60 protein-coding genes (1 of these 60 cut by a window edge) are annotated in these 54220 nt (G+C 72.4%); 31 read left to right on the forward strand and 29 right to left on the reverse strand.

The features are described 5' to 3' along the window. The 3 genes from ACWDN5_RS19305 to ACWDN5_RS19315 all read left to right on the forward strand — a co-directional run. A partial coding sequence (locus ACWDN5_RS19305) for a DUF885 domain-containing protein (RefSeq protein WP_449677263.1) occupies positions 1-2076 on the forward strand: 2076 nt, incomplete at its 5' end. 61 nt (positions 2077-2137) lie between these two features. Then, positions 2138-3352 (forward strand): fumarylacetoacetase, encoded by a 1215-nt coding sequence (gene fahA, locus ACWDN5_RS19310; protein ID WP_449677264.1) that lies wholly within the window; start codon positions 2138-2140, stop codon positions 3350-3352. 82 nt (positions 3353-3434) lie between these two features. Then, entirely contained in the window at positions 3435-4475 is a 1041-nt protein-coding gene (locus ACWDN5_RS19315) for an LLM class F420-dependent oxidoreductase (protein WP_449677265.1), read from the forward strand. Positions 4476-4551: 76 nt separating this feature from the next. Here ACWDN5_RS19315 and ACWDN5_RS19320 read toward each other — a convergent pair whose 3' ends face one another. After that, complete coding sequence (locus ACWDN5_RS19320; RefSeq protein ID WP_449677266.1) at positions 4552-5160, reverse strand: class F sortase; 609 nt, start codon at positions 5158-5160, stop codon at positions 4552-4554. A 238-nt stretch (positions 5161-5398) separates the two neighbouring features. On the opposite strand from ACWDN5_RS19320, the gene ACWDN5_RS19325 reads away from it, so the two are divergent. After that, complete coding sequence (locus ACWDN5_RS19325; protein ID WP_449677267.1) at positions 5399-6337, forward strand: Ppx/GppA phosphatase family protein; 939 nt, start codon at positions 5399-5401, stop codon at positions 6335-6337. A gap of 41 nt (positions 6338-6378) precedes the next feature. Beyond that, positions 6379-6561, forward strand: a complete 183-nt coding sequence (locus tag ACWDN5_RS19330; protein WP_310977390.1) for a hypothetical protein — start codon at positions 6379-6381, stop codon at positions 6559-6561. Positions 6562-6630: 69 nt separating this feature from the next. Here ACWDN5_RS19330 and ACWDN5_RS19335 read toward each other — a convergent pair whose 3' ends face one another. The 3 genes from ACWDN5_RS19335 to ACWDN5_RS19345 are packed head-to-tail and all read right to left on the reverse strand — an operon-like array spanning position 6631 to position 10130. Further along, positions 6631-9033 (reverse strand): glycoside hydrolase family 65 protein, encoded by a 2403-nt coding sequence (locus tag ACWDN5_RS19335; RefSeq protein ID WP_310977389.1) that lies wholly within the window; start codon positions 9031-9033, stop codon positions 6631-6633. Continuing rightward, entirely contained in the window at positions 9030-9761 is a 732-nt protein-coding gene (locus ACWDN5_RS19340) for an HAD family hydrolase (RefSeq protein WP_449677268.1), read from the reverse strand. The genes ACWDN5_RS19335 and ACWDN5_RS19340 overlap by 4 nt, the downstream gene beginning before the upstream one ends. Positions 9762-9770: 9 nt before the next feature. Beyond that, positions 9771-10130 carry an ArsR/SmtB family transcription factor gene (locus ACWDN5_RS19345; protein ID WP_310977387.1) on the reverse strand — a complete coding sequence of 120 codons (360 nt, stop codon included), beginning with the start codon at positions 10128-10130 and terminating at the stop codon, positions 9771-9773. Between the two features lie 118 nt (positions 10131-10248). On the opposite strand from ACWDN5_RS19345, the gene ACWDN5_RS19350 reads away from it, so the two are divergent. Then, on the forward strand, positions 10249-10749 hold the full coding sequence (locus ACWDN5_RS19350; protein WP_449677269.1) for a PaaI family thioesterase: 501 nt from the start codon (positions 10249-10251) through the stop codon (positions 10747-10749). Here ACWDN5_RS19350 and ACWDN5_RS19355 read toward each other — a convergent pair. Together ACWDN5_RS19355 and ACWDN5_RS19360 are read right to left on the reverse strand one after the other, a co-directional pair. Then, entirely contained in the window at positions 10746-11069 is a 324-nt protein-coding gene (locus ACWDN5_RS19355) for a nuclear transport factor 2 family protein (protein ID WP_449677270.1), read from the reverse strand. The genes ACWDN5_RS19350 and ACWDN5_RS19355 overlap by 4 nt on opposite strands. Positions 11070-11120: 51 nt before the next feature. Then, positions 11121-11603, reverse strand: coding sequence for a MarR family winged helix-turn-helix transcriptional regulator (locus ACWDN5_RS19360; protein ID WP_449677271.1), 483 nt, complete (start codon positions 11601-11603; stop codon positions 11121-11123). Between ACWDN5_RS19360 and ACWDN5_RS19365 the strand changes: the two genes are divergently transcribed. Further along, a complete protein-coding gene (locus tag ACWDN5_RS19365) occupies positions 11602-12063 on the forward strand; it encodes a pyridoxamine 5'-phosphate oxidase family protein (protein ID WP_310977383.1) in 462 nt (153 codons plus the stop codon). The two genes, ACWDN5_RS19360 and ACWDN5_RS19365, sit on opposite strands and share 2 nt — an antisense overlap. Here the strand turns inward: ACWDN5_RS19365 and ACWDN5_RS19370 are convergent. After that, positions 12060-13259, reverse strand: a complete 1200-nt coding sequence (locus tag ACWDN5_RS19370; RefSeq protein WP_449677272.1) for an ROK family protein — start codon at positions 13257-13259, stop codon at positions 12060-12062. The two genes, ACWDN5_RS19365 and ACWDN5_RS19370, sit on opposite strands and share 4 nt — an antisense overlap. A 100-nt stretch (positions 13260-13359) precedes the next feature. Between ACWDN5_RS19370 and ACWDN5_RS19375 the strand changes: the two genes are divergently transcribed. The 4 genes from ACWDN5_RS19375 (at position 13360) to ACWDN5_RS19390 (ending at position 18378) form a co-directional block, all read left to right on the forward strand. Beyond that, complete coding sequence (locus tag ACWDN5_RS19375; RefSeq protein ID WP_449677273.1) at positions 13360-14100, forward strand: DUF427 domain-containing protein; 741 nt, start codon at positions 13360-13362, stop codon at positions 14098-14100. A 217-nt stretch (positions 14101-14317) separates the two neighbouring features. Then, complete coding sequence (locus tag ACWDN5_RS19380) at positions 14318-16552, forward strand: molybdopterin cofactor-binding domain-containing protein (protein ID WP_449677274.1); 2235 nt, start codon at positions 14318-14320, stop codon at positions 16550-16552. A gap of 8 nt (positions 16553-16560) precedes the next feature. Further along, positions 16561-17019, forward strand: a complete 459-nt coding sequence (locus tag ACWDN5_RS19385) for a (2Fe-2S)-binding protein (protein ID WP_003056009.1) — start codon at positions 16561-16563, stop codon at positions 17017-17019. A 135-nt stretch (positions 17020-17154) separates the two neighbouring features. Continuing rightward, on the forward strand, positions 17155-18378 hold the full coding sequence (locus ACWDN5_RS19390; protein ID WP_449677275.1) for a PucR family transcriptional regulator: 1224 nt from the start codon (positions 17155-17157) through the stop codon (positions 18376-18378). Here the strand turns inward: ACWDN5_RS19390 and ACWDN5_RS19395 are convergent. Then, a complete protein-coding gene (locus ACWDN5_RS19395) occupies positions 18375-18653 on the reverse strand; it encodes a cyclic-phosphate processing receiver domain-containing protein (RefSeq protein ID WP_449677276.1) in 279 nt (92 codons plus the stop codon). The two genes, ACWDN5_RS19390 and ACWDN5_RS19395, sit on opposite strands and share 4 nt — an antisense overlap. 117 nt (positions 18654-18770) lie before the next feature. Here ACWDN5_RS19395 and ACWDN5_RS19400 point away from each other — a divergent pair, with 117 nt between their 5' ends. Further along, the gene (locus tag ACWDN5_RS19400; protein WP_449677277.1) at positions 18771-19631 is read left to right on the forward strand and encodes an SDR family NAD(P)-dependent oxidoreductase; all 861 of its coding nucleotides are present in this window, start codon (positions 18771-18773) and stop codon (positions 19629-19631) included. Between the two features lie 71 nt (positions 19632-19702). On the opposite strand, the gene ACWDN5_RS19405 is transcribed toward ACWDN5_RS19400, so the two are convergent. The 3 genes from ACWDN5_RS19405 to mgrA form a co-directional block, all read right to left on the reverse strand. Continuing rightward, entirely contained in the window at positions 19703-20572 is an 870-nt protein-coding gene (locus ACWDN5_RS19405; protein ID WP_449677278.1) for a TIGR03564 family F420-dependent LLM class oxidoreductase, read from the reverse strand. A gap of 16 nt (positions 20573-20588) precedes the next feature. After that, positions 20589-21254, reverse strand: coding sequence for a TetR/AcrR family transcriptional regulator (locus ACWDN5_RS19410; RefSeq protein ID WP_449677280.1), 666 nt, complete (start codon positions 21252-21254; stop codon positions 20589-20591). A gap of 87 nt (positions 21255-21341) precedes the next feature. After that, complete coding sequence (gene mgrA / locus ACWDN5_RS19415) at positions 21342-22370, reverse strand: L-glyceraldehyde 3-phosphate reductase (protein ID WP_310977374.1); 1029 nt, start codon at positions 22368-22370, stop codon at positions 21342-21344. A 63-nt stretch (positions 22371-22433) separates the two neighbouring features. On the opposite strand from mgrA, the gene ACWDN5_RS19420 reads away from it, so the two are divergent. Then, positions 22434-23315 (forward strand): AAA family ATPase, encoded by an 882-nt coding sequence (locus tag ACWDN5_RS19420; protein ID WP_310977373.1) that lies wholly within the window; start codon positions 22434-22436, stop codon positions 23313-23315. Further along, positions 23312-24679: a vWA domain-containing protein gene (locus ACWDN5_RS19425; RefSeq protein ID WP_449677281.1), complete on the forward strand. Its 1368-nt coding sequence runs from the start codon at positions 23312-23314 to the stop codon at positions 24677-24679. Before ACWDN5_RS19420 ends, ACWDN5_RS19425 begins: the two co-directional genes overlap by 4 nt. Here the strand turns inward: ACWDN5_RS19425 and add are convergent. Continuing rightward, complete coding sequence (gene add / locus ACWDN5_RS19430; protein WP_449677282.1) at positions 24657-25631, reverse strand: adenosine deaminase; 975 nt, start codon at positions 25629-25631, stop codon at positions 24657-24659. The two genes, ACWDN5_RS19425 and add, sit on opposite strands and share 23 nt — an antisense overlap. Positions 25632-25793: 162 nt before the next feature. Here add and ACWDN5_RS19435 point away from each other — a divergent pair, with 162 nt between their 5' ends. Continuing rightward, positions 25794-26009: an antitoxin gene (locus tag ACWDN5_RS19435; protein ID WP_449677283.1), complete on the forward strand. Its 216-nt coding sequence runs from the start codon at positions 25794-25796 to the stop codon at positions 26007-26009. Between the two features lies 1 nt (position 26010). Here the strand turns inward: ACWDN5_RS19435 and recQ are convergent, their stop codons facing one another. Next, complete coding sequence (gene recQ, locus ACWDN5_RS19440) at positions 26011-27846, reverse strand: DNA helicase RecQ (RefSeq protein WP_449677284.1); 1836 nt, start codon at positions 27844-27846, stop codon at positions 26011-26013. A 68-nt stretch (positions 27847-27914) separates the two neighbouring features. Between recQ and ACWDN5_RS19445 the strand changes: the two genes are divergently transcribed. Further along, positions 27915-28343 carry a DUF6314 family protein gene (locus ACWDN5_RS19445; RefSeq protein WP_449677285.1) on the forward strand — a complete coding sequence of 143 codons (429 nt, stop codon included), beginning with the start codon at positions 27915-27917 and terminating at the stop codon, positions 28341-28343. On the opposite strand, the gene ACWDN5_RS19450 is transcribed toward ACWDN5_RS19445, so the two are convergent. Continuing rightward, entirely contained in the window at positions 28340-29083 is a 744-nt protein-coding gene (locus tag ACWDN5_RS19450) for an SDR family oxidoreductase (protein ID WP_310977366.1), read from the reverse strand. The two genes, ACWDN5_RS19445 and ACWDN5_RS19450, sit on opposite strands and share 4 nt — an antisense overlap. Positions 29084-29326: 243 nt before the next feature. Between ACWDN5_RS19450 and ACWDN5_RS19455 the strand changes: the two genes are divergently transcribed. The 3 genes from ACWDN5_RS19455 (at position 29327) to ACWDN5_RS19465 (ending at position 31199) form a co-directional block, all read left to right on the forward strand. Further along, a complete protein-coding gene (locus ACWDN5_RS19455; RefSeq protein WP_449677286.1) occupies positions 29327-30031 on the forward strand; it encodes a hypothetical protein in 705 nt (234 codons plus the stop codon). A gap of 2 nt (positions 30032-30033) precedes the next feature. Beyond that, positions 30034-30615, forward strand: coding sequence for a hypothetical protein (locus ACWDN5_RS19460; protein ID WP_449677287.1), 582 nt, complete (start codon positions 30034-30036; stop codon positions 30613-30615). A 74-nt stretch (positions 30616-30689) separates the two neighbouring features. Then, positions 30690-31199, forward strand: a complete 510-nt coding sequence (locus ACWDN5_RS19465) for a mycothiol transferase (protein ID WP_449677288.1) — start codon at positions 30690-30692, stop codon at positions 31197-31199. A 1-nt stretch (position 31200) separates the two neighbouring features. Here ACWDN5_RS19465 and soxR read toward each other — a convergent pair whose 3' ends face one another. Further along, positions 31201-31683: a redox-sensitive transcriptional activator SoxR gene (gene soxR, locus ACWDN5_RS19470; protein ID WP_310977362.1), complete on the reverse strand. Its 483-nt coding sequence runs from the start codon at positions 31681-31683 to the stop codon at positions 31201-31203. 98 nt (positions 31684-31781) lie between these two features. On the opposite strand from soxR, the gene ACWDN5_RS19475 reads away from it, so the two are divergent. After that, the gene (locus ACWDN5_RS19475; RefSeq protein ID WP_310977361.1) at positions 31782-32372 is read left to right on the forward strand and encodes an NADPH-dependent FMN reductase; all 591 of its coding nucleotides are present in this window, start codon (positions 31782-31784) and stop codon (positions 32370-32372) included. Between the two features lie 30 nt (positions 32373-32402). Here the strand turns inward: ACWDN5_RS19475 and ACWDN5_RS19480 are convergent, their stop codons facing one another. From ACWDN5_RS19480 to ACWDN5_RS19490, 3 genes are read right to left on the reverse strand one after another with little or no spacing between them, the layout of a single operon-like run. Beyond that, positions 32403-32879, reverse strand: coding sequence for a hypothetical protein (locus ACWDN5_RS19480; protein ID WP_310977360.1), 477 nt, complete (start codon positions 32877-32879; stop codon positions 32403-32405). Beyond that, positions 32876-34285: an ATP-binding protein gene (locus tag ACWDN5_RS19485; protein WP_449677289.1), complete on the reverse strand. Its 1410-nt coding sequence runs from the start codon at positions 34283-34285 to the stop codon at positions 32876-32878. Before ACWDN5_RS19485 ends, ACWDN5_RS19480 begins: the two co-directional genes overlap by 4 nt. Continuing rightward, positions 34282-34971, reverse strand: coding sequence for a response regulator transcription factor (locus ACWDN5_RS19490; RefSeq protein ID WP_310977358.1), 690 nt, complete (start codon positions 34969-34971; stop codon positions 34282-34284). The genes ACWDN5_RS19485 and ACWDN5_RS19490 overlap by 4 nt, the downstream gene beginning before the upstream one ends. Before the next feature lie 116 nt (positions 34972-35087). Here ACWDN5_RS19490 and ACWDN5_RS19495 point away from each other — a divergent pair, with 116 nt between their 5' ends. From ACWDN5_RS19495 to ACWDN5_RS19505, 3 genes are all read left to right on the forward strand, one after another. Further along, positions 35088-35984 carry a phosphatase PAP2 family protein gene (locus tag ACWDN5_RS19495; RefSeq protein WP_449677308.1) on the forward strand — a complete coding sequence of 299 codons (897 nt, stop codon included), beginning with the start codon at positions 35088-35090 and terminating at the stop codon, positions 35982-35984. A 187-nt stretch (positions 35985-36171) separates the two neighbouring features. Next, a complete protein-coding gene (locus ACWDN5_RS19500) occupies positions 36172-37560 on the forward strand; it encodes a pyridoxal phosphate-dependent decarboxylase family protein (RefSeq protein WP_449677290.1) in 1389 nt (462 codons plus the stop codon). Between the two features lie 39 nt (positions 37561-37599). Beyond that, a complete protein-coding gene (locus ACWDN5_RS19505; RefSeq protein ID WP_449677291.1) occupies positions 37600-38445 on the forward strand; it encodes an alpha/beta fold hydrolase in 846 nt (281 codons plus the stop codon). Here the strand turns inward: ACWDN5_RS19505 and ACWDN5_RS19510 are convergent. Next, complete coding sequence (locus ACWDN5_RS19510; protein ID WP_449677292.1) at positions 38419-39423, reverse strand: pirin family protein; 1005 nt, start codon at positions 39421-39423, stop codon at positions 38419-38421. The two genes, ACWDN5_RS19505 and ACWDN5_RS19510, sit on opposite strands and share 27 nt — an antisense overlap. Positions 39424-39489: 66 nt before the next feature. Beyond that, positions 39490-40101, reverse strand: a complete 612-nt coding sequence (locus ACWDN5_RS19515; RefSeq protein WP_449677293.1) for a PhoU domain-containing protein — start codon at positions 40099-40101, stop codon at positions 39490-39492. A gap of 112 nt (positions 40102-40213) precedes the next feature. Here ACWDN5_RS19515 and ACWDN5_RS19520 point away from each other — a divergent pair, with 112 nt between their 5' ends. Both ACWDN5_RS19520 and ACWDN5_RS19525 read left to right on the forward strand, forming a co-directional pair. Continuing rightward, positions 40214-40648, forward strand: coding sequence for a single-stranded DNA-binding protein (locus ACWDN5_RS19520; RefSeq protein WP_310977352.1), 435 nt, complete (start codon positions 40214-40216; stop codon positions 40646-40648). A 168-nt stretch (positions 40649-40816) separates the two neighbouring features. Beyond that, positions 40817-41107: a hypothetical protein gene (locus ACWDN5_RS19525; RefSeq protein ID WP_310977351.1), complete on the forward strand. Its 291-nt coding sequence runs from the start codon at positions 40817-40819 to the stop codon at positions 41105-41107. 502 nt (positions 41108-41609) lie between these two features. Here ACWDN5_RS19525 and ACWDN5_RS19530 read toward each other — a convergent pair. Further along, the gene (locus ACWDN5_RS19530; protein ID WP_310977349.1) at positions 41610-42011 is read right to left on the reverse strand and encodes a zinc-ribbon domain-containing protein; all 402 of its coding nucleotides are present in this window, start codon (positions 42009-42011) and stop codon (positions 41610-41612) included. A 157-nt stretch (positions 42012-42168) separates the two neighbouring features. Between ACWDN5_RS19530 and ACWDN5_RS19535 the strand changes: the two genes are divergently transcribed. Next, on the forward strand, positions 42169-42594 hold the full coding sequence (locus tag ACWDN5_RS19535) for a nitroreductase/quinone reductase family protein (protein WP_310977348.1): 426 nt from the start codon (positions 42169-42171) through the stop codon (positions 42592-42594). A 1-nt stretch (position 42595) separates the two neighbouring features. Here ACWDN5_RS19535 and ACWDN5_RS19540 read toward each other — a convergent pair whose 3' ends face one another. The 4 genes from ACWDN5_RS19540 to ACWDN5_RS19555 are packed head-to-tail and all read right to left on the reverse strand — an operon-like array spanning position 42596 to position 46771. Then, on the reverse strand, positions 42596-44710 hold the full coding sequence (locus ACWDN5_RS19540) for a transglycosylase domain-containing protein (RefSeq protein ID WP_449677294.1): 2115 nt from the start codon (positions 44708-44710) through the stop codon (positions 42596-42598). Between the two features lie 36 nt (positions 44711-44746). After that, entirely contained in the window at positions 44747-45568 is an 822-nt protein-coding gene (locus ACWDN5_RS19545; RefSeq protein WP_310977346.1) for an ABC transporter permease, read from the reverse strand. Next, complete coding sequence (locus tag ACWDN5_RS19550; RefSeq protein WP_310977345.1) at positions 45528-46334, reverse strand: ABC transporter ATP-binding protein; 807 nt, start codon at positions 46332-46334, stop codon at positions 45528-45530. The genes ACWDN5_RS19545 and ACWDN5_RS19550 overlap by 41 nt, the downstream gene beginning before the upstream one ends. Further along, positions 46331-46771: a MarR family winged helix-turn-helix transcriptional regulator gene (locus ACWDN5_RS19555; RefSeq protein ID WP_449677295.1), complete on the reverse strand. Its 441-nt coding sequence runs from the start codon at positions 46769-46771 to the stop codon at positions 46331-46333. The genes ACWDN5_RS19550 and ACWDN5_RS19555 overlap by 4 nt, the downstream gene beginning before the upstream one ends. Before the next feature lie 353 nt (positions 46772-47124). Between ACWDN5_RS19555 and pspAB the strand changes: the two genes are divergently transcribed. From pspAB to ACWDN5_RS19575, 4 genes are all read left to right on the forward strand, one after another. Further along, on the forward strand, positions 47125-47679 hold the full coding sequence (gene pspAB / locus ACWDN5_RS19560; protein ID WP_310977343.1) for a PspA-associated protein PspAB: 555 nt from the start codon (positions 47125-47127) through the stop codon (positions 47677-47679). A gap of 97 nt (positions 47680-47776) precedes the next feature. Continuing rightward, entirely contained in the window at positions 47777-48184 is a 408-nt protein-coding gene (locus ACWDN5_RS19565) for a VOC family protein (protein WP_310977342.1), read from the forward strand. Positions 48185-48265: 81 nt separating this feature from the next. After that, positions 48266-48889, forward strand: a complete 624-nt coding sequence (locus ACWDN5_RS19570) for a hypothetical protein (RefSeq protein ID WP_449677296.1) — start codon at positions 48266-48268, stop codon at positions 48887-48889. Positions 48890-48963: 74 nt separating this feature from the next. Further along, entirely contained in the window at positions 48964-49653 is a 690-nt protein-coding gene (locus ACWDN5_RS19575) for a GNAT family N-acetyltransferase (RefSeq protein WP_310977340.1), read from the forward strand. Here ACWDN5_RS19575 and ACWDN5_RS19580 read toward each other — a convergent pair. Beyond that, positions 49650-50075: a hypothetical protein gene (locus ACWDN5_RS19580; RefSeq protein ID WP_310977339.1), complete on the reverse strand. Its 426-nt coding sequence runs from the start codon at positions 50073-50075 to the stop codon at positions 49650-49652. The two genes, ACWDN5_RS19575 and ACWDN5_RS19580, sit on opposite strands and share 4 nt — an antisense overlap. Positions 50076-50222: 147 nt before the next feature. Between ACWDN5_RS19580 and ACWDN5_RS19585 the strand changes: the two genes are divergently transcribed. Beyond that, the gene (locus ACWDN5_RS19585; RefSeq protein ID WP_310977338.1) at positions 50223-50570 is read left to right on the forward strand and encodes a hypothetical protein; all 348 of its coding nucleotides are present in this window, start codon (positions 50223-50225) and stop codon (positions 50568-50570) included. An 8-nt stretch (positions 50571-50578) separates the two neighbouring features. Here ACWDN5_RS19585 and ACWDN5_RS19590 read toward each other — a convergent pair whose 3' ends face one another. The 3 genes from ACWDN5_RS19590 to ACWDN5_RS19600 form a co-directional block, all read right to left on the reverse strand. Beyond that, positions 50579-51856, reverse strand: coding sequence for a sensor histidine kinase (locus ACWDN5_RS19590; RefSeq protein ID WP_449677297.1), 1278 nt, complete (start codon positions 51854-51856; stop codon positions 50579-50581). A gap of 174 nt (positions 51857-52030) precedes the next feature. After that, entirely contained in the window at positions 52031-53461 is a 1431-nt protein-coding gene (locus ACWDN5_RS19595) for a carboxylesterase/lipase family protein (RefSeq protein WP_449677298.1), read from the reverse strand. 200 nt (positions 53462-53661) lie between these two features. Continuing rightward, on the reverse strand, positions 53662-54220 hold the final stretch of the coding sequence (locus ACWDN5_RS19600; RefSeq protein WP_449677299.1) for a xanthine dehydrogenase family protein molybdopterin-binding subunit. 1616 nt of this gene lie beyond the right edge of the window; only the last 559 of its 2175 coding nucleotides appear in the window; its start codon lies off the right edge, out of view; the stop codon is at positions 53662-53664.

The raw sequence follows: 54220 nt of genomic DNA on the forward strand, positions 1-54220 counted from the left end.
GGCTGGGGCCTCTACGCCGAGCGGCTCGCGGACGAGATGGGCCTGTACTCCGACGACGTCTCCCGGCTGGGCATGCTGACGCAGGATTCGATGCGGGCGGGCCGGCTGGTCGTCGACACCGGCCTGCACGCGCTCGGGTGGAGCCGGCAGCAGGCGGTCGACTACCTCGCCGAGCACACGCCGATGGCGCGGCTGGAGATCGAGGCGGAGATCGACCGGTACACCGCCGACCCGGCCCAGGCGCTGGGCTACATGGTGGGGCGGCTGGAGATCCAGCGGCTGCGCGCCGAGGCCGAGCAAGCGCTGGGTGCGGCGTTCGACGTCCGCGAGTTCCACGACGTCGTGCTGGGCAGCGGCACCTTGCCGCTGCCGGTGCTGTCCGGCGTGGTCGCCGAGTGGGTGGCGCGGCGTCGTGACACGCCCGAGAAGCTCGCCGACGAGTGCCTGGCGCTGATGTTCGAGGCGCAGCCGCTGTTCCCGTCGATCTACGGCCTGCCGGGCACGCACGACAAGCTCGCCGACCAGACCGCCGAAGCCGCCGCCCGGTTCCGCGCCGGGCTCGCCGGCGTCATCGCGCGCGCCGAGGCGCTCGACGCGGCGGTGCTGACACCGGCCGAGCGCGTCACCCGGGACGTCGTGATCTGGCAGGCCCGCACGCGGATCGACGTGCTCGATTCCGGCCGGGCGGACATCGCGGTGAGCGACGGGCTGGACGCACCGGCCCTCAGCCTGCTCACGGACCTGCCGCAGACGATCCTCGACGACGACGACAAGGTTCGCGGCTACCTGAGCCGGCTCGCCGCGATCGGCACGTACCTGGACCAGGTGATCGAGCGGCAGCGAGCGGCGCTCGCCGAGGGGCTGACGCCGCCGGAGTTCCTGGCGCGCATCGGCGTCGGCTACGTCGAGCGGTACCTCGCCGCCCCGGAGAGCGACCCGCTGAAGGTGCCGGTCCGCGGCCTCGAAGCCGAACGCGACCGGTTGCTGGCCGAAGTGGTGTGGCCGGCCTACCGGCGCTACCGGGACTTCCTGGCCGACGAGGTCGTCCCGGTGGCCCGCCCGGAGACGTCGCCGGGGATCGGCGACCTCCCGGGCGGCCCGGAGCGCTACGCGGCCCTGATCCGCGCCGAGACGACGACCGAGCGCACCCCGCAGGACCTGCACGACACGGGCTCGGCGATCATCGAGCGGCTGGCGGGGGAGTACCGCGAGCTGGGCGCGGAGCTGTTCGGCACGACCGAGCTGGCGGAGATCTTCGAGCGCATCCGCACGGACCCGGCCCTGCGGTGGCGCGACGGCGACGAGCTGCTGGAATCCGCCCGCGCGACGATCACGCGCGCGGAAGCCGTGGCACCACAATGGTTCTTGCGGGTCCCGGAGCAGAAGTGCCAGGTGGCGCCGGTACCGGACGCGGAGGCCGAAAGCGGTTCGATCGCCTACTACATCGAGCCGTCCCTGGACGGTTCCCGGCCGGGCACGTACTACGCGAACACGCGCGACGCGGACCAGCGGCAGCGGACGCTGAGCGAGTCGGTGGCCTTCCACGAAGCCGTGCCGGGCCAGCACTTCCAGCTGACGCTCGCCCAGCAGCTGACCGATGTCCCGCTGCTCCGCCGGATCGGCATGTTCAACGCCTTCGCCGAGGGCTGGGGCCTCTACGCCGAGCGCCTCGCGGACGAGATGGGGCTGTACTCCGACAGCACGGCCCGGCTCGGCCTGCTGACGCAGGATTCGATGCGCGCGGCCCGGCTGGTGGTGGACACGGGCCTGCACGCGCTGGGCTGGAGCCGGCAACAGGCGGTCGACTTCATGGTCGGCAACACGCCGATGGCCCGGATCGAGATCGAGGCCGAGGTCGACCGGTACGCGGGCCTCCCGGGGCAGGCGCTCGGCTACATGGTGGGCCGCCTGGAGATCGAGCGGCTGCGCGCCGAAGCCGAGCAGGCGCTGGGCGCGGCGTTCGACATCCGGGAGTTCCACGACGTGGTGCTGGGCAGCGGAACCCTGCCATTGCCGGTGCTGGCGGACGTGGTGGCGGAGTGGGTGGCCACCCGCGCCGCAAAGGACGCCCAGTGACATCAGCACCGCGGCCGAGACGAGAGCTGAACTCGGCGGCGCAAGCCGCCCGGGACGAGGAGTGAACGTGACCTGGCTCGAGCTTGCCGAAGACCACCCCTTCGGTCTGCACAACCTGCCCTACGGCGTCTTCTCCGTCGGCGGGGCGCCCGAACGCCGGGTCGGCGTGCCCGTCGGCGATCACGTGCTCGACCTGACCGCCGCGGCCGCCGAAACGGCCGCCGCCTTCGCGCCGCTCCTCACCGCCGGCGTCCTCAACCCGCTGCTGGCCGCCGGGCCCGCCACCTGGCGCGAGGTCCGCGAGAGCCTCACCGAATGGCTCACCGAGCCCCGCTACGCCGATCAGCTGCGGCCGCACCTCGTCCCGCTGACCGACGTGACCACCCACCTCGCCTTCGACGTCGCCGACTACGTCGACTTCTACTCCAGCGAGCACCACGCCCTCAACGCCGGCAAGATCTTCCGCCCGGACGCCACCGAGCTCCCGCCGAACTGGAAGCACCTGCCGATCGGGTACCACGGGCGGGCCGGCACCGTCGTCACGTCGGGGACGCCGGTCGTCCGGCCGCACGGGCAGCGCAAGCCCCGCAACGCCGACGCGCCCTCGTTCGGCCCGTCACAGCGGCTGGACATCGAGGCGGAGGTCGGGTTCGTCGTCGGCACCCCGTCCGTCCCGGGCACCCGGGTGTCCACAGCGGACTTCGCGGACCACGTCTTCGGCGTCTGCCTCGTCAACGACTGGTCGGCGCGCGACATCCAGGCCTGGGAGTACCAGCCGCTGGGCCCGTTCCTCGGCAAGTCGTTCGCGACGTCGGTGTCGCCGTGGATCGTCCCGCTGGCCGCGCTGGAGCACGCGCGCGTCGACGGCCCGCCGCAGGACCCGGAGCCGTTCGATTACCTCCGGACCGACGAGAAGTGGGGGCTGGACCTGGCCCTGGAGATCCGGCTCAACGGCCACCTGGTGTCGAGCCCGCCGTTCGCGACCCAGTACTGGACGGCCCCGCAGCAGCTGGCGCACATGACGGTCAACGGCGCGAGCCTGCGCACCGGCGACCTCTACGCCTCCGGCACGGTGACCGGCCCCGGACGCGACCAGCGCGGCTCGTTCCTGGAACTGTCCTGGGGCGGCCAGGAACCCCTGGAGCTGCCCGGCGGCGTGACGAGGACGTTCCTCGAAGACGGCGACGAGGTGGTGATCAGCGCGACCGCCCCCGGCCCGGGCGGCTCGCGCGTCGGCTTCGGCGACGTGCGGGGGACGGTCGTCGCGGGTGGATAGTGGCGGTACCCACATCGGAGGAAGCCGGGCAGCGCGCATAATGACGAGCGACTAAGCGCTCGCTCACCGCGGAAGGACGCCCATGAGGATCGGGACCGGGATCAGCTACTCCGGAGGCTTCGCCGAAAGCGTCGCCGACATCGTCGAACTGGAGAAGGCCGGCCTCGACGTCGTCTTCGTGCCGGAGGCCTACTCCTTCGACGCGGTCAGCCAGCTCGGCTACCTGGCCGCGAAGACCGAGCGCGTCCAGCTGGCGTCCGGCATCTTCCAGATCTACACCCGCACGCCGACCCTGACCGCGATGACCGCGGCCGGCCTCGACTTCGTCTCCGACGGGCGGTTCATCCTCGGGCTCGGGGCGTCCGGCCCGCAGGTCATCGAGGGCTTCCACGGCGTGAAGTACGACGCGCCGCTGGGCCGCACGCGCGAGATCGTCGACGTCTGCCGCCAGGTGTGGCGCCGCGAGCGCGTGGTCCACGAGGGCAAGCACTACACGATCCCGCTGCCGCCGGAGCAGGGCACCGGGCTCGGCAAGCCGCTCAAGCTGATCAACCACCCGGTGCGCGAGCGGATCCCGGTGCTGCTGGCCTCGATCGGGCCGAAGAACGTCGCGCTGACGGCCGAGATCGCCGAGGGCTGGCAGCCGATCTTCTTCCACCCGGAGAAGGCGGCCGACGTCTGGGGTGCGTCCCTGGCCGAAGGCAAGGCCAAGCGCGATGCGGCCCTGGGCGAGCTGGACACGTTCGTGACGGTGGCCCTGGCCATCGGCGACGACGTCGAGCCGCTCCTCGACCACGTGCGGCCGATGCTGGCCCTCTACATCGGCGGCATGGGCGCGCGCGGCAAGAACTTCTACAACGACCTGGCCTGCCGCTACGGCTACGAGGCCGAGGCGAAGCTGATCCAGGACCTGTACCTGGACGGCAAGAAGGAAGAAGCGGCGGCGGCCGTCCCGCTGGAACTGCTGCGCGCGATCTCCCTGGTCGGCCCGGCGGGCTACGTGAAGGAGCGCGTGGCGGCCTTCGCCGAGGCGGGTGCGACGACGCTGATCGTCAGCCCGCTGCAGCCGGGCCGCGAGGGCCGGGTGGCGGCGGTGTCGCAGCTGCGTGAGCTGATCGGCTGAGCGGCGCCCCTCGCCGCAATGCCGCGAATGACTCATTCGGGACCTCCGACGTCCCGAATGAGTCATTCGCGACGCGTCAGGCGGGAGTCGCGTATACCGCAACCCGCGTGCCGGCGAATCCGGCGCCGTCGTAGGTCCCATCGCTGGTGATCAGCCGCAGCTCCGGCCCGGTCCCTTCCGGTGCCACCAGCGCGCTGTCCGGCTCTGTCGCCGGGAACACCGACGTCTGCCGCACCGTGAACCGCGTCTCCCGGCCTCTCGTGTCGCGCACCGTGATCACCGATTTCGGCAGGAGCTTGCCCAAACGTGCGAACGCCCCCGCCGCGTACCCGAAGTTCGCGTGCGCCGACAACACCGCCACTCCGGGCGCGCCCGGAACCGGCCCGTCGGCGAACCAGCCCACCCCCGAAGCGGTCCCCGGCTGCTCACGGCGCCCGTCCACGTGACCGAGCGGGACCACGTGCTCCAGCGTCAGGCCCAGCGCCGGGATCAGCACCGCCATCGGCGGGGCCGCGGCCACCGCAGGCCGGTCCGCGGCCGGGGCGATCGCGGGCTCCGGGGCCAGCACCGACGTCACCCCGAGCAGGACGCAGCCGAGGCCCGCGACGACCGCGAGCACGACAACGGCCGGCCGCACGAGCTCGGCTCGCCGCTCGGGCCGTTGCCTCTGTTTCCCCTGCTCCACGCCGGTTCCGATGTCCGATCAATCGCGGTGCGCACGCTGGCGTTACCGAATCGTGTCCAGTGGCACCCTAGTTCACTCGATCGGGTTATCTCACTGTGACCTTCGCGTCAGGAACGCACCCCCGGAGGGCGGCAAGCGCGGAGATGTCCGGCGGAGCGCCGTGAGATCGGACATCATTACTGGTTTCAAACCGTCGAACTGGGGATATTCACCAGACGGAAGTGAGGTGCGCCGAGCCGTGCGAAAAAAAGAAGAGCCCGCGGTGGGCGTGCTGGACGTCGGCTCGTTCAGCGCCCGGCTCGTGGTGGTGCCGGTGTCCGGCTCACCCCGTGAGCCGCTGGTCAACCACCAGACGCGGCTGCGTCTGGATCGCGAGCTCGACGTCCGTGGCCGCCTCTCCGACCGGGGCATCGAGGCCGTCACGGCCGCGGTCGCGGCGGGCATGACCACGGCGTACCGCCACGGCGTCCGCGACGTCTACCCGCTGGCCACCTCCTCGATCCGGGACGCGGCCAACGCGGCCGACGTCGTCCGGCACGTCGCCGGCGAGACCGGGGTCGAACTGCGCTTCCTCTCCGGCCGCTGCGAGGCCGAACTGACCTACCTCGCCGCCCGCCGCTGGTATGAGGCCTCCGGGCCGATGCTCGTGCTCGACATCGGCGGCGGCACGGTCGAACTGGCCGCCGGCTCCGGCGAGAAAGCCACCTTCGCGCGCTCGCTGCCGCTGGGCGCCCGCTCGATGACCCGGGACTGGCTGCCGTCGGAGCGCGTGTCGAACAAGCAGGTCAAAGCCCTGCGCGCGCACGCACTGGGCGTCGTCACCACCACGCTGGGCGCCGCCGACGTCGACGATCCGCGGGTCATCGGCTGCTCGAAGGTGCTCCAGCAGCTCGCCCGGCTGGCCGGCGCCCGCCCCGGCAAGTGCAAGGAACTGCGCCTCGACGACCTCCGCGCGTGGATCCCGCGGCTGGCCGCGCTGCCGCCGTCGAAGCGCGCCGAGCTGCCGGGCATCTCGCGCAGCCGCGCCCACCAGGCCCTGGCCGGCGCGATCGTCGCGGAAGCCCTGCTGACGGTCGCCGGCGGCAAGGTGACGATCTGCCCGTGGTCGACCCGCGACGGCCTGCTGCTCACCCTGCAGGACAAGGCGCGGGCCGCGGCGGCCGAGCGCGCGGCCTGATCCGCTGGCCCTTGCCGGGAAAACCGGGTATTCCGGAAAGCATGAGCCAGCAGCAGAGCCTTCACGGCCGCGACGACGAAGACGAAGAGCTCCCGAAGCTCCCGACCCCCGGCAAGCTGACGCACGACGTGCCGACGGCCCCGGACCCGGACGTGAGCCCGGGTGGGACCGAGGAAGTCCCGGCCCCACCCGGACGGGAAGCCGCTAGCGACCATCCTCAGTGAGAGTTATTCAGCCGTCGGCCGCCGCATGACTTCGCCCGCAAGCTGCGGTCTCGCGGTGGAGGCGGCGGCCTAACCAGAATAACTCTCAGTAATGGGGTTGGACGGCTCGGCGTACTGACGCACCGATTCCGAGTCACGCCGCATCGGCGCGCGCCCCGGTGGCTGCTTCGGCGGCGTGCCGGCGTCGATCTTCGGGATCGGGTACTGCCGCGGCTCCGCCGTGACGGTGATGCGCTCGCCGTGGTGCAGCACCTCCAGGGGTGCTCCGGCGACGACGTGGTAGGTGGCCTGGTCGGGATCGATCTCGACCTGGAACCGGGTGCCGCGGAACATCAGGCGGAAGGTGATCCGCCCGAGCTGCGGCGGCAGCCGCGGCGCGAAAGCCAGCGTTCCGCCGTGGTCCCGCAGGCCGCCGAACCCGGCCACCGCGCCCTGCCACGCCCCGGCCAGCGACGCCATGTGCAGGCCGTTGCGCACGTTGTTGTGCACGTCGTGCAGGTCGGTCAGCGCGGCTTCGGCGAGGTAGTCGTAGGCCAGTTCCAGGTGCCCGACCTCGGCGGCCACCACCGCCTGCGTCCCCGCCGACAGCGACGAGTCGCGCACGGTCCTCGCCTCGTAATAGGCGAAGTCGCGCGCCTTCTCCTCCGGGCTGAACGAGTCGCCGCACAGGTGCAGCGCCAGCACCAGGTCCGCCTGCTTGACGACCTGCTTGCGGTAGAGGTCGAAGTACGGGTAGTGCAGCAGCAGCGGGTAGTGCGCCTGGTCGGTGCCCTCGTAGTCCCACTCGTCGTGGTCGAGGAACCCCTCCGACTGCGGGTGCACGCCGAGTTCTTCGTCGTAGGGCAGGAACATCGCCGCCGCGGCCGCGCGCCAGGAGTCCAGCTCGACGGTGTCGACGCCGAACCGCGCCGCCACTTCGGGGTGCCGCTCGCACGACTCCGCCGCCGCCTGCAGGTTCCGGCGCGCCATCAGGTTCGTGTAGACGTTGTTGTCCGCCACCGCCGAGTACTCGTCCGGCCCGGTGACGCCGTCGATCCGGAACGTGCCGTGCCGGTCGTGGTGGCCCAGCGACGCCCACAGCCGCGCGGTTTCCAGCAGCAGCTCGGTGCCGTAGTCGCGCTCGAACTCCTCGTCGCCGGTCGCGTTGAGGTAGCGCAGGACGGCGTCGGCGATGTCCGCGCTGACGTGGAACGCCGCCGTGCCCGCCGGCCAGTACGCAGAGCACTCGGCGCCGTTGATCGACCGCCACGGGAACGCCGCGCCGCGCAACCCCAGCTGGTGCGCGCGTTCCCGCGCTTTGTCCATTGTGGAGTGCCGCCAGCGGAGGGCGTCGCGCGCCGCGTCCGGGATGGTGTAGGTGAGCACCGGCAGGACGAAGGACTCGGTGTCCCAGAAGGCGTGCCCGTCGTAGCCGGGCCCGGTCAGCCCCTTGCCGGCGATCGCGCGGCTTTCGCCACGGGCCCCGGCCTGCAGGATGTGGAACAGGGCGAACCGGACGGCCTGCTGGAGTTCGGGATCGCCTTCGATCTCGATGTCCGAGGTGGTCCAGTAGTCGTCGAGGAACTCGCGCTGCTCGGTGAGCAGGCCCTTCCAGCCGGTCTGGCGGGCGCCGGCCAGCGCCGCTTCGACCTGCGAACGCAGCGCCGGCACCGAGCGCTGCGCGGACCAGCCGTAGGCGAGGAACTTGGTGATCCGCAGCCGGCCGCCCTTCGGCACGTCGACGGCGACGGTCAGCCGCGCGAGGTCCTCCTCGGAGTGGATGCGCGCGCGGATCCCGTCGTCCACCTCGATCTTGTGGTCCATCGCCGCGGCCATCCGCAGGCCGGACCGGCGGGTCTGGTGCACCAGCACGGCGTTGTAGTCCGACGCGCGGTGGAACTCGCCGACCAATGGCGAGTTCAGCGCGGCGGCCACCCGCGGGTCGCTGGTGTCGGACTCGATCGGCTCGTTGGCCAGCAGGTCGGACTGGACGACCAGCTGCAGGTCCTCGTCGAGCGGCTCGACCTCGTACCGGATCGCGGCGATCGCGCGTTGGGTGAACGACACGAGCCGCTCGGTGCGCACGCGCACGCGCCGCCCGGTCGGCGACGACCACTCGGTGGTCCGGCTCAGCGTGCCCTTGCGGAAGTCGAGCACCCGGTCGTGCGCGGTGGCCGCGCCGTAGCGCATGTCGAGCGGTTCGTCCTCGACGAGCAGCCGGATGATCTTGCCGTCGGTCACGTTGACGACGGTCTGGCCCTCTTCGGGGTAGCCGTAGCCGGCCTCGGCGTAGGGGAGTTCGTGCTGCTCGTAGAAGCCGTTGAGGTAGGTGCCGGGCAGGCCGCGCGGCTCGGCTTCCTCGAGGGTGCCGCGCAGGCCGATGTGGCCGTTGGACACCGCGAACGCCGATTCGGTGCGCTGCAGGGCGTCGACGTCCATGCCGCGCCAGCGCAGGGCCCACGGCGAGCATTCGTAGCCGTGCGGTTCGGTCATCGGTCCTCCAGGAGGTCGGCGAGGTCGTCGACGACGATGTCGGCCCCGTGGGCCTTCAGCTCGGCGGCCTGGTCGGCCCGGTTCACGCCCACGACGTACCCGAAGCCACCGGCCTTCCCGGCCTGGACGCCGGACTGGGCATCCTCGAAGACGGCCGCGTGCGCGGGCTCGACGCCGAGCGCCGCGGCGCCGGCCAGGAACGAGTCGGGCGCGGGCTTGCCCTTCAGGTGGCGTTCGCGGATGACGATGCCGTCGATGCGCGCCTCGACGTACTCGCTGAGGTCGGCGCCCTCGAGCACCTTGGCGCCGTTGGCCGACGACGTCACGACGGCGATCCGCAGCCCGGCGGCTTTCACGGCTTCGAGGTAGCGCACCGAACCCGGGTACGGGTTCACGCCCCGCTCGTCGATGATCTTGAGGACCAGCTCGTTCTTGCGGTTGCCGATGCCGTTGACGGTCGGGGCGTCCACCGGGTCGTCCGGCTCGCCCTCGGGCAGCACGATCCCCCGCGACCGCAGGAATTCGCGCACGCCGTCGGCGCGGGGGCGGCCGTCCACATAGGCCGCGTAGTCGTGGTCGGTGAACTCGCTGAACCCGGCGCCGTCACGGGCGCGGAGGAATTCGTCGAACGTCCGCTTCCAGGCCTCGCGGTGGAGGATCGCCGTGCCGGTCAGCACTCCGTCGAGGTCGAACAGGCAGGCGGTGATGGTCTCGGGCAATCCCGTCATGCCCGCACGCTACCGGTGTTCGCTGTCCTCCGCGGGGTGCGGGCGCACTCGGTGGATGAGTTCGTGGACCGTGGCGTCCGCCAGGCGGTACCGCACCACGCGGCCGGTGCGTTGGGGTGTGACCAGCCCGTGCGCCCGGAGCAGCCGCAGGGCCTGCGACACCGCGGTGTCCGTCATGCCGGTGGCCGCGGCGAGGTCGGTGACGCTGATCTCGCGGGCGTAGTGGATGGAGACCAGCAGCGCCAGCCGCGAGGGATCGGCGACCACGGAGAAGCGCCGCGCCCATTCCTCGATGACGGCGCGGTCGCCGAGCCCGTCGACCGCCGCCGCGACGCGTTCCGGGTCGATCGGCTTGCGGTCGGTGCTCACCCCCGGATGATTCCACCCGCGGCGCGGGCGGACCACCGGTGGTCTGGGTCACGTCGCGCTTGACGCTCGCCGTCCCGCGGGCGAGTCTTAAGACAGTTGTCATAATCGAGGAGCCCGCATGACCGACGTCGAAGCCCCGGTCCGTTCGAAGACCATCACCTGGCAGGACCCCCTGGAGACCGCTCGGCTCGGCGCCACGATGTCCGGCCTGGAGTACATGCGGGCGATCGCCGAGGGCCGCGTCCCGCCGGCGCCGATCGCCGCGCACTTCGGCCTGCGCTGGGAAAGCGTCGAACCGGGCGAGGTCGTCGCGGTCGCCGAGCCGGACGAGTCGCTGTACAACCCGATCGGCATGGTCCACGGCGGCGTGGCGGCGACGATGCTGGACTCGGTGGTCGGCTGCGCGGTCCACACGACCCTGCCGGCCGGCGTCGGCTACGCGTCGGTGGAGCTGAAGGTGAACTATCTGCGCGCGATCCACGCGGGCCGCGGGGAAATCCGCGCGACGGGCCGCGTCGTGAAGGAGGGGTCCCGGATCGCCTTCGCCGAGGGGGAGATCCGCGACGCCGAGGGCAAGCTGCTGGCCACGGCGTCGGGGACCTGCGTCATCACGCGCTAGAGCGGCTGCTTGACGTCCCAGTGCTCGACGAGCAGGCCGTCCTCGACGCGCAGGATGTCGACGACGGCCATCCCGGCCACGTGCAGGTGTGCGACGACGAGGTCGTCCTCGGCGACGACGTGCTCGATCTCCGCGCTCGCGCCGGCCAGCGGTGAATTCTTCACCGCGTCGGTGAACGCCTCGCGGCCGGAGGGCAGGCCGGGGCTGTGGGTGACGAAATCGGGGTGCAGCGCCGCCTTCGCGGCCTCGAAGTCCTTGTGCACGAACAGGTTCTCCAGGCAGTCGACGACGATCATGCGGTTCTTCGCGGATTCGCTCATGCCGCCGATCGTCGGCCGTCCGGGCGGCGGTGTCGATTACGCCGGAGGTCATCAGCGCGGCGGGCGGACCCGCCGGGCGCGGATCGCGTCGCCGCCGCCGTACCGGCCGATGACCGCGGCCAGGAGCTTCTGCGCCTCTTCGACCTGCTTCGCGCCGTACTCCGCCTCGATCTCCTCCTGAAGTTCCCGCCGCAGCACCCGCGTCGCTTCGACGGCGGCCAGCGCGTGTTCGGTGAGGTGCAGCAGCTTCGAGCGCGCGTCGGCCGGGTCGGGGTCGCGGCGCAGCAGGCCCCGGCGTTCGAGATCCGCGACCGCCTTCGACGCCGCCTGCTGGGTGACGCCCATCCGCTCGGCGAGTGCGGTGATGGACAGCGGTGCGGCGAGGACGTGCTGGATCACGACGCCGTCGTTGAAGCGCAGGTCACCGAAGCCCCGGGTCGCGAGCCGCCGCTGGACCTCGTCCGTCGTCGCCCAGCCCGCGAAAAGGGCCGTCAGTGACAGGTCGAGGCTTTCGGCGGTAGGATGCACAACCATGGTTGTGGAATCTAGCAGAGTGCCGGCGGAGCTGGCGGAAGCGTTCGTGCGCGTGGCGCACCGGATCGTCTGGTGCACCCTGGTGACGGTCGATCGGCGGGGGAGACCGCGCTCCCGGGTCGTCCACCCGATCTGGGAACCTGCCCCGGACGGCCTGGTCGGCCGGCTGTTCACCCGGCCGACCCCGTTGAAGCTCGCGCACCTGGCGGCGTCGCCGTACGTGTCGTGCTCGTACTGGGACCCGCAGCACGAGGTGGCGGTGGCGGAGTGCCGAGCGGAGTTCGAGGACGACGAAGAGACGCGCAAGTACCTGTGGGACTTGTTCGCGGCCACGCCGGAGCCCCTGGGCTACGACCCGAAAATCCTCGGCGGCGAGGACCACCTCGATCCGAAGATCACGGTCCTGCGCCTGACCCCGTGGCGCCTGTCGGCCGGCGGCGAAGCCTGGCGGGCGGCTTAAGCGGCACCCACCCGGCGGTCGAAGACCAGGCCTTCGGCCGCCCGCAGGCCGACGCTGATCGCCCCGGTCAGCACCGCGTCTTCGCCCAGCTCGCCCTGGACCACCTTCGGCACCAACGGCGTGAACGCGCGCAGTGCCCGATCGATCGGCTCCAGCAGCAGGTCGGCCGCCGTGCCCATGCCGCCGCCCAGGACGATCAGTTCCGGGTCGATCACGGCCGCCACCGAGGCCACCGTGTACGCGAGGCGGTCGGCTTCCGCCGCCAGTGCCTGCCGGGCCAGCTCGTCGCCTTCGCGAGCCAGGCGGAACACCTCACGGGCCGACTTCGCCGTGCCCAGGCCGAGTTCCCGGGCGCCCTGCACGACCGACTGGGCCGCCGTCGCCTCTTCGAGGTGGCCGCGGGCCGGCGGCGTGCTGGGCTCGTCGGCCGCGCGCGTGCGGCCATACGGCAGGTAGCCGATCTCGCCCGCCGCGCCGGTCGCGCCGCGGAACACCCGGCCGTCGACCATCAGGCCCATGCCGACGCCGGTGCCGATCGTGATGCAGCCGAACACCGACGCCCCGCGCGCGGCCCCGCTTTCCCACTCGCCGACCGCGGTGAGGTTCGCGTCGTTCTCCACCATCAGGTCCGGGCCCAGCGCCGCTTCGAGGTCGTCGATCAGGCCCGCGCGGCCCCAGCCCGGCAGGTTCGGCGCGTGCCGGAAGCACCGCTTCTCCGGATCGGCGACGCCGGGGGAGCCGACCACGCGGACAACGATGTCGCCCGCCGAAAGACCGGCCTCCGCGACCGCCGCGGCCGCGATCTTCCCGACCGCCGTCACCAGCGCCGCACCGGAGCGCGCGGTGTTGCGCTCGTCCCGGCGCGCCACCAGCGTGCGGCCGAGGTCCGACACCGCGACCCGCAGGTGCTCGCGGCCGATGTCGACGCCCAGCACGTACCCCGCGGTGGGGTCGGCTTCGTACAGCACGGCCGAGCGCCCGGTGCCGGTGGACGTCTGCCCGGTCGGGCGCGCCAGCCCGGCGGCCTCCAGGGCCAGCAGCGCCTGGCTGACCGTCGGCTTCGACAGCCCGGTGTCCTTCGCGACCTGCGGCCGGGTCGCCGGCCCGCCGCGGCGCAGCAGGTCGAGCACCGCCCGCTGGTTGATCTTGCGCATCCCGGCGGGGGTACCGACCGTGGGGATTTCTACGCCGGCCACCCGTGCCCGCCTCCTGTCGTCCTCGTGCTGCCTGCCACGCTAGCCGTCCGCGCCCGGATCCGGCCGGAATACCCGCAGTTCGCGGCCCGTTGAGCGGAGCATGAGCACTCCGGGACGCGGCCGGGTCCGCGTGGCACAGGGCGCGAAGAGGGTACGGGTGTTCCTCGGCGGGCAGGTCGTCGCGGACACGGTGCACCCCCTCCTGGTGTGGGAAGTTCCGTACTACCCCACGTACTACATCCCGCGCGCGGACGTCGTGAGCGGCGTTCTCACCCCCTCCGGCCGGACGGCGCACTCGCCGAGCCGCGGAGAAGCTGTTCTGTCGACGATAAAGGGTGCCGCGGCCGAGGCGGTGGACGGCGCGCTGGAGTACCCGGATTCCCCGATCGAAGAGCTCCGCGGCCACGTCCGCTTCGAGTTCGGCGCGTTCGACTGGTTCGAAGAGGACGAGCAGATCTTCACGCACCCGCGCGACCCGGGCGTCCGCGTCGACATCCTCCCGAGCTCCCGCCACGTCCGCATCGAGGTCGACGGCGTGGCGGTGGCGGACTCGGTGCGACCGCACCTGTTGTTCGAGACGGGCCTGCCGACCCGCTACTACCTGCCCCGCGTGGACGTCCGGATGGACCTGCTGGCGAAGACCGACGTGGTGACGCACTGCCCGTACAAGGGCGCCGCGGAGCACTTCGACGTGGCCGGGCACGAAGACCTCGCGTGGAGCTACCCGACGCCGCTGCCCGAGAGCATCCGGGCCGCGGGGCTGGTGGCGTTCCTCGACGAGAAGGTGGACGTCTACGTGGACGGTGTGCGCCAGGACCGCCCGAAGACGAAGTTCGCCTGACCCGCGTATAACGCCCTATACCTCGGGTCTTGTGGCGATCGTGGACCGGCCGAACCAGCCCGCTCCACCATCCGGCGCTGTGGCGGCGCACACATTCGGCGGCTTCCGCTGTCACCTCGTCACAGAGATGGGCGAACTCGACTACTCCGCGTTGACGCCGTGTCAAGGGGTCCTTAGCGTGGCGCGCACCCCGCCACCACCCAGCAAGGGATCCCCGATGGCCAGTCCCACCACCGAACAGCCCGAGCCCGGGCAGGTCGGCCGCCGCCGCTTCCTGACCTACCTGGTCGCGGCGCCCACGCTCACCGTCGCCACCAAGTTCACCGCCGACGCGGTGGCCCCGGCCCGCGCCGAGGCCGTCGTCCCGACCCTGCCGCAGCCGGCGGAGATCCTCGACCTCGGCGACGTCCTGACGCTGTCCTGCGCGCCGACCGCCGGGATGCTCGTGCTCGAAATGACCGCCGACGGCCGGGCGCGGCTGCAGCTGCCGCGCGCCGAGGTCGGCCAGGGCATCACGACGGCGACCGCGATGCTCGTCGCCGAAGAGCTGGACCTGCCGCTCGACCGCGTCGACGTCGTGCTCTCCGACGCCCGCACCGAGCTGCTGTTCAACCAGCTCACCGGTGGCTCCAACACGATGCGCTCGCTCTACGACCCGGTCCGCGCCACCGCGGCGACCGCGCGCGCCCGGATGGTCGCCGCGGCGGGGGCGCAGTGGGGAACCGACGCCTCGCGACTGTCCACACGCGACGGCGCGGTGTGGGCGCCCGACGGGCGGAGTGCCTCCTACGGCGTCCTCGCCGGGCCCGCGTCCCGCTCGGGCCTGAGCGTCGGGGCGATCCAGCCGAAGGCCGAGTCGGCACACACGCTCGTCGGGACGCCGACCTCGCGCAAGGACGCCCGCGCGATGGTCACCGGCAAGCAGGTCTACACACTCGACCTCGACGTCCCCGGTGCCAACCCGGTGATGGTGCGGCGCCCGCCGACGATCAACGGCACCGTGCAGAAGGTCAACAACGAAGCCGCCGTCCGCGCCATGCCGGGGATCATCGACATCGCCGTCGTGAAGACCGGGGTCGCGGTGATGGCGGAGACGTTCGGCCAAGCCCTCGACGGCAAGAACGCCCTCGACGTCACGTGGGGGCCGGGCACGGTCGACGGCGAGGACAACGAGAGCATCAAGAAGAAGCTGCGGGCCGCCGCGCTGCCGTTCGTGGTGCCGCCGCTGCTGACCCAGTACGTCGACGGCGAGTTCGACTTCGCCTTCGCCAGCCACGCGCCGATGGAGTCGAACTCCGCGGTGGCCGACGTCCGCGAGGACAGCGCGACCATCTGGGCCGGGCTCAAGTCGCCGATCGTGGCCAAGCAGACCATCGCGCAGGAACTGGGCCTGCCGGAGAACAAGGTGACCGTGCACGTCCAGCAGGGCGGCGGGTCCTTCGGGCGGCGGCTGTTCTTCGACGCGGCGCTGGAAGCCGCGCACATCTCGAAGGCGATGAAGAAGCCCGTCCGGCTGATGTGGAGCCGGATCGACGACATGCGCCACGGCCGGGCGCGCGCGGCGAGCTACCACCGGATCCGCGCGACCTTCGCGCTCGGGCAGGTGCTGACGTTCGAACACCGCGTCGCGAGCGTCGAAACCGACTGGAGCCACGGCCTCGGCGAGATCCTCACGGCGTTCGCGGCGAAGCTGCCCGTCGGCGGCAACCTCAGCTTCGCGCAGACGGTGTTCCTGCTGACCGTCAAGTCGCCGTACAACTTCGGCGTCACCACGCAGCTGCTCAACGAGGTCCCGCTGAAGTTCCACACCTCGGCGTGGCGGTCGGTCTACTCGGCGAACACCCGGGGCGCCGAGGAGATCATGGTCGACGAGATCGCGGCGAAGCTCGGCAAGGACCCGGTGGCCTTCCGCCGCGAGTTCATCAAGGAGCCGCGGCAGCGCGCGGTGCTCGACAAGGTCGCCGAGCTCGGCGAGTGGGGCAAGAAGATGCCGGCCGGGTTCGCGCAGGGGATCGCGGTGCACGGCGAGTACAAGTCCTACACCGCCTGCCTGGTCGAGCTGGACGCGCGCGACCCGAAGCACCCGCGCGTCACGAAGGCGACCATCGCCGTCGACGTCGGCAAGCCGGTGAACCCGCGCGGCATCCAGGCGCAGATGCTCGGCGGCCTGACCGACGCGATCTCCACGACGCTCACCGCGGGCCTGCACATCGACCGGGGCCTGCCGCTGGAGGGCAGCTACTCGCAGTTCCACTACGCGCGGCAGAAGAACTCGCCGATGGACGTCCAGGTGCACGTCATGCCCGCGACCGGGGACATCGGCGGCGCGGGCGAGCTGGGCCTGCCGGCACCGGTCGGCGCGATCGCCAACGCCTACGCCCGGGCGACCGGGATCAAGCCCCGCAGCTTCCCGATCACCTTCCCGGTCGACTTCGACCCGTTCCCGCGCTGAGGAGAGCCATGCCGAACTACACCTTCGTGGTGAACGGGAAGACCGTCACCGTCGACGCGCCCGCCGACCTGCCGATGCTGTGGGCGCTGCGCGACAAGCTCAAGGTCCGCGGGCCGAAGTACGGCTGCGGCATCAACGTCTGCAAGGCCTGCACCAGCCACCTCGACGGCGAGGCGTTCAACCCCTGCGTCACGCCGGTGTCGGAGTGCGCCGGGCGCGAGGTCACCACGATCGAGGGTCTGGCCGACGGCGACGAGCTGCACCCGGTCCAGGAGGCCTGGCTGGAGCAGGACGTCGCCCAGTGCGGCTACTGCCAGCCGGGCCAGATCATGGCGGCGGTCGCGCTGCTGAAGAAGACGAAGAACCCGACGGACGCCGACATCGACGCCATCCAGAACGTCTGCCGCTGCGGCACCTACTTCCGGATCCGGGAGGCGATCAAGAGCGCGGCCGCCAAGATGGCCTGACGCGGATGCGGAGGTTCCACAAAAGAACCTCCGCATCCGCGGTTCTTGTAGCAAGTTCACCCGAACGTGGTGGCCCCGGTGGGGTTGGATGTCGGTCTCGGACCTCGACGGAGAGGCCGGGGACCGGAGGCCACCATGCACTACCAGGCGCTTCTGTCCGACGGGCTCGCCCCGCGCGTCGCCGTCCTCGCCACCGAGGTCGAGCGGAAGCTGCCGGAACTCGTCGAGAGCACGGTCCGGCAGATCCGCGCCGAAATGCCGGTCTACGCCGATGCCCGGTTCGTCACGCACGCCGAGCTGCGGAACTCGGTGCGCGCCAACCTCGAGCACGTGATGCGCACGCTGCGCGGCTCGGACGTGCCCGACCTGTCCCAGGCCCGCGCGACCGGCCGGGCCCGCGCCCTGCAGGGCGCGCCGCTGCCGGAACTGCTGCGCGCCTACCGGATCGGGCTCACCGAGGTCTGGCACCGGTTCGTCGAGCTGACCGCCGGTGCGCAGGACCTCGCCGGCCTGGTCGCGGCGACCACGGCGATCTGGGCGCTGATCGACGACCTGGCCGAAGCCCTCACCACGGCCTACCGCGACACGACGGCGGAGGTCATGGTGGCGCACCAGAACCGGCGTTCGGCGCTGGTGGAGGCCCTGTTCGCGGGCGGCGCGGCGACCGAGGGGACGCTCTGGGACATCGCCCGCGTGCTCGACCTGTCCCTGGACGGCACGTTCGTCGTCGTCGCGGCGGAGACCCCGCGGCTGGGCCACGAACCGCTCCCGCAGATCGAGGCCCGGTTGCGCGCGGCCCAGCACGCCTCGGCGTGGCGGCTCACCCCGGACCTGCAGGTGGGGGTGGTGTCCCTGCGCGACCCCGCCGCGGCTTCGGCGATCGTGGCGCTGGTCCGCGAGCACCCGGTGGGCCGCGTCGGGATGAGCCCGGTGTTCACCGGCCTCGGCAACACGGCCCGCGCGCTGCACCTGGCGCGGGTGGCGCTGTCGAGCATGACGCCGGGGACGCCGGGGCTGGTCCAGTTCACCGAATCCCCGCTGGCCGGCCTGGTGGCGAGTGCCCCGGAGGCCTCGGTGCAGCTGGCCCACCACGTCCTCCAGCCGGTCCTCGACCTGCCGGGTGACGACCGCAACGTGCTCCTGTTGACGCTGCGCGCCTGGTTCGACTGCCAGGGGTCGACGAAGCTGACGTCGGAGCGGATGTTCTGCCACCCCAACACGATCCGCCACCGCCTGAAGAGGATCACCGAAGAGCTGGGGAGGTCGCTGACGAACCCGGCGGACATCGCCGAGCTGGGCGCGGCGCTGCGGGCGTTGAACCTCTTCCCGGACGCGACCCACCTGCCGGCCCCGCGTTAGCGCACCCCGGGCCCGTACCGCCGGGCCATCCCGGTGAGCCACTCGCGGCCGACCGGGTTCGCCGTGTGGACGCGCACCTCCGCCGGCCAGCGGTCGTGCTCGCACAGCCAGAGGACGACCGGGCGGGTCGTGTCGTCGCCGCCGAGGTCGTGGTCCAGCGAGATGGCGGCGAACTCGCCCGCCGCGAGCAGCGCGATCGCCTCCGTGCTCGACTTCGCCCAGGTCCAGCCGTCCGGGGCCGGGCGCAGGTCGTCCACCCAGAGTCGCTCGGTCACCTCGTCAACCTAACGGCCGTGGCCGGGTGACCGGCGTCACGCGCGCACTTTGTCACGGGTGGCGGGCCTCCGGTGTCTCGTGGTCGATCGGATGCCTTCAGCAGAACGGAAAACGCCATGAGCAAGGTCTGGTTCGTCACGGGGTCGTCCCGCGGTTTGGGCCGCCGGTTCGTCGAAGCCGCCCTCGGCCGCGGCGACCGGGTGGCCGCCACGGCACGGTCCACCGAAAGCTTCGGCGAGCTCGTCGCCACCTACGGCGACGCGGTCCTGCCGCTGGCGATGGACGTCACCGACAAGGCCGCCGTCTTCGAGACCGTGAAGCGCGCAGCCGAGCACTTCGGGCGGCTGGACGTCGTCGTGAACAACGCCGGCTACGCGCAGATCGGCGCCATCGAAGAGCTGACCGAGCAGGAGCTGCGCGCGCAGCTGGAGACCAACGTCTTCGGCCCGCTGTGGGTCATCCAGGCCGCCCTGCCGGTGCTGCGCGAACAGGGAGCCGGCCACTTCATCCAGCTGTCGTCGGCGGCAGGGCTGATCGCGATGCCGCTCGGCGGGGCGTACCAGGCGTCCCGGTGGGCGATCGAAGCGCTGAACGAAACCCTGGCCCGGGAGGTCGCCGACTTCGGCGTCAAGGTGACGATCATCGAGCCGGGCGGCTACGCCACCCGCGACGGCAAGAACCCGGACCCCCTCGCCAACGGCCACGTCGCCGTGACCAGCCCGGTCTACGACGGACTCCGCAGCCGGCTCGCCGAGGTGGCGGGCAAGCAGCCGGCGGGCGACCCGGCGGCGGCGGCCCAGGCCCTGCTCAAGATCGTCGACACGCCCAACCCGCCCCTGCGAGTGCTGTTCGGCCAGGGCTTCCACCCGATGATCCGCCAGGCGTACGCGGACCGGCTCGCGACCTGGGACGAATGGCAGCACCTGTCGGCGGAGGCCCAGGGCGCTCCCGCCGGAATTGTCGGTGGTCCCCGGTAGAGTGGAAACCGGGGGGCGCCCCCGCGGGCCGGCCGTCGGAGGAAGCTCGCCAGGCCCGGTCGGCGAGCGGTTCACGCCGCCAGCAGCTCGCGGGTGCGGGCCTGCTCCTCCGCCGAGCCGATCGGGATCACCAGCAGCTCCGTCGCGCCGGCGTCCTCGAGGGATTTCACCTGGCGCCGCACGGTTTCCTCGTCGCCGATGAGCACGCTGTCCGACACCCGCTCGTGGCCCTCGCGGTCGAGGATCGCCCGGTACGCCGGGATGTTCGCCGCCCCGCCGTACGTCTGTTCCACCCACGCCCGGCGTTCGTCCACTTCGGACGTCACGCAGACCAGCTGGCCGGAGACCACGCGGGACGCTCCGCCCAGCGCCGGGACCACGAACTCGCCGATCGCCCGCGGGCCCGCCCAGGTCGTGATCACGCCGTCGGCGAGCTCGCCCGCCAGCCGCGTCGACTGCGGGCTCACCGAGCCGATCAGCACCGCCGGCCGCTCCGCGCCGGGGGCGTTCACTGCGCCCGACGCCGTCAGCGATTCGCCGTGGACGTCCGCCTTTTCCCCGCGCAGCAACGGGTGCAACGCCTGGAGGTACTCGCGCAGGTGCCGGATCGGGCGGTCGTAGGAATACCCGAACTCGCCTTCGACGATGAACCGGTGGCTCAGCCCGAGGCCGAGGTGGACGGGCACCCCGGCCGCCGCCTGGACCGTCAGTGCCTGCGCGGCCATGGTGAGCGGGTGCCGCGAGTACGTCGGCACGACGCAGGTCCCCAAGGCGAGCCCGGGGGCTGCCGCGGCGAGCGCCGGCAGCGCCGTGAGCGCGTCCCACCCGCCGCGCTGCGCCACCCAGAGCGTCCTGTAGCCGAGCTTCGCCGCTTCGCGGGCTTGAGCCGTCATGGCGTCGAAGCCGACACCGAGCTCGTCGATCAGGATTCCGGTGCGCACGGGTCCTCCCAGGTGGTCAGTAGGCGCGTTCGAGCTGTTTGCGGTCGAGCGCGACGGCTTCGGTGAACAGCGTCAGTGCCCGCGGCGCCACCTCGCGCAGTTGCCTCGTCGACACGGCGAGCGGCTCGAAGGCGTGCGCGACGGTGTCGGCGATCAGCGCCGGCTCGGGTGGCGGGGAGGCGCCGAGGAACCCGTTCAGCACGGCCTGGAAAGCGACGACGAGCTCGCGCACCGGCCGGTCCGTGCGGAGCAGGTCGTTGGCGGCCAGCAGGTCCAGGTACTCGACGAAGGCTTCCGCGTGCCGCGGGTCGAGTTTTCCGTGCAGCTTGGGCAGCAGCTTGCCGAGCGTCTCGGCGTCGTCGGCGTACCCGGCCCGCAGCAGCGGGCGCTTCAGCACGTTGGCGTACTGGATCTCGGTCAGCCGCGAAAGCCGCACGCTGAGCGGGTCGGCCGCGATCGTCGCCACGAGCTCTTCGAGCACCCCGACCGACTCGCGGAGCAGGACCGCCAGGAACAGCTCTTCACGGTTCTTCCAGTGCAGGTAGACGGTGCCCTTGCCGACGTCCGCCCGCTCGGCGACGTCCTCGATGGTCGTGCGCCGGTAGCCGACCCGCAGGAGCAGGTCGGCGGCGGCGTCGAGGATGCGCCCGGCCCGTTCGGCTCGGTCTTCGGCAGGAGGCACGCCGAAATCATATGACCAAATTTCTCATTTGGTCAAACGTCGAGCGAGCACGACCCGGGTTCGAGGCCGTGCTCGCGTCGCGCCGGGTCAGGAGTCGGACGAACGCTTCCAGAGGTTGATGTCCGCGTCCGTCGCGTGGCCGTCGATCTCCGTCAGCTCCTCGGACGAGAACTCGAGATTGCCGAGCGCGCCGACGTTGTCCTCGAGCTGCTTCACGCTGCTCGCGCCGATCAGCACCGACGTCACCCGGCTGTCGCGCAACGCCCAGGCCAGCGCGAGCTGCGCCAGCGACTGCCCGCGGCGGCCGGCGATGTCGTTCAGCGCGCGGACCCGGCCGAGCCGGTTCTCGTCGAGGGTGTCCGGGTCCAGCGACTTGCCCTGCGCCGCGCGCGAATCCTCCGGGACGCCCTTCAGGTACCGGTCGGTCAGCAGGCCCTGCGCCAGCGGGGAGAACGCGATGCATCCGGCGCCCGCTTCTTCGAGGGTGTCGAGGAGCCCGTCCGCTTCGATCCAGCGGTTGAGCATCGAATACGACGGCTGGTGGATCAGCAGCGGCGTGCCGAGCTCGCGCAGCAGCCGCGCGGCCTCGGCCGTCCGCTCCGAGCTGTAGGACGAGATCCCGACATACAGCGCTTTCCCGGCGCGGACGGCCGCGTCGAGCGCTCCCACCGTCTCCTCCAGGGGCGTCTCGGGGTCGAACCGGTGCGAGTAGAAGATGTCGACGTAGTCCAGGCCCATCCGGCCCAGCGACTGGTCCAGGGAGGACAGCAGGTACTTGCGGGAGCCCCACTCGCCGTACGGGCCGGGCCACATGTCGTAGCCCGCCTTCGTGGAGATCACCAGCTCGTCGCGGTACGGCCGGAAGTCGGTGGCCAGCAGCCGCCCGAAGTTCTCCTCCGCCGAGCCGTACGGCGGGCCGTAGTTGTTGGCCAGGTCGAAGTGGGTGATGCCCAGGTCGAACGCGCGGCGGGTGATCGCGCGCTGGGTCTCCAGGGGTTTGTCGTGGCCGAAGTTGTGCCACAGCCCGAGGGAGATCGCGGGCAGCTTGAGCCCGGAGCGCCCGCAGCGCCGGTAGGGGATCGAGTCGTAGCGGCCGGAAGCGGCGAGGTAGGTCACGCGGCCGATGCTAGCCCGCTCTTCGGGTACGCTCCTGGTGAGCGACCGCTTAGGAGGCACGTGGTGGGCACCGGATTCTTCACCTCCGTCGACGACGTGTCGGCCAAGCTGGCCGAAGCCGGCTACCTGGCCTCGACGGCGGTGGCAACCACGGTGTTCCTCGCCGACCGGCTCGGCAAGCCGCTGCTGGTCGAGGGCCCGGCCGGGGTCGGCAAGACCGAGCTCGCCAAGGCCGTCGCCCAGGTCAGCGGCTCGCGGCTGGTACGCCTGCAGTGCTACGAGGGCATCGACGAGGCCCGCGCGCTGTACGAGTGGAACCACGCGAAGCAGCTGCTGCGGATCACCGCCGGCCGCGACGAGACGTGGGAGCAGGCCCGCACCGACATCTTCGGCGAGGAGTTCCTGCTGCGCCGCCCGCTGCTCACCGCGATCTCCTCGGACGAGCCGACCGTGCTGCTGATCGACGAGACCGACAAGGCCGACATGGAGGTCGAGGGCCTCCTGCTCGAGGTGCTCGGCGACTTCCAGGTCACCGTGCCCGAGCTCGGCACGATCACCGCCACGCGCGCGCCGTTCGCCGTGCTGACGTCCAACGCCACCCGCGAGCTGTCCGAGGCGCTGCGCCGCCGGTGCCTGTTCCTGCACATCGACTTCCCCGAAGAGGACCTCGAGCGCGACATCGTCCGGCTCAAGGTCCCCGGGATCGACGCCGCTCTCGCCGATTCCGTCGTCCGGGTGATCGCCGCGCTGCGCGCGATGGACCTGCGCAAGCTGCCGTCGGTCGCGGAGACCATCGACTGGGCGCGCACCCTGCTCGCGCTCGGGGCGTCGACGCTGGACGAGCGGGTCGTGCGCGAGAGCCTCGGCGTCGTGCTCAAGCACCAGGACGACATCGCCAAGGCGGGCGCCGGCCTGCGGCTCGAACAGGTCCTGGACGCGTCGTGACCGGCGGCGTGCCGGAGCGGCTCGCGGCGTTCGTCAAGGCACTGCGCGCCCAGGGCATCCCGGCCGGGCCCGCCGAGACCGTCGACGCCGCCGCCGCGCTGGAGGTCCTCGGGATGGACGACCGTGCGCTCGTCCGTGAGGGCCTAGCCGCGGCCCTGGTCCGCCGCGGCGGGCAGCGGGCGGTCTTCGACGCCGCGTTCGACCTCTACTTCCCGGCGGGCATCGGCGCGCCCGAGCGGGCCCGCGAAGACCAGCCGACGACGCTGGAGGAGCTGCGCGAAGAGCTGGCCGCCGCGCTCGCCGACGGTGACCAGCAGGCGCTGGCGCAGCTCGCCGGGCTCGCCGTCGACATGCTGGGCCAGTACGGCTCGGCGTCCGGGCCGGGCGGCGGCTTCTCCGCCCACCAGACCCTGGAACGGCTGCAGCCGCAGACGCTGATCGCGCGGGTGCTGGCCGCGGTCCGCGGCGGCGGCGCCCGCGGCGAGTTTCCCGACCGGCTCGACCGCGACGAGATCCGCCGCCGCGTCGAGGGCTTCCGCGGGCAGGTCCGCACCGAGGCGCGCCGCCGGGCGGCCGAAGTCCGCGGCCGCGAGCGCGTCGCCAAGCACGCGATCGCCCCGTCGCCCGATCGGGTCGACTTCCTCATCGCGAGCCGCAACCAGCTCGCCGAGCTCCGGCGGACGATCCAGCCGCTGTCCCGCAAGCTGGCGACGCGCCTGGCCGCGCGCCGCCGCCGGCGGACGCGGGGCCAGATCGACCTGCGCCGCACGCTGCGCCGGTCCCTTTCGACCGGCGGGGTGCCGCTGCGCCCGGCGTACCGCCACCGGCGGCCCGGGCGGCCGGAAATCGTGCTGCTGTGCGACCTTTCCGGGTCGGTGGCCGGGTTCGCGAACTTCACCATGCTGCTGGTGCAGGCGCTGCGCGACCAGTTCAGCAAGATCCGCGTGTTCGCGTTCGTCGACAGCGCCGACGAGGTCACCCACCTGGTCACCACGGGCGCGGCCGACCCCGAGCACCTGGGCGCGCGCATGCTGTCCGAAGCGGCGCTGGTGCGCTGGGACGGCCACAGCGACTACGGCGGCTCGCTGCGCCAGTTCACCGAGAACTGGCTGGACGCGGTCGGCCCCCGGACGTCGGTGCTGATCCTCGGCGACGCCCGCACCAACGGCGGCGACCCGAACCTCGACGCGGTCCGCGAGATCAAGGCCCGCGCCCGGCACGTCTACTGGCTCAACCCGGAACGGCGGTCGCTGTGGTCCACGGGGGACTCGGCGGCGCTGGAGTACGCCGAGGTCGTGGAGATGCACGAGTGCCGCACGGTGCACCAGCTCGGCACGCTGGTCACCCGCCTGCTGCCGGTGTGAGCCAGGCGTCGATGTCACGCAGCATGGCCTTCTTGGTCGCTTCGGGCGCGAAGGACGCCCTGACGCTCGCGCGGGCGAACTCCGCCATCGTCGTGTCGTCGTAGCCGAAAGCCCGCTGCACCCGGGCGTACTCCCCGGCCAGCGCGGCGCCGGTGACCGATGGGACGTCGGTGTTGAGCGTGACCGTCAGGCCCGCCTCGAGCAGGCGGGGGAGCGGGTGCTCGGGCAGCGACGGGACCAGGCCCAGCGTCACGTTCGACGACGGGCACACCTCCAAGGCGAGCCCCCGGTCGCGCACCTCGGCGACCAGCGACGGGTCGTCGAGGACGCGGATGCCGTGGCCGAGCCGTTCCGTGCGGCCGACGTCGAGGGCTTCGCGGATGCTGTCGGGCCCGGCGTCTTCGCCGGTGTGGTGGAGCAGGTGGATCCCGGCCGCGCGGGCCTTCTCGAAGAGCGTGGCGAACGGCTGCAGTGAGTGGTTTTCCTCGCCCGCCATGCCGATCGCGAAGACTTCGTCGTACTTCAGCGCCAGTTCGAGGGTGCGTTCGGCCCGCTCGACCGACCGGCGCCGGGAGTGGTCGAGCAGCAGCCGCCACTCCAGATCATCGCTCTGCGACAGTCCTTTGAGGACGGATTGCAGCGGCATTTCGAGGTCGCCCAGGCGTTCCCCGTGTGAGGCCGCGGTGAAGGTGACTTCGGCGTAGCGCGTGCCTTGGGCGGCTTCGTCCTCGCAGTACTCGCGCGCGATGCGTTCGAAGTCTTCGGGACGCCGCAGGCACGACCGGATGAGCGCGTTGTAGTCGGCGAAGGCGCGGAAGCCGTCGAACACCGGAGGTTCGCCCGGGACGTCGACGCCGTTCGCCTCGCCGAGCTCACGCAGCGTGGCCGGGCGGATCGTGCTCTCCAGGTGGACGTGCAGGTGGGCCTTCGGCAGGGCGGCCAGGTCGCGCATGATCGCGAGCCTAGGCCCGGCCGGCGGCCTTCCGCGCGGCATTTTCCGGGGCCGGGCGCGGCGGGCTCAGGTTTTGGGCCTCGTCACACGGGGAACCTCCGGGTGGTTCGTCCGCGTTGTCAGGATGACCGCAACCGACGAGGGAGGGCCACCGTGCCTCTGATGAAGAAGCTGACCATGCTGGCCGGCGCCGCCGGTGCGGCCCGTGCGTACGCCAAGAAGAACCCCGAAAAGGTGAACCAGGCCGTCGGGAAGGCCGCGAAGTTCGTCGACGACAAGACCAAGGGCAAGTACCACCAGCAGATCGCCGGCGCGGTCCGCAAGGTCAACTCGGTGACCGGCCAGCCGGGCCACCCGGGCCAGGCCACCGGCCGGTAGGTCACGCTCCGGTCAGGACCTCCAGGAGCCCCGCGCCGTACTTGGCGAGCTTGTTCTCGCCGACGCCGCTCACCGTGCCCAGATCCGCCAGCGACGCCGGCCGTTGCGTGGCGATCTGGCGCAGGGTCGCGTCGTGGAAGACGACGTAGGCGGGCACGCCCTGTTCCTTCGCGACACCGGCGCGCCAGGCCCGCAGGCGTTCGAACAGCGGGGCCGCCTCCGCGGGCATCTCGACCGCGGCGGCGGCCTTCCGCGTGTTGCGCACCTTCGCGGCGGCGACGCGCTCGGGTTCGCGGCGCAGCAGCACCTGGCGATCGCCGCCGAGCACCTCCGCGCTCGTTTCGGTGAGCACGAGCGAGCCGTAGTCGCCTTCGACGGCGAGCAGGCCCTGCGCGAGCAGCTGCCGCACCACCGCACGCCACTCCGGCTCGCGCAGCTCGGTGCCGATGCCGAACGTCTTCAGCGTGTCGTGCTGGAACTGCGTGACCTTCGGCGTGGACTTGCCGAGCAGGATGTCGATGATCTGGCCGGCGCCGAACTTCTGGCGCCGCTCGTTGCGCAACCGCACGACCGTCGACAGCAGCTTCTGCGCCGGGATCGTGCCGTCCCACTTCTCCGGCGGGTTCAGGCACGTGTCGCAGTTGCCGCACGGCCCGGCCGCCTGCCCGAAGTAGTTCAGGATCTGCACGCGGCGGCACTCGACCGTTTCGCACAGCGCGAGCATCGCGTTCAGGTGCGCGGCCAGCCGCCGCCGGTGCGCTTCGTCGCCTTCGGACGTGTCGATCATCTTGCGCTGCTGGACGACGTCCTGCAGCCCGTACGCGAGCCAGGCCGTCGACGGCAGGCCGTCGCGGCCCGCGCGGCCGGTTTCCTGGTAATAGCCCTCCACCGACTTCGGCAGGTCGAGGTGCGCGACGAACCGGACGTCCGGTTTGTCGATGCCCATCCCGAACGCGATCGTCGCGACCACGATCAGCCCGTCCTCGCGCAGGAACCGGGACTGGTGCTTCGCGCGGGTGCGCGCGTCGAGCCCCGCGTGGTAGGGCACCGCCGGAATCCCGTTCTGCACCAGGAACTCCGCGGTCTTCTCGACGGAGTTGCGGGACAGGCAGTAGACGATCCCCGCGTCACCCTGGTGCTCGGTCCGCAGCAGTTCGAGCAGCTGCCGCTGCGGCGAGTTCTTGCCGACGATCCGGTACTGGATGTTCGGCCGGTCGAAGCTCGCGACGAAGTGCCGGGCCTCGTCGAGGTTCAGCCGGGCCGCGATCTCCTTGTGCGTGGCCTCGGTCGCGGTCGCCGTCAGCGCGATCCGCGGCACGTCCGGCCACCGCTCGTGCAGCGCGGAGAGCTGGAGGTAGTCGGGCCGGAAGTCGTGGCCCCACTGGGCGACGCAGTGCGCTTCGTCGATCGCGAACAGCGAGATCTTGCCGCGGTCGAGCAGCCGCACGGTGGATTCCACCGAAAGCCGTTCCGGCGCCAGGTAGAGGAGGTCGAGCTCGCCGTTGAGGAACGCCGACTCCACCTCCTGCCGCGCCAGGTAGTCCTGGGTGGAGTTGAGGAAACCGGCGCGGACGCCGGCGTTCCGCAGCGCGTCCACCTGGTCCTGCATCAGCGCGATCAGCGGCGAGACGACCACGCCCACGCCGGGCCGCACGAGCGCGGGAATCTGGTAGCACAACGACTTCCCGCCGCCGGTGGGCATCAGCACGAGCGCGTCGCCGCCGGCGATCACGTGCTCGACGATCGCCGCCTGGTCGCCGCGGAAGCTGTCGTAGCCGAACACGCGCCGGAGGGTCTCCAGCGCGTCGGACGCGGGTGCGAGGTCGGTCTCTGCCACCCGCCCGACTATAGAGCGGGGGTCCGACAGTTCCGGCCCGGCCCGCCGCGGGGTGCCAGAATGGGCGGGTGCAGCACTGGCCCGTTCCCGACCTCACCGCGTATTTCACCGGCGTCTGGCGCCTGGAGCGGGAAATCCGCACCGCGGACGGCGACCCGGCGGGCGAGGTGACCGGGACGGCCACCTTCAGCGAAACCGAAGGCGTCCTCGTCTACCACGAGGAGGGCGAGCTGCGGCTCGGCGGCCACGTCGGGCCGGTCACCCGGACCCTGCACTACCGCCTAGGGAAACCCGGCCGGGCGGCGGTCCACTTCGACCACGGGGGCTTCTTCCACGACCTCGACCTGCGCGAAGGCCACTGGACGGCCGACCACCCCTGCCGCGCCGACCTGTACCGCGGCGAGTACCGGGTGACCGGCGCCGCGCGGTGGCGGCAGGAGTGGGCGGTGCGCGGGCCGGCGAAGGACCACGTGATCGTCAGCCGGTTCACCCGCTAGACGATGCCGCCGTTGGCGCGCAGCACCTGGCCGTTCACCCAGCGCGCCGGGCCGGCGAGGAACGCGACGACCTCGGCGATGTCCTCCGGCTGCCCGAGCCGCTCCAGCGGCGGCTGCTGGGCCATCCGGGCGATGGTCTCCTCGTCCTTGCCGTCGAGGAACAGCGCGGTCGCGGTCGGGCCGGGCGCGACGGTGTTCACGGTGATGTCGCGGCCGCGCAGCTCGCGCGCCAGGATCATGGTGATCGCCTCGACCGCGCCCTTCGTGGCGTTGTAGACGCCGTAGCCGGGCAGGTTCAGGCCCAGCACCGACGTCGAGGTGGTGATCACCGCGCCGCCGTCGCGGACCCGCCGCGCGGCCTGCTGGGCCACCGCGAACGTGCCGCGGATGTTGGTGCGGTGCACCCGGTCCAGGACGTCGAAATCGGTGTCGGCGATCGGAGTCGGCGGGTTCATCACGCCGGCCAGGTGCGCGACGACGTCCACGCCGCCGTAGGTGCGTTCCGCGGTGTCGAACAGTTCCGCGACCGCGGCCGGGTCGGCCACGTCGGCGCGGACGGCGATCGCCCGGCCACCGGCCGTCGTGATGGCGTCGACCGCGGCCTGCGCCTCCTTCTCGTTGCCGGCGTAGTTGACGACGACCGCCATGCCGTCGGCGGCCAGGCGCTCGGCGACCTGGCGGCCGATGCCGCGGGAGCCGCCGGTGACGATCGCGACGCGGGAGTCAGCAGGGGTGCTCATTGATTCCTTCTTCCGGTTCGTTCCACTCGGTCTGTTATCGATGATACTACTCCGTCGGTAACGCTGCTAGCCACGCGGTGTCACCGCCGTCACCTCCCCGCGGCGGGGCGGGGGCATCCGGCCGTATCGACAGGGCCGGACGGCCGAATCCCGAGGTCAGGCGGCCCCTGCCCGTTTTCGGCCGCGCTAATCAGGGAACACCGCTCGCATCGGGGGCTTGACATCCTTGAAGGAGTTTGAGCGATGCCCACATGGCTGATCGTCTTGATCGTCGTCGTGGCCGTCGCGGTGCTCGGCGCCGTGATCTGGCTGGTGACGCAGGAAATGCAACGAAAACGGCTGCAGCAGCGGTTCGGTCCCGAGTACGACCGCACGGTCGCGGAGAAGGACAGCCCCCGTGCCGCGCAGCGCGAACTCGCCGAGCGGGAACGCCGGCACAAGGAGCTCGACATCCGGCCGCTTTCGGCGTCGGCGCGCGAGCGCTACGCCCGGGAATGGGCGCAGGTGCAGGAAAAGTTCGTCGACCAGCCGTCCGCCGCGGTCGCCGAGGCCGAGCAGCTGCTGAACGCGCTGATGGCCGAACGCGGGTACCCGACCGAGGGCTACGAGCAGCAGGTGGCCGACCTTTCCGTGCGGCACGCCAAGACCCTCGAGCACTACCGCGCCGCGCACACCACGCAGCAGAAGCGCGACGGAGCGTCCACTGAGGACCTGCGCGACGCGATGGTGCGCTACCGCACCGTGTTCGAGGACCTGCTCACCGACGGCGCCGACGACGAGCAGCACCACGACCGCCACGAGCACGACGAGCGCCGCAACGGACACGACCACAGCGGTCGCGAACACGGTGACCATGACCGCGACACCGAGCGACGGGACACCGACCGTCACGAGACCGAGCGCCAGGCGTCCGCGACCCCGCGGACCGAGTCGAATGGAGGACGCTGACCATGACCGATCACCTGACGCGGCACGACGCCGAGGACGACCGCGACCTGGCCGGCCGCGAGGACGACCGCGAGGCCTACACCGGTGACCGCACCACCGGCGTCCCCGGCCAGGACCGGGCCGACTTCCGCGAGCCGGGCGACGACCAGAACCTGAGCACCGCCGACCTGGCCTCGGCCGGCCACCACGACGCCACCACCGCCGAGGAATCGGGCGGGGACGTGGAAGCGCCCGCCGAATCCGGCGGCGACGTCGAGACGCCCGCTGCCTCGGGCGGTGACGTCGAAACCCCGGCCGCTTCGGGCGGCGACGTCGAGACGCCGGCGCTGATCGACGAGGAGAAGGTCACCGGCTTCCGCGACCGCTGGCAGAACGTCCAGACCGGCTTCGTCGACGACCCGAAGCAGGCCGTCCAGCAGGCCGACGAGCTCGTCGCCGCCGTGATCAGCGCGCTGGCCACCACGTTCGCCGAGCACAAGAGCGAGCTGGAAGCCCAGTGGCAGCAGGGTGAACCGGCCACCGAGGAGCTGCGGATCGCGCTGCGCCGCTACCGCTCGTTCTTCGACCAGCTGCTGCCGCGGTAGCGGACGCCGTTTGCCGGCGGGCATGATCGGGTAGGTCTGCGCAGGGAAGAAGTCGGCAAACGGGAGGCAGCCGGATGAACGTGGCCGATCTGCTCGTCGAAGGGTTCAGCCGGGTCCAGGGCACGGTGCGCTCCGCGGTGGACGGACTCACCGCGGAGCAGCTCGGGACCCGGCCGGACGGCGAGGGTAACTCGATCGCCTGGCTGGTGTGGCACCTGACCCGGGTCCAGGACGACCACGTCGCCGACGTGGCCGGCACCGAGCAGGTCTGGACCGGCCAGGACTGGCTGTCGCGGTTCGGCCTCCCGTTCCCGGCCGGGGACACCGGGTACGGCCACCGCCCGGCCGACGTCGAAGCGGTCCGCGTCGACGACCCGGGCCTGCTCACCGGCTACTACGACGCCGTGCACGAGCAGACCGTCCGGTACCTGGAAGGGCTCGGCGAGCCGGACCTCGACCGGATCGTCGACGAGGCCTGGGACCCGCCGGTGACCCTGGGCGTGCGCCTGATCAGCGTCCTCGACGACGACATCCAGCACGCCGGGCAGGCGATGTATGTGCGCGGCCTGCTGAAGCGCGGCTAGCTCAACAAGCTTCGTAACCGTCCTCGCGGTGATCGGCGAGGCGCTGCGGCCCCGGGCCGTCGGCGCCGAGCCGGTCGCCGGGGTTGGCGAGCCGGCACTTGGCCAGGGACATGCAGCCGCAGCCGATGCAGTCGTCGAGCTGGTCGCGCAGCTGTTCCAGCTGCCGGATCCGCGCGTTCAGGTCGTCCTGCCAGCAGCGCGAGATCCGGGCCCAGTCGGCGCGGGTGGGCGTGCGGTCGTCGGAGAGCAGGCCGAGCACTTCCCGGATCTTCGACAGCGGCATCCCGACCCGCTGGGACATCCGGATGAACGTCACCCGCCGCAGCGTGTCCCGGCGGTAGCGCCGCTGGTTGCCCGCGGTGCGGCGGCTGTGGATGAGGCCTTCGTCCTCGTAGAAGCGCAGGGCCGACGCGGGTACTCCGCTGCGCCGGGAGAGTTCGCCGACCGTCAGGTCCGGCAGCGACGGGGCCGGGGCGTCCACCATGGCGCACAGCCAACCACAGCGGCACGCTTGACTTCAAGCCAACTTGAAGTTCCATCCTCGTGCGGAAGGCAACAACGCCTGCGTGTCGAGGAGGAAGTGTGTCGGAAGCGCCGATCCGGGTCGCGGTGATCGTGGGAAGTGTCCGGGAAGGACGGTTCGGGCCGGTGGTGGCGAACTGGCTCGCGGGTGTCGCGGACGCGCACGGCGGCTTCGAAGCCGACGTCGTCGACCTCGCCGAGCCCGACCTCCCGCTCGTGATGCCGGCCTTCGGGGCCACGCCGTCCGCGGAGGTCGTCGCCGAGGTCGCGAAGGTGGCTCCGCGGCTCGAAGCCGCCGACGCCTTCGTCGTCGTCACCCCGGAGTACAACCACAGCTACCCGGCTTCGCTCAAGAACGCCATCGACTGGCACCGGCCCGAATGGCGGGCCAAGCCGGTCGCTTTCGTGTCCTACGGCGGGATTTCCGGTGGGTTGCGCGCGGTCGAGCACCTGCGGGCGGTCTTCGCGGAGCTGCACGCGGTGACCATCCGCGAGACCGTCAGCTTCCACGGCGCCCAGACGCGGTTCGGCGACGACGGCCTGCCGAACGACGACGCGGCGGGCGTCGCGGCGAAGGCGATGCTCGACCAGCTGGGCTGGTGGGCGCGATCGCTGGCCGAGGCCCGGGCGGCGCGGCCGTACCCCGGCTGAGGCGCCAAGACGTCATGTCGACATCGGCTGTCACGCCTGGCAGGTCTGGTACGGCAGCCGGATGTCGGGGCCGGACAGGCCGATGGTGACGTACCCGCCTTGGGTGGCCAGCGCCGCGAAGGCGGTGCAGACCAGCTGGTTGATCCCGGCGGCGGAGATCGGCTGCAGCGGGAACGGGACGGTGATCGTCGGCGGCGAGCCGGGGGTGAAGGTGATCGCGCCGGACCGGCGGGGCAGCTCGGTCGTGTACCCGCCGGCCAGCTCGTCGGCCGACGGCCCGTCCAGCAGCATCGTCAGGGTGGCCTCGACGCCGACGGGCCCGCTGCCCGGCCGGGATATCGGCGACAGCCGGTCGTCGAGGACGAAGTAGAGGATCACGTCGGTGCCGCGGCCGTCGTCCGCCGGGCTCCGCAGGGTCGGCGCCGGCCCCGCCCCGAGCACCGGCGTCGGCTTGATCCCGCACGCGCTCACCAGCAGCAGCACCGCGAAGACGGCGAGTTTCTTCACCACGCCTCCCGGGGCACGCGAAGCTCGAACCGGGCGCCGGTGCCGGTGTTGGCGGCGACGATGTCCCCGCCGTGCAGCCGCGCGTTCTCCCGCGCGATCGACAGCCCGAGGCCGCTGCCCTCGGACCGGGCACGGGCGGTGTCGGCCTTGGTGAAGCGGTCGAAGACCCGCGGGAGGACGTCGGCCGGGATCCCGGGCCCGTGGTCGGTGACGGTGAGCACGACGTCGCCGCCTTCCTGCCGCAGCACCACTTCGACCGGCGGGGCGCCGTGCCGCAGCGCGTTGCCGGCCAGGTTCGCCACGACGATGTCGAGCCGCCGCCGGTCGAGCCGCGCGGTGATCCCGGACGGCAGGTCGGCGGTCAGCTCGGCGCCGGGCTCCCAGCCGCGCGCGGCGAGGGTGTCGCCGATCGCCGCGGCGACGTCCAGCTCCTCCCGGCGCAGTTCGGCCCGGCCGGCGTCGAAGCGGGAGATCTCGATCAGGTCCTGCACCAGCCGGGTCAGCCGCCGCGTTTCGGCCGACACCAGCCGCGCCGCGACCGCGGTGTCGGGCGGCAGCTGCTCGGCGTCCTCGTCGAGGACGTCGGTGACCGCGTTCATCGCCGCCAGCGGCGTGCGCAGTTCGTGGGAGACGTCGGCGACGAACCGCCGCGCGTCGGCCTCCATCGCGCGCAGGGTGCCGACCGTGCGCTCCAGCTCCGCGGCGGTGTGGTTGAACGTCGTGACCAGCTGGGCGAGCTCGTCGGACCCCTTCGCGCGCAGCCGCACGTCGAGCCGTCCGCGGCCGAGCTGGCTGGCCGCGGTGTTCAGCGCGCGGACCGGCCGCAGCACCTGCCGCGCGGCGAGCAGCGCGACCCCGACCGCGACCGGCAGGGCGAGTGCGGAGAACAGGAAGGCGTAGCGGGCCAGCGCGTCGATCGCCTCCTGCTGGTCGGTCAGCCGCGTCATCGCGTAAACCTCGAGGCCGCTCGGCTTGCCGGTGCCGGTCTGCACCGGGACGCCGACGAAGAACAGCGGGAAGCCCTGGACGTCGACGCGCTGGAACTGGATGTTGGTGGTGGTGGCCACGGCGCGGCGCAGGTCGGCCGGCACGTCGTCGATCGACAGGCCCGAGGTCGCGTGCAGGTCCCGGTAGACGATCAGCGCGTTGCTGGACTTGAGCGCCGTCGCGAAGGCGTCGAGCGTGGCCTGCGACGGCGGCAGCGACACGGTCGGCAGGTACGCGGCGATCTGGTCGCGCAGCTTCAGCATGGTCTGGTCCTGGACGCCTTCCAGGATGGCCCGGCGCGCGAAGACGTAGCTCGCGCCGGCCGCGGTGGTGGCGCCGAGGATCATGATGACGGCGAAGGCGGCGACCAGCCGGGGCCGCAGCCCGGCGAGCCACGACCGGATCCGCGGTGCGGTCACGACCGGCCGAACCGGTAACCGAAGCCCCGGACCGTCTGCACGTACTCCGGTTTCGCCGGCACGTCCTCGATCTTCGCGCGCAGCCGCTGCACGCAGGCGTCGACGAGCCGGGAGTCCCCGAGGTAGTCGTGGTCCCACACGGCGGAGAGGATCTGCTGGCGGCTGTACACCTGCCCGGGCGTGCGCGAGAGCTCGAGCAGCAGCTTGAGCTCGGTCGGGGTCAGCGACACCGGCGCGCCGCGCTTGGTCACCTCGAGCCCGGACCGGTCGATGACGAGGTCGCCGTGCCGCTCCTCGGCCGCCGCCGGCCCGCCCGGCCGTTCGGCGGCCGAGCGGCGCAGGACGGCCCGGATCCGCGCGTCCAGCACCCGCGGCTCGACCGGCTTGGCGACATAGTCGTCCGCGCCCGCTTCGAGCCCGGCCACGACGTCGAAGTCGTCGCTGCGCGCGGTGAGCATGATGATCGGGACCGGGCCGGACGCCCGCATCCGGCGGCAGGTCTCGAAGCCGTCCATGCCGGGCAGCATCAGGTCGAGCACGACGATGTCGGGCCGGTGGTGCACGAGCACCTCGATGCCGAGCTCGCCGGATTCCGCGGTGCGCACCACGTGTCCCTGCCGGCGCAGGGCCAGCTGCAGGCCCTCCCGCACCGCCGCGTCGTCCTCTACCACCAGTACCTCGGCCACGGCGCCATTATTCGGAAAAGCGCACGTCATGGCGACCCGGGCGGATCTTGTAGCAAAACCATGACATCGCGCTGACGGGATCCCGAAGACCGCGTTCCAGACTCGGGGACATGGCAGTGATCCTCACCGACGCACCTTCCGCGACCCGCCCGGCCGGCCCCGCCTCCGTGACCCGGGCCGCGTCCCGCACGGCCGTCCTCCTCGCGGGCGCGGCCGGGTTCGCCCTCGCGTTCGTCGCGGCCTACCTGCTCTTCGTCCGCACGGAGGCCGGCCGCGGCGTCGAGAACGGCGTCGTCCGCAGCGCCCAGTCCGCGGGGACCACAGTGGACTGGGCGGACCCGCTGCGGCAGACCGACCTGGTGGTGGTGCTCGGCGGGGTGGCGGTGCTGATCGTGGCGATCGCCGTGGTCCGGCGGCGGCTGGCCCTCGGGGTGATGGCGCTGGTGCTGCTGGCCGCGCCCCTGGTGGTGGCGCAACTGCTCAAGCTGTACGTCCTGGAGCGCCCGAGCACCGGCGACCGCTTCGGCGTGGCGAGCCACAACAGCTTCCCGAGCGGGCACGTCAGCGCGGCGATGGCCGTGCTCGTGGCGCTCGCGATCGTCCTGCCCCGCCGGTTCCGGTTGACGGCCCTGGTGACGGGCAGCGCCGGCGTCGCCTGGGTCTCGGCGGCGGCGGTGGCACTGGGCTGGCACCGGTTGAGCGACACCGTCGGCGGCTGCTTGCTGGTCGCGGCGGTCACCTGCGCCGGGGCGGCGGTGGTGTCCGCCCGCCGCCCCGACGGTGACCGCGTGCCGCTGATCCCGGTGCTGACGGGTTTCCTGGCCCCGTCGGCGCTGGTGCTGGCGGGGTACGCGGTGCTTTCGACGGCGACCTCGGGAGCGGCCCAGTTCGTGGCGGCGCTGGTGCTGGCGGCGCTGGCGTCGATGGCGGTGGTGCTGCTGCTGACGGGACCGTTGCGCCGGGTGGCGTTCGACCCGGCCGAGACCCGCGTCCGCCGGCTCCGGCGGTACTGACTCCGGCTACCGCTTGCCGAGCTGGGCGAACGAGAGGTTGCTCGGCGGCCGGGCCGCCAGGACAGCCACGACCGCGACACCGGCGCAAAAGATCGAGACCGAGCACCCCCGGCCGTTCGGTTCACCGGGCCAGTTTCCCGGGATTGGCCCGCGACAGCAGGACGGCACCGCGCCTAGCGTCGCTGGGATGGACCCGAGGCTCGCCGATGACCTGCACTCCCTGCCCGATCTCCTCGACACCGCAAGCAAACTCGCGGCCGAGGCGCTCGCCGGGCTGGACCACCGGGCGGCCGCCGTCCCGCCCGTGGCCGCCGTCCCGGCGCCCCTGCCGCTCGACGGCGCCGGCGCACGCGGGGCCCTGGACGAGTTCACCCGACGCTGGGAGCCCGGCTTCGCCGCGAGCGCGGGTCCCCGGTACCTCGGTTTCGTGACCGGCGGCGCGACCCCCGCCGCGCTCGCCGGGGACTGGCTGACCGCCGCCTACGACCAGAATCCCGCCAGCGGCATGGATTCCTCGGCGCAGGACCTCGAGCGCGAGACCGTCGGCTGGCTGGCCGAGCTGTTCGGACTGGGCCCGGAGTTCTCCGGCGCGTTCGTCACCGGCGCCACGATGTCCACGGTCACCGGCCTGGCCATCGCCCGCGAATGGCTCGGCGAACGGGCCGGCGTGACCGTCTCCGACGCAGGCGCCGCCGCGCTCGGTCCCGTCACCGTGCTGTCCGGTTCGCCGCATTCGAGCGTGCTGAAGGCGTTGTCGTTCCTCGGGATGGGCCGGTCCGCGCTGCGGAGGGTGCCGGTGCTCCCGGGCCGTGAAGCCGTCGACGTCGCGAAACTCGCCGAAGCGCTCGAGACGCTCGACGGGCCCGCCGTCGTCGTCGCGAACGCCGGGACGGTCAACACCGTCGACTTCGACGACCTGCGGGCGATCGCCGACCTCAAGCGGCGGTACGACTTCTGGCTGCACGTCGACGCCGCGTTCGGCGGGTTCGCCGCGCTGGCCCCGGAACACGCGGCCCTCACCGCGGGCCTCGACCAGGCCGACTCGGTGGTCGTCGACCTGCACAAGTGGCTCAACGTGCCCTACGACTCGGCCGTCCAGTTCACCCGCCGCCGCGACCTGCAGCTGCGCGTGTTCAGCAACAACGCGGCCTACCTCGGCGAAATCGGGGAGACGCCGGACTTCCTGCACCTCACGCCGGAGAACTCGAGGCGGCTGCGCGCGCTCCCGGCCTGGTTCTCGCTCGTGGCGTACGGCCGCGCCGGGCACCGCGAGATCGTCGAGCGCTGCGTCGCGCTGGCCCGGGACCTGGGCGTGCGGATCGACGGCTCACCGCACTGGCGGTTGCTGGCGCCGGTGCGGCTCAACGTCGTCTGCTTCACCCCGGCCGGAGACGTCCCGCAGGACCGGATCGACGCGCTCGTGCAGGCCATCGCCGAGGACGGGACCACCTTCCTGACGCCGACGGTGTACGACGGCCGCCCGGCGTTGCGTGCCGCCTTCAGCAACTGGCGGACGACCGAGGCCGACGTCGAGCGGGTCTTCGCGGTGCTGGAACGCCTGGTCACGTCTTCGTGAGGGCTTGTTCCCGCGGCCCGGACCTGCCAGGGTCGGGCCGTGCCGATCTTCTCCGCGCCGGACGGAACCGCCCTCGCCGTCCACCTCGCCGGAGCCGGAGCCGAACCACCGGTGGTGTGCCTGCCCGGCGGCCCGATGCGAGCCGGCGCCTACCTCGGTGACCTCGGCGGCCTCACCACTCGCCGCCGCACCGCCGTGCTGGACCTGCGCGGCACCGGCGCCTCCGAACCGCCCGCCGATCCCGCCACCTACCGTTGCGACCGCCAGATCGAGGACGTCGAGGCCCTGCGCAAGCACCTCGGCCTCGACCGCTTCGACCTCCTGGGGCACTCGGCCGGGGCGAGCCTGGCCGTCCGGTACGCGGCCCGGTACCCCCAGCGCCTGAGCCGGCTCGCCCTGATCGCGCCGAGCCCGCGGGCCGTCGGCTTCGACGTCCCGGCCGACGAACGCCGGCGCATCATGGCCCGGCGCGCCGGCGAGCCCTGGTTCGCCGCGGCGGCCGCCGCCTACGAATCGATCGCCGCGAAGACGGCGACCCGCGCCGACTGGGCCACCTTTGCCCCGTTCTACTACGGCCGCTGGGACGAAGCGGCCCGCCGGCACCAGTCCGGCGAAGCCGGCCAGCGCAACGGGGCGGCCGCCCGGATCTACAACTCCACCGGCGCCTTCGAGCCCGGGACGACCCGCGCCGCGCTTGCGGCGGTCACCGCTCCGGTGCTCGTACTGGCCGGTGACCTGGACTGGATCGCCAGCCCGGCCGTCGCGGAGCGCTTCGCCGCCCTTTTCCCGGACGGCCGCGCCACCGTGCTGGCCGGGGCCGGGCACTACCCGTGGCTGGACGACGCGCCGGCCTTCCGGTCAGCCGTGGGCGTTTTCCTGGCCTGAGGCCGGGTTCCGGCGGGGCTTGATGCGCACGGCCGGCAACGCGGGCGCCGGCAGCCGTTCGCCCGCATAGCCCGTCACTTCGCCGAACTGGTCCGACCCGGCCTGCCAGGCTTCGCGGAACGCGACGATCTCCTCGTGGGTGCGGCCGACGAAGTTCCACCACATCAGGATCTCTTCGTCGAACGGCGTACCGCCCAGCAGCAGGAACCGGGCCGGTTCGGTGCCGCGGTTGCTCAACGTCAGGGAGCGCACCCCGGTGCCGACGTAACCCAGCTCCGCCGCCCGGACGCGGGTGCCGGCCACGACGACGTCGCCGGTGTCGACGAGGACGCCGTGCTCGAAGCCGGGATCCACGCCGAGCGACATGTGGGCGTCCGGTCCCAGCACGACTTCCGCGCCCAGCAGCGGCGTGAACGTCGGGATCGGCGACGTCCGGCCGGCCAGGGAGCCGAGGAACACGCGGATCTCGGCGCCTTCGATGCGGTTCACCGATGGGACGTAGTGGTCGAACGCCCGCGGGGTGTGCCGGTGCCGTTCGGGCAGGGCCACCCAGAGCTGCACGCCGTGCAACGTCTTGGTGGCGGCGGTCGAGACCTCGGAGTGGCAGATGCCGTTCCCGCCGGTCATCAGGTTCAGCTCGCCGGGCCGGACCAGCGCGTGTGTGCCGAGGCTGTCCCGGTGTTCGATCTCGCCGGAGAACAGCCAGCTGACGGTCTGCAACCCGGTGTGCGGGTGCGGGGCGACGTCCATCGCCCCGGGCCCGGCGACGTCGTCCGGGCCGTAGTGGTCGGCGAAGCACCACGCGCCGATCAGCGACCGCGACCGCTGGGGGAGGGTGCGCCGGACCCGCATCGCGCGCGGCCCGCCGAGGGGCACCTCCCGCGGCGTGAGGACCTCGACGGCCGGCCGGTCGGGATCGGCGGCCGCGGGCCGATCGCCGCAGGCGAGTTCGGCGGGGGCGGCCTCGGTGTTGCTCATACCGGCCACGGTAGTCGCGATGACGCCGGTGGCGCGGGTGGGCGGCGTCACGGCCCGCGGCAGCCGCTAAGCCCCCATCGGCGCGAACCGGGCGGCCCGGCGTCCCACCCGGACCGCCGTCCCGGCGAACCGCCCGTAGACCGCGGCCAGCAACCCCAGATCAACCGCCACACCCACCCCGAGCGGCCACCCGCGGCCGTCCACCCACGCCCGCACCTCCCGCTCGGCCGTCCCCACCAGTGCGACCGCGTCACCGAGCGGAGCACCGTCCCCGCCGACCAGCACCTCGCGCAGCGCCCGCGCCGCGGCCACCGCATGCCCACCCAGCCGTCCCACCGCGGGCCGCACGTCCGACGGCACCGCCCCCCGCGCCTCGGTGACCTCCCGCGCAAGTCCACCCATCCGAGTGAGATCCGCGGCGGTGTGCACGGCCGCGAAAACCGCCTTCACCCCCGTCTCCGGCGGCGCGTGCAGGGCCAGCAGCGCGCACGCCTGGTCCTCGCACGCGGCCCCCAGCACAGTCACCGCGACGGCCTGTTCCCGCGCACGTCCGCCCAGCGTGTGGTCACTTTCCAGGACCGAGCGCGTGGCCTCCTCGAGCGCGATCGCGACGAGGTCGCCCAGATCCGCCAGCCGGTGGGCGAGCGTCACGAGCTCCTTCTCAAACGCCGTCGGCATGGCGGCAGGAAACCACCCCGCCCGGGTGTCGGCATCCGGAATTGTCGGACCCCCGTGCTGTCCTCATCGGCAAGAGCGGTGCACCCCGCACCCGGAGGACAAGGAGAGACCGATGGCAGGCGAAACGATGGTCACCGTGGTCGGCAACCTCACGAGCGACCCCGATCTGCGCTTCACCCCGGGCGGCTCGGCGGTCGCGAACTTCACGGTCGCGAGCACCCCACGCGTGTTCGACCGCGGGTCCGGTTCGTGGCGCGACGGTGACGCGCTGTTCCTGCGCTGCAGTTTGTGGCGGGAGTACGCGGAAAACGTCGCCGAGTCGCTCGTGCGCGGCGCCCGCGTGATCGCCCACGGCCGGCTGAGACAGCGGTCGTACGACACGAAGGAGGGCGAGAAGCGCACCGTCGTGGAGCTGGAGGTCGAGGAAATCGGGCCGTCCCTGCGGTACGCCACGGCCAAGGTGACCAAGGCCGTCCGCGCCACGGGCAGCGAAGGGAGCGGTTCCTGGACCCCGGAACCGGTGGGGGCGGGGAAGCCGCCCTTCTGACCCCCATCCGTTCGCGACCGGCCTCCGAACGCTCGTCGACGGGGCTTCGACCCGTGCTGGATCGCCTGCGGTGACGATGAGGGGACGCTCCGGCCGAGCCTGATGTCGAGATCCCGCGTGCCGATTCGACGCAGGAGCAGAGGCCGACCACGAGCGGGAGGGACCGACATGGACGGGAACGAGAACACCGGCTCACCGGCCGCGCACCCGGAGGTCAACCACCGGATGCGGGCGATGCTCCGAGCGGTCGGCGCCGGCCGCGCCCGGGTGTCGTGCAGCAGCGAACCGGACCTGTTCATCGACGGCCTCTCGTGCGGCGACCAGTTCGCGGCCCACGCGCTGGCCCACCAGGGCCTGGTCCGCGCGGCCCGCCGCGGCCGCCCGGGCGAGCTGGTGCCGGCGGTCCTGACCCCCGCGGGCCAGGCCCTCATCGCCCCCGAGCAGGAATCGGCCGCCTGAACCGGCGACCGGCGGATGTTTGACAACTCAACAGAGAAGGCCCCATCCCGCCGGCAGGCGAGGGCCGCACGAACCGGCCGGCGGCCCCGGACCACCGGCGACGGCCCGCGCCTACCGTCCCCGCTGCGGGAACTGGCCCGGCGACGGCCCGCGCCTACCGGCCCCGCTGCGGGAACTGGCCCGGCGGTGGCCTGCGCTTGCCGGCCGTGCTGTGGGAAACCAAGTCCGGCGGCGGCCTGCGCCTGCTGGCCCCGCTGCGAAAGCAGGGCCGGGCGACGGCCCCCGCTTACCGGCTCTGCTGCGGTAATCGGCCCCGGCGATGGCCCGCGCCTGCTGGCCCTGCCGCGGGAGTCGGGTCGGGCGGCGGCCTGCGCCTGCTGGCCCTGCTGCGGGAGTCGGGTCGGGCGCTGGCCGGTGCCTACCGGTCCTCGCTGCGGAACCGGGTCGGCGGCCTGCGCCTATCGGCTCTCGCTGCGGAAGCAGGCCCGGCAACGGCCCGCGCCTACCGGCCCTGCTGCGGGAACTGACCCGGCTGCTGCCCCTGCGGGAACTGGCCCGGCTGCGGGAAGCCCTGCGGCTGGGACGGGTGCGGCGGAAACCCTTGCGGCGCAACGCCCTGCGAGGGGTGCGGCGGATAGCCCGAGGCGGCCTGCTGCTGGGCCTGGCCCTGCTCTTCCTGGGCCTGCAGCCGGACGGCGTCCTCCTTCGGGATGCGGTTCTCGATCCCGCAGAACGTGCACTGCGCCGTGTACTTGACGCTGATCGGGAACAGCGGGATGAAGAACAGCGTGAACTTCGTGACCGCCTTGCGCACCGCGTGCGAAGCCGGATTGCCGCACCGGCCGCACAGGAACGTCGTCATCGCCAGCACGTAGATGCGGGTACGCCAGCCCCAGATCAGCATCGTTCTTCTCTCTTTCGGTTCTTCCTTCGCCGCGCAGCCTCGCACACCGTTGCCCCTTGCCGGGGCGGTTTCGCCGATCCCACGCGCACCGGCATCCGGCGAACCGGACATTCGGCCCGAACCCAACGCCGTGGCCGAGGACAACTAGATTGGGATCATGCCGAGCGACTTCGCCCTGAAGACCATGAACGCCGTCCACCGCGGCCTGATCAAGCTCACCGGTGGGCGGGTGGGCTGGCAGGTCGCCATGCCGGTCCTGGAGCTCACCACCGTCGGCCGCAAGAGCGGGCAGCCGCGGTCGGTGCTGCTGACCTCGCCCCACCAGGACGGCGACACGTGGGTCGTCGTGGCGTCGCGGGGCGGCGACGACACGCACCCCGCGTGGTTCCTCAACCTGCGTGACCACCCCGACGTCGAGGTCTCGCTGAAGGGCGGCCCGAAGCAGCCGATGCGTGCCCGCGTCGCCGACGCCGAAGAGCGGGCGCGGCTGTGGCCCAAGATCACCGCCGACTTCAAAAACTACGCGCAGTACCAGACGAAGACCGAGCGCGAGATCCCGCTCGTCTTCCTCGAACCGCGGTAGCTCACGACCGCGCCGTCAGGTAGGCCGGGTCGGCGGCGGGGATCGGCCGGTCCGGCACCCCGGCCAGCAGCCGGCTCATGGCGTGGAAGTACGGCGGAGCGGCCACCGTGCCGCCGAACGCGCCGTGGCCGCAGTCGCCGAGGTGCACCGGGGTGCCCGGGCAGATCTCCCGCGGGTGCGGCCCGTCGGCGAACACCATCGACGACACCGCGTAGTCGTCGACACCCCCGACGAAGGCGACCGATTCGCTCAGCTGCGTCGTGCCCGTCTTGCCGATGTCGGGCCGCGTCCAGTCGGCCGCGCGGGCCGCTTCGGCGGACGTGCCGCTCGTGGTGTCCTTGCTCAGCCCCGCTTCCAGGGTGTCCGCCGCGCCCTGGGGGACGACCCGCTCGCACGCCTGCTGCGCGACCGGCACGGCGTTGCCGTTCCGGTCGGTCATCGACAGGATCGGGTTCGGCGGGCACCAGACGCCGCCGCTCATCAGCGTCGCCGAGACGTTCGCCATCTCCAGCGGGCTGACCGGGCTGTTGCCGAGGGTGAACGACAGCAGGTTCTGGAAGTACTGCGACTGCGGCTCGCTGAACTGCGGGTTGCCCGACTTCCGGTCCGGCGTGCGGCCGGCGTCGTTGGTCGCGAGGGTGTTCCGCAAGCCGAGCTTGTAGGCCATGTCCAGCACGGCGGGCATCCCGACCTGGCTCTCCAGCCCGACGAACGCGACGTTCGGCGACGTCGCCAGGCCGTCGGCCAGGCTGATCGGGTCCGCGTAGTGACCGTCGTTGTGGACGGTGTAGCAGGACGCGTGCGCATCCGGCACCGGGAAGCACTGGCTGTCCGGGTTGGGCAGCGGGGTGTCGAGGCCCGCCTTGCCGGAGACGAGCGCCGCGGCCGAGGTGAAGATCTTGAACGACGAGCCCGCGCCGAACTCGTTGCTCGCGTCGGCGACGATGTCGGTCGACGTCTCGCCCTGCGCCGGATCGGTGCCGTAGTTGCGGTTGGCGACCATGGCGAGCACCTGGTGCCCGTCCTGGCCGGGCTGGACGACGGCGAAGGTGTTGGCCACGCCGTCCTGGGTGGTCGGCACGTTGGCGTCGACGGCGTCCTTGGTCACCTGCGAGACACGCGGGTCGAGGGTGGTCTTGATCGTGTACCCGCCGGTGGCCAGCCGGTCGGCGGTGAACCCGGCGTGCACCAGGTAGCTTTCCGCGTAGGCGCAGAAGAAGCCCGCGTCCGGGGCCGCGCCCAGGCAGGTGCCGGACGGGGTGACCGGGCCGTTCGGCAGCAGCCCGAGCGGGGCCGCCTTCGCCGTCGTCGCGTACGAGGCCGGGATGGAGCCGTTGGTGACCATGTCGTCGATCACCAGGTTGCGGCGCTGCAGCGCCTTGTCCGGGTGCGTGTACGGGTTGTAGATGCTGGGGTTGTTCACCATTCCGGCGAGCAGCGCCGCCTGCGGAACGGTCAGTTTGTCCGGGCTCGTCCCGAAATACGCCTTGGCCGCCGCGCCGACCCCGTACACGGTTCCGCTGAATTCGACCACATTGAGGTAATTCGCCAGAATGTCGTCCTTGCTCATGGTCGCGTTGAGCTGGACGGCCATTTTCGCCTCGCGCAGCTTGCGGGCGAGCGAGTCCTCGCGGTCGGCCTGCTGGGCGGCCGGGTCGTTCCGGTCGACGACGTTGATCAGGTAGTTCTTGACTTCCTGCTGTGTGATCGTCGAGGCACCCTGCAGCGCTCCGCCGGTGCTGTCGTTGACCGCCGCGCGGAGCATCCCCTGCATGTCGACGCCGCCTTCGGTGTAGAACCGGCGATCCTCGACCGCGATGATCGCGGCCTTCATCGTGGTCGCGATCCCGGCCGCGGTGACGGGCAGGCGGTACTGGGCGTACAGCGTCGCGATCGGGGTGCCGTCGCGGTCGGTGACCGTGGTCACCAGCGGCGGATCGGCGGCGGCGAGCTGAGCGGAAATGGCGTCCACCGAATCGCTGACCTGATTCGACAACAAGCCCGCGCCGATGGCGGCGGGCGCCACCGTTCCGGCCACCAGAATTCCGGCGAGCAGACACAAACCGACAAAAGGGACCACGCCCCCGCGACGTTTCACGAATTCGAGATTAGGCATCGGGCGATAAAGCTTCCGTTCGGTGAGACATGTGCCTCACCGGGCCAACCTGCCCAGCAGTGCCGACGCGACCGAAACGGCCACCGCCGTCGCCACCGCCAGCACGGCGAAATCGGTCCCCAGGTGGGCGGGCGTCCCGATGAGCAGCCCGCGCAGCGCGTCGACCTGGTAGCTCAGCGGGTTGACGTGGCTGAGCACCTGCAGCCACGACGGCATCAGGTCCACCGGGTACAGCGCGTTCGAGCCGAAGAACAGCGGCATCGTGATCGCCTGCCCGATGCCCATCAGTCGTTCCCGCGAGAGGACGATCCCGGCGATCACGATGGACAGGCAGCAGAAGAACGCCGAACCGAGCACGAGGACGACGGCCATCGCGAGGAGCTTCAGCGGGTTCGCGGTCAGCCCGACACCGAGCACCGCGGCCAGGATCAGCACCATCAGCGCCTGCACGAGCGCCCGGACCCCGGCCGCGAAGGCCTTGCCCGCGACGAGCGCCGCGCGCGGGGTCGGGGTCACCAGGAGCTTGGCGAGCACACCCGCGTCGCGCTCCCAGATGATCTGGATGCCGTAGAAGATCGCGATGAACAGGGCCGACTGGGCCAGGATGCCCGGCGCCAGGAAGTCGAGGTACGGCGTCGAGCCGGTCGGGATCGCGCGCAGCCGGGTGAACGTCTCGCCGAAGATCAGCAGCCACAGCGCGGGCTGGATCGCCCTGGTGAGCAGCTCGGTCTGGTCGCGGCGCAGCTTCTGCAGCTCCACCAGGCACATCGCGCCGACGCGGGCGCCGAGCACGCGCAGCCGGCGCAGCGGGCCCTCGTCAGCCGAGACGGCGGGCGGTACGGCGAGTGGCACGGACACCGCGGATCCCTCCTTCTTCGTGGTCGATCCGGTCCCCGGTCACCGCGCGGAACACGTCGTCCAAAGTGGACTCCGGGCCGAGGCCGGCCTCCAGCTCGGCGGGGGTGCCCAGCGCGCGGATCCGGCCGGCGTGCATCAGGGCGACGCGGTCGCAGTACTGCTCGGCCTCGTCCATGTAGTGCGTGGTGACGAGCACGGTCATGCCGGTCGCCTCGCGGATCGAGGCGATCCGGTCCCACACCGACGAGCGCGCGACCGGGTCGAGCCCGATCGTCGGCTCGTCGAGGATGAGCAGCCGGGGCGAGCTGACCAGGGCCTGGGCGAGCTCGAGCCGGCGGATCATGCCCCCGGAGTACGTCTTGGCCGTGCGGTCGGCGTCGGCGGCCAGCCCGACCAGCTCCAGGGCCAGCCGCACCTGGTCGGCCCGCTCCCGGCGCGGCACGTCGAAGAGCCGCGCGAACAGGGCGACGTTCTCGCGGCCGGTCAGCGCGCTGTCGGCGGACAGCTGCTGCGGGACGTACCCGATCAGCCGGCGCACGGCCATCCGGCGGCGCGCGACGTCGACGCCGAAGACGGTGATGCGGTCCGGGCCGGCCGGCAGCAGTGTGGTGATCATCCGGAGGGTGGTCGTCTTGCCGGCGCCGTTCGGGCCCAGCAGGCCGAACACCTCGCCCGGGTGGATTTCGAGGTCGACACCGTCCACCGCGCGGGTCGCGCCGAACGAGTGGCTCAGGCCGGTGCAGCGCACCGCCGCGGGTTCGGTCATGGCTGCTCCTTCAGGATGCCCACGAGTTTCTCCAGTGCCGGCAACGCCTGCCCGATCGCGCCGATGTCCTCTTCGGACAGTTTGGCGAGGGCATCGGCGACGAGCCCGGTGCGGGCGCGGCGCCAGGCGGCCATCCGTTCGGCGGCCGCGGCGGTGATCTCCAGCCGCGCCGCGCGCCGGTCGGCGGGGTCGGCCTCGCGGCGCAGCAGGCCCGCATCGGCGAGCTGGTTCACCAGCGTGCTGACCGAGTTGTTGGCGAGGTGCAGTTCGCGAGCGGCCGCGGCGACGCCGATGCCGGGGCGGTCGGCGACCACGCGCAGGAGCTCGACCTGGGCGCCGGGCAGTGGGCTGCCGGGCACGTCGGCCCGCACCCGCCGGCGCACCACGCGCCGGATGCCCTGAACGGCCCCCAGCAGCCGGTCGGCGAGTTCGGTCATGCTCGCGAAGGTAGCTCTGGTTCAGATCTATTAGCAACGCTAAATGTCCGGTTGGCGAGTAAAGGGGGAAAGTGTCTCCGACGCTTCCGGAGCCGGGCGACCTCCGCAGGGCCGTGATCACGATTGCCCGGGGCCGAAAGGGACGCCGCTGATCGGTGGAACCTGACCGGGCGTGACCGTTCGGCGGCGAAGTGCTGCCGTTCGCCGCGTGCCCGGCCGGTTCGGGGCCGGAACTCCCGGCGCGGGCGCATGCTGTCCTTTCCGGCCCCGCGTCCCCGCGCCTGACGTCCACAGTGGACACTGCCAGAGCGCCCGGTCCGGCGGCCTCCGAGATGAGGATAGGAACGTTCGTCGTGACCCTGCTGGACAGCAAGCTCGTCCGGTGCTGGACCTCCCGCCCGCACCTGCAGTCCCTCTACACCCTCGCCGCGGCCGCCCCGCGGGTGCGCGCCGCCCTCGGCCTCGCGCCCACCGGCGGCGGTACGGTCGACTTCAAGGTGGCGGGGGACGCGCTGGCCCGCACCGAGGCGGAGCTGATCGCCGCGACGTCGGCGCGGCTGCCGGTGCACCCGCTGGTGACGCAGGACCTGCAGGGCCGGTCCACGGTCCGGTGCTGGCGACGCAACCGCGACCTGCGCGTGCTGACCGGCGACCTGGTGGACGTCGCGGACCGCCTGGCCAGGGCGGGGTACGGCGGCTCCCTGCGGTTCGCGACCGTCGAGTTCGGCGAGCCGGCCGGGCGCCGCGAAGGGAAGCTCGCCCTGGTGTACCTGTTCGACCGCGGCACGTTCCACACCGCGGCCCCCGGGGCCCGTCAGCTGGACCGGGCCCTGGAACTGCGGGCCCGGGCGGCCTTGCACGGCGCGCTGCCGCTCGAACCGGTCGCGCAGCGGCGGTTCGTGCTCTGAGCCGCTTTCGAAGAGCCGTGACGCTGAAAATCCGCCGATTGGCGCAGCCCCGGTGGTCTGCGAGGATGCTGCTCTCGTCCGATCGAAGGAGATGGCCGTGGCTTCTCGTCTGAACCCGTACCTGCGCTTCCGCGACGACGCGCGGCACGCCATGGAGTTCTACAAGGGTGTCTTCGGCGGCACGCTCACCCTGAACACGTTCGGGGAATCCGGTTCACCCGAAGGAGCGGACGCGGACAAGGTCATGCACGCCCAGTTGGAGGCCGAAAACGGCTTCACGCTGATGGCGTCGGACACCCCGGCCGGGATGGAGCACAACCGGGGCACCAACATCTCGGTCAGCCTCAGCGGGGACGACGCCGACGACCTGCGTGGCTACTGGGACAAGCTGAGCGAGGGCGGCACCGTCACGGTTCCGTTCGAAAAGCAGATGTGGGGCGACGAATTCGGTGCCTGCGTCGACAAGTTCGGCATCCCCTGGATGGTCAACGTCGTGCACGGCTAGCCACGAGCCGTTGCAGCCGGTGCTCCCGTCGGTGACGATGGAGGAGCCGGCGTGGCGTGGCGCCGGGCCGAAGGAGGCCCGATGGCGGGTTTTCCCTGGACGTGTGCGCAGTGCGGCGCGGTCAACGACCCCGCGGCGCGGCGTTGCGCCCGGTGCGCGGGCCTGGCGCCGGGCCGGGCTCGTGCCCGGGCGCTGTGGGTGCTGCTGACCCTGATGGTGGTGGCCGGCGTCGCGGTGGGCGGGGTCCTGCTGTTCACCGGGCGCTCGCGGCCGCCGCCGTCCGCGACGGGGCCGTTCCCGGAGTACACGACACCCGCGCTGCCGACCACCAAGACCGTGGTCACGACCGCGAACGGCGTGACGCCGCCCGTCACGCCGTCCACGAGCACGGCAACGGACAAGCCCTGCCCGCAGGACGCCGCGCGCTACCTGCCCGGCGGCACGGGCACCGCGCTGCTCGTGGCGCAGACCGCGAAGTCCCTCGTGACGATCTGCCGGACCCCCGACGGCCGGATCTTCTACGACGGCCAGGCCCGCGGGCAGCCGGCCTCCGACGACACCCACATCATGCTGCCGGCCCAGGCCGAGGGCGACGGCTTCGTGGCGGTCAACGGCGACTACCGCTATCAGGTCGGCGGCGGCAGGCTGGTGGTGTCGGCCGGGTCCGGCGTGCTCTCGGACGAGGAGCTGACCACCGTCGGCTGAGCGCCGATCGTGCGCCCCTACCCAGGATGTGGGAGTGTCGGCGGTCACCGGGCCCCGATCAGCATGCTGGACCCATGGCTTTTCCGCTGGACAACCCGACCTGGGCGTCGCTGGCCGGACCGCACGCCCACTTCGCGGAACGGCAGGGGCGCGTGCTGCGCTACCCCGAGGACATCGCGCCCTTCCTGGCCCTGCCCGACGACCCGGGCGAGCAGGACTGGCTGGACGTCGCCGAGCTGGCCGGGCCGGGTGCGGTCGTCGTGCTGGCCGCGACCGTCGCCCGGCCGCCGTCCGGCTGGGAGGTGCTCGACGAGGTCCGCGGCGTGCAGCTGGTCGACGAGGGGGTCGCGGCCGCGCCCGAGCCCGAAGCCGTCCGGCTCGGCCCCGCGGACGTGCCGGAGATGCTGGACCTCGTCGAACGGACGCGGCCGGGGCCGTTCCGGAAGCGGACCGTCGAGCTCGGCACCTACCTCGGCATCCGGCGCGGCGGCGCGCTCGTCGCGATGGCCGGCGAGCGCCTGCACCCGCCGGGCCACACGGAGATCAGCGCGGTCTGCACGGACCCGGCCCACCGCGGGCAGGGCCTCGCGACGCGCCTGGTGCTCGCGGTGGCCGCAGGCATCCGCGAGCGCGGCGAGATCCCGATGATGCATGCGGCCGCGAGCAACACCTCGGCGATCCGCCTCTACCTCTCGCTGGGGTTCGCCCTGCGGCGCCGGCCGGACTTCGTGGCGGTACGCGTGCCGCTCGCGGTCGCGGTCTAGGCACCGGTCGACGACCCGGGCCGGACGATCATCAGCACCGTCACCACCGCCCACAGCAGGTTGAACACGCCGGTCAGCATGGCCAGCCGGCCGAGCGTGTCCGATGTGGACTCCGCGGCCAGCAGCCGCTTCTGGCGCGGCAGGATCAGCAGCGCGAGCACCGCGGCCGCGACCGCCGTCAGGCCGATCGACACGAGCAGCCACGGGTCGCCCATGACGTGCATCGTGCCCGCGACGCCGAAGCCGAACACGGGCACCGCGATGGCCGCGTAGGCGTACACGCGGCAGATGCGGTGCAGGAGGGTCGCCGCCTTGACGTCGTCGCGGCGGACGGCGGCGGGGAACATGCTGGCCGCGACCGCGACCGGGCCCACGGCGAGGATCGCCGCCAGGACGTGGACCGAAAGCAGGATTTTCGACACGCGCCCGAAGTTAGCGATCTTCACGGCGCCGGGGGAGTGGCTGGATCGCCAGGAACCGCCGGGATCCGGCCACCTCGCGGCGCGATGTCGATCCCAAGCCTCCCGGATCGACGCTTCGGTGACGGGAAGGGGAGCACGATGACCGCCATGACCAGTACCTCGAACCGAGTCCGGAGCCTGCCGGTCCTGCTCGCCACCGAGGACGACGCCGAGGACATGGGCCTGCTGGCGCCCGACGACCGGCTGACCTGCCACGTGCACGGCCGGTGGATCCACCAGTGCGTCGCCTCGCCGGCGCACGTCAGCCCGGTCACCCGGCACCGCTGGTGCCGCGGCTGCCGGACCGAGCTGGCCGTCGCGGTGGACGAGCTGGCCCTGGCCGTGACGATGTCCTGCCCGCGTTGCGGTGATGGCGGCAGTGCCGCCACCGCCCGGCTGACCGCGGCCTGCCGTGCGAGCCTCGCCGCCGAGCGCGCGGCCCGCCACGCGGCCTGAGAGCTTGGCTAGCCCGGCACCCACATGGTGACGCGGGTGCCGCGGCCCGGCTGGGAGTCCACCGTGCCGTGCCCGCCGACCTCGGCCAGCCGGGCCATGATGGACTGGCTGATGCCGAAGCCCGGGGGCCGGTCGCGGACGTCGAAGCCCTGGCCCTGATCGCGGGCCACCACCGCGATCCCGCCGTCGCGTTCCTCCACGCGCAGCACGACCTGCTTCGTCCCCGAGTGCTTCACCGTGTTGCGCAACGCTTCCCGGACGGCTTCGCACAACGCGGTGCGCCGGTCCTGCGACACCTTGTGGTCGTCGGCGAAGTCCGCGGCGACGAGCTGCGTGCGCAGGCCGTCGCGCGCCAGATCGGTGGCGACGTCGGCGAGCTCGACGGCGAAACTCCGGGTCGGCCCGGTCGGTACGGGCTCGGTGATCCGGCGGCGCAGCTCGGCCGCCTCCGCTTTGGCGACCGAACGCAGTTCCGAAAGCCGCGTGACGGCCTGGGCGTCGTCGCCCGGGGCCGAAATGGCGAGGGCTTCGAGGGTTTGCAGCACGCTGTCGTGCATGATGCGGCGCGTCCGGCGGCGCTCGGCCTCGCGCCCGCGCCGCAGTCCGATGTCCACCGCGAACCGCGTCCCGACGCCGAGCAGGATGAGGATCGCCACGGCGAGCACGATCGCCACCGCGAGCGCCACCATGCAGCCGATCGATCGCGTCATGGCGAGCTGGTTGCTCAGCGGCAGCCCGCCGGCCAGGGTCAGCAGCGCCCGGAACGGAACGGCCGCGGCGAACAGCCACAGCGCGGCGGGCAGCCCGGACGTGCCGGCCCACATGGCGACCGAGCCGACCAGCCAGGTCCACGAGACGTCGACGGCGAACGGCTGGATCGCGGCCGGCGCCGTCATCGCGACGACGAGGTTGAGCACCACACCGAGGGAAAGGTCCAGACCGAGGGCGCGCCCGGTGAGCCGGGCCCGCAGGCCACCCGAGCGCAGCACCCAGACGACGGCCGCGGTGTTGGCGGCGACGGCGAAGAGGGTGGCCCCGAGCACCGGCCCGAGCCCCAGCACGCCGTTCGATGCGGTGAACCCGATGAACACCTTGACGAAGGCAGCGGCCCGGTAGGCCAGCGGAACGGCCACCCAGTAGCGCGAGGCACGGGCGAGCGTCGCGTCCCCGACGGCGGTCAGGTCGCCGCTGTCGCCCACGGGGTCGGCGGGTTCCGCGGGTGTGCCGCTGCGTAGAAGCGTGCGGACGAAGGTGCGCGGCGGTGCGGCAGAGCCCGCCTCGGGCATCGGTGGTCCCCATTCATCCGGCCGTCCGGGCGGCCTGAGCCTGGCAGCGGGGCAGGGGAGTCGTCAACCGTTCCGGCCCGGAGCCAGCCCGCTGGAGCAGAGCCCTCGACCGCTTCGTGATCTCCCGGTCGCCCACGGGAGGGGAGTGGCCGGCGCACCGCACCCGCGCCGCGGTCAGTACGCGTGGAACATCGTGTCCTCGCCCGTGTACTCCGCCCAGCCCGGCGAGCCCGTCGTCGCGAAGCGGAGCCACGCGCCGTTCAGCTCGGCCGCCAGCTCGTGCGGCGGGTTCTCGCCCAGCAGGCCGCGCGGCCCGGAGAGCGCGTCCAACGCCCCGAACACGAACGGCAGCTCCAGCCCGTGGCACGCCCCCAGCCGGCCTTCGAGGAGGGGCGAGCCCCACTCGAACTCGTACCGGAACGTGCGGCCGGTGTGGTTCTCCGCCAGGTCGCGCACGCCGTCGCGGAAGACCAGGTCCGTCAGGGCCTCGACCAGGACCTCGCCCGCCGTGCGGCCCGAACCGAGGCCGTAGGCGTACAGCACGCCCGCCGGGTCCGGGTGCGAGACCGCCAGGGAGGCCACCGCCTGGTCGTCGGTGACCGCTTCCAGCGCGCCCGTCGGGACCAGGTAGAGCCGCATCTCTTCGCTGCAGCTGCCCGCGATCAGGTCGACGTCGCGGCCGGCGCCCGCCTTGATCGCCTTGGCCGGGTGGTGCGGCAGGACGTCGTCGCCGATCACCGGGAGGAAGGGGCTCAGGCCGTAGCCGCGGTCGTACCCCAGCGCGTCGCGGAGGTCGGGGGCGCCGCCCGGGCGGAGGACCGCGTCCTGGGCGTCGAGCAGCTGCTCGGTCGACACCTTGCGGAACGCCTCCGCCGTCGGTTCCGCCTTCAGTTCGTCCGCGACGACCTTGGCCAGGCGCCGGGCCTGGACGCCGTCGCGGACCATGTCCGGGTGTCCGCTTTGGACGATCGCGCGGCGGAACAGGCCCGTCGAGAGGGGCGAGCCGAGCAGGCAGGCGACGCTGACCGCGCCCGAGGCCGCGCCGAAGAGGGTGACGTTGGCCGGGTCGCCACCGAAGGCCGCGATGTTCTCCCGCACCCAGTGCAGGGCCGCGAGCTGGTCGCGGAGGCCGAGGTTGGTCGCGCCGCCGTCCAGGGGGAGGAAGCCGTCGATGCCGAGCCGGTACTGGACCGTCACCAGCACCGCGCCGGCGCGGGCGAACGCCGTGCCGTCGTGGACCGCGGCGGACGCGGCACCGCCGAGGAACGCCCCGCCGTGCACGAACACCAGCACCGGCAGGGAAGCGGCGCCCGGCTGCGGGGTCCAGACGTCGACCGTCAGGTACTCCGGTCCCGGCCGCCAGCCGGTGCCGGTGAGCGGGGTCAGGTCGAGGCCGGGCACGTCGTGACGGCGCTGCGGCGCCGTCGGCCCCGGTCTCCGCGTCTCGCGGACGCCCTCCCACGGTGGAGCGGGGACGGGCTCGGCGAAGCGCAGCTCGCCGTCGGGCGCGGCGGCGTACGGAATGCCGCGGAAGAGCACCACGCCGGCGGGGGTGACCTGACCGCGGACCGCGCCGGACGTGGTGGGGACGACGGGGTCGGTCATGCGGGGGTCCCTTCGTGGACTGTCGGGGGGAAGCGCCCGTCAGCCTAGGACCGCGGACGGGCCGCCGTCATGGGCGTTCCGTCTCTCGCGTTGTCGCGGATGGATAACGGCGCCGGGCCCGGATTGGCCGGATGCGCGGCGGCACCGTGAATTCCTGGTGCGGTGCGGGCAGGGCGTCCGGGAACGCCCTGCCCGCACGGTCAGCCTTCGAGGAGGTCCTCGATGGTGATCGGGATGTGCCGGACGCGGATGCCGGTGGCGTTGTAGACGGCGTTGGCGACCGCCGCCGCCATGCCGACGGTGCCGATTTCGCCGAGGCCGCGGGCGCCCACCGCGTTGTGCAGGGTGTCGGGGTACTCGACGAACTGGACGCCGACCTCCGGGATGTCGGCGTTGACCGGCAGCAGGTAGCTCGCGAAGTCGCCGTTGGCGAGCCGGCCGTTCGCCTCGATCTCCAGGCCCTCGTGCAGCGCGGCCGAGACACCCCAGATCATGCCGCCCATGATCTGGCTGCGGGCCGCCTTGTCGTTGATGATCCGGCCGGCGTCGAACACGCCGAGCATCCGGGACACCCGCGCCTCGCGCGTCCACTTGTGCACCCGGACCTCGCAGAACTGGGCGCCCCACGAGGCGAAGGAGTGCTTGGTCAGCTCCTCGCCCGGCGCCGACGTCCCGGTCACCTCGAGCGTTTCGCGGCCGACGGCCCGCAGCAGGTCGCCGAAGGTCATCGACTCGCCGTCGGCGAAGACGCGGCCGTCG

This window comes from Amycolatopsis sp. NPDC003731 (assembly GCF_053586895.1).

Excerpts from the sequence above, each read along its gene's own strand:
- ACWDN5_RS19315 (WP_449677265.1), top strand. The coding sequence starts at position 3,435 with ATGAGGATCGGGACCGGGATCAGCTACTCCGGAGGCTTCGCCGAAAGC.
- ACWDN5_RS19330 (WP_310977390.1), top strand. The coding sequence starts at position 6,379 with ATGAGCCAGCAGCAGAGCCTTCACGGCCGCGACGACGAAGACGAAGAG.
- ACWDN5_RS19335 (WP_310977389.1), bottom strand. The coding sequence starts at position 9,033 with ATGACCGAACCGCACGGCTACGAATGCTCGCCGTGGGCCCTGCGCTGG.
- ACWDN5_RS19340 (WP_449677268.1), bottom strand. The coding sequence starts at position 9,761 with ATGACGGGATTGCCCGAGACCATCACCGCCTGCCTGTTCGACCTCGAC.
- ACWDN5_RS19350 (WP_449677269.1), top strand. The coding sequence starts at position 10,249 with ATGACCGACGTCGAAGCCCCGGTCCGTTCGAAGACCATCACCTGGCAG.
- ACWDN5_RS19355 (WP_449677270.1), bottom strand. The coding sequence starts at position 11,069 with ATGAGCGAATCCGCGAAGAACCGCATGATCGTCGTCGACTGCCTGGAG.
- ACWDN5_RS19365 (WP_310977383.1), top strand. The coding sequence starts at position 11,602 with ATGGTTGTGGAATCTAGCAGAGTGCCGGCGGAGCTGGCGGAAGCGTTC.
- ACWDN5_RS19360 (WP_449677271.1), bottom strand. The coding sequence starts at position 11,603 with ATGGTTGTGCATCCTACCGCCGAAAGCCTCGACCTGTCACTGACGGCC.
- ACWDN5_RS19375 (WP_449677273.1), top strand. The coding sequence starts at position 13,360 with ATGAGCACTCCGGGACGCGGCCGGGTCCGCGTGGCACAGGGCGCGAAG.
- ACWDN5_RS19380 (WP_449677274.1), top strand. The coding sequence starts at position 14,318 with ATGGCCAGTCCCACCACCGAACAGCCCGAGCCCGGGCAGGTCGGCCGC.
- ACWDN5_RS19385 (WP_003056009.1), top strand. The coding sequence starts at position 16,561 with ATGCCGAACTACACCTTCGTGGTGAACGGGAAGACCGTCACCGTCGAC.
- ACWDN5_RS19390 (WP_449677275.1), top strand. The coding sequence starts at position 17,155 with ATGCACTACCAGGCGCTTCTGTCCGACGGGCTCGCCCCGCGCGTCGCC.
- ACWDN5_RS19400 (WP_449677277.1), top strand. The coding sequence starts at position 18,771 with ATGAGCAAGGTCTGGTTCGTCACGGGGTCGTCCCGCGGTTTGGGCCGC.
- add (WP_449677282.1), bottom strand. The coding sequence starts at position 25,631 with ATGCGCGACCTGGCCGCCCTGCCGAAGGCCCACCTGCACGTCCACCTG.
- ACWDN5_RS19435 (WP_449677283.1), top strand. The coding sequence starts at position 25,794 with ATGAAGAAGCTGACCATGCTGGCCGGCGCCGCCGGTGCGGCCCGTGCG.
- ACWDN5_RS19450 (WP_310977366.1), bottom strand. The coding sequence starts at position 29,083 with ATGAGCACCCCTGCTGACTCCCGCGTCGCGATCGTCACCGGCGGCTCC.
- ACWDN5_RS19455 (WP_449677286.1), top strand. The coding sequence starts at position 29,327 with ATGCCCACATGGCTGATCGTCTTGATCGTCGTCGTGGCCGTCGCGGTG.
- ACWDN5_RS19460 (WP_449677287.1), top strand. The coding sequence starts at position 30,034 with ATGACCGATCACCTGACGCGGCACGACGCCGAGGACGACCGCGACCTG.
- ACWDN5_RS19465 (WP_449677288.1), top strand. The coding sequence starts at position 30,690 with ATGAACGTGGCCGATCTGCTCGTCGAAGGGTTCAGCCGGGTCCAGGGC.
- soxR (WP_310977362.1), bottom strand. The coding sequence starts at position 31,683 with ATGGTGGACGCCCCGGCCCCGTCGCTGCCGGACCTGACGGTCGGCGAA.
- ACWDN5_RS19500 (WP_449677290.1), top strand. The coding sequence starts at position 36,172 with ATGGACCCGAGGCTCGCCGATGACCTGCACTCCCTGCCCGATCTCCTC.
- ACWDN5_RS19510 (WP_449677292.1), bottom strand. The coding sequence starts at position 39,423 with ATGAGCAACACCGAGGCCGCCCCCGCCGAACTCGCCTGCGGCGATCGG.
- ACWDN5_RS19515 (WP_449677293.1), bottom strand. The coding sequence starts at position 40,101 with ATGCCGACGGCGTTTGAGAAGGAGCTCGTGACGCTCGCCCACCGGCTG.
- ACWDN5_RS19520 (WP_310977352.1), top strand. The coding sequence starts at position 40,214 with ATGGCAGGCGAAACGATGGTCACCGTGGTCGGCAACCTCACGAGCGAC.
- ACWDN5_RS19525 (WP_310977351.1), top strand. The coding sequence starts at position 40,817 with ATGGACGGGAACGAGAACACCGGCTCACCGGCCGCGCACCCGGAGGTC.
- ACWDN5_RS19530 (WP_310977349.1), bottom strand. The coding sequence starts at position 42,011 with ATGCTGATCTGGGGCTGGCGTACCCGCATCTACGTGCTGGCGATGACG.
- ACWDN5_RS19535 (WP_310977348.1), top strand. The coding sequence starts at position 42,169 with ATGCCGAGCGACTTCGCCCTGAAGACCATGAACGCCGTCCACCGCGGC.
- ACWDN5_RS19540 (WP_449677294.1), bottom strand. The coding sequence starts at position 44,710 with ATGCCTAATCTCGAATTCGTGAAACGTCGCGGGGGCGTGGTCCCTTTT.
- ACWDN5_RS19550 (WP_310977345.1), bottom strand. The coding sequence starts at position 46,334 with ATGACCGAACCCGCGGCGGTGCGCTGCACCGGCCTGAGCCACTCGTTC.
- ACWDN5_RS19555 (WP_449677295.1), bottom strand. The coding sequence starts at position 46,771 with ATGACCGAACTCGCCGACCGGCTGCTGGGGGCCGTTCAGGGCATCCGG.
- ACWDN5_RS19570 (WP_449677296.1), top strand. The coding sequence starts at position 48,266 with ATGGCGGGTTTTCCCTGGACGTGTGCGCAGTGCGGCGCGGTCAACGAC.
- ACWDN5_RS19575 (WP_310977340.1), top strand. The coding sequence starts at position 48,964 with ATGGCTTTTCCGCTGGACAACCCGACCTGGGCGTCGCTGGCCGGACCG.
- ACWDN5_RS19585 (WP_310977338.1), top strand. The coding sequence starts at position 50,223 with ATGACCAGTACCTCGAACCGAGTCCGGAGCCTGCCGGTCCTGCTCGCC.
- ACWDN5_RS19590 (WP_449677297.1), bottom strand. The coding sequence starts at position 51,856 with ATGCCCGAGGCGGGCTCTGCCGCACCGCCGCGCACCTTCGTCCGCACG.
- ACWDN5_RS19595 (WP_449677298.1), bottom strand. The coding sequence starts at position 53,461 with ATGACCGACCCCGTCGTCCCCACCACGTCCGGCGCGGTCCGCGGTCAG.